Source organism: Euzebya sp., from assembly GCF_964222135.1.
Lineage (GTDB): Bacteria > Actinomycetota > Nitriliruptoria > Euzebyales > Euzebyaceae > Euzebya.
In genome coordinates this window covers 1-53,835 of record NZ_CAXQBR010000030.1, presented here as the reverse complement: position 1 = coordinate 53,835, position 53,835 = coordinate 1, and the positions used below count along the sequence as shown (strand labels likewise).

The window sequence follows — 53,835 nt, the reverse complement described above, 5'->3', positions numbered from 1 at the left end:
GCAGGCCGAGGCGGGAGATGTCGACCCCGTCGACCAGGTGCTCGGAGACGGCGTCACGCAGGCCGGCCCAGGTGGTGTGGACGGTGTCGTCGAAGGTGGTGACGAGCGGCGCGTCGAGGTAGGCGACCCGGTTGCGGCCGTCCTTGGCCGCCTGCTCGAGCAGGAGCTCGTGGGCGGCGGTGGAGGTCCACAGCGGCGCGATCAGCTGGCCGCGGCCCCACGACTCGTCGAGCAGCTCGAGGGCTGCCTCGACCTCGGTGAGGGTGAGGTTGTCCAGGTCGTCGTCACCGCCGGCCAGGTCCTGGTCGGCCACGACGGCGGGGATCGCGTCGGCCTCGCCGTCGAGGGTGCCGCGCACCCAGGTCGAGGATTCGAGCTGGTCGACGAGGTCGCCGGCGCCGTCGAAGTCGATGACCCGCTGCACCTCGACGTCGTCGGAGGTGACGACGAGGGTGCGCAGGTCCGCGGACGAGCCGGCGACCACGTCGACGGTCAGCCGGTTGCCGGCCGCGCCGGGCCAGGCGGCCGTGATCGTGACCGCCGCGGCGGGCTCGCCCTCACCGTCGTCGAGGGTGACCTCGGCGGTCGCGTGCGCGGGGCCGCCGGGGACGCGGATGGCGACGACCCTGCGGCCGCGGGTGCCGCGGGTGAGGGCCTCGACGACGTCGTAGGACATCTCGAACCCGACGGCGCGGTCACCGAACGTGTCGCGGTAGCCGACGATGTCGACCAGCGCGACGGGGGTGTCGACGGGGCCCCGTTCGGCGACGATCGGCAGGAACGTCGTGTCGATCGCGGTGGACTCTGCCGGCTGGGCGGGGGCGTTGCCCCACCGGACGTTGGCGCCGGGCGTCACGAGCGTCGTCATGGTCAGCTCTCCTCACTCGTCGTGTCGGCGGCCACGGCGTCGCCGCTGCCGGTCCGGGACTTCCCGCCGCGCGGCTTCGGCGCCGGCGGCGGTGGGGCGGCGGGCGGCCGGGCCTTCACGGCGACGAGCCGGCCGGCGTCGATGTGCGCCTGGTCGTGCGCGGCGATGGTCTTCTCGCCCTCCGGGGGGAGGGTGACGGTGCCGCCGCGGCGGACCAGCCGTCCCGACGCCAGGTCGACGGGCTCGCGGCCCGGGTTGCGGTACTCCATGACGGGGGTGCTCCTCAGTCGAACGTGTGGACGACGGCGACCTGCACGTCGGTCGCGATGGGCGGGTCTGCCGGGGTGGAGGTCGGCGGGACCGGGACGTCGGCGGGGCCGGCGATCGGGTCGACGATCCCGGGGACGTGCAGGCCGACGGTGACGACCCCTTCGCCCTGGTGGCGGTTGCGTCGCCGCACCGACCAGTCGACGCGCTGCAACGTGACGGCCGTGACGGGCAGGTCCGGGTAGTGGCGCTGCTGGACCAGCAGCGCGGCCGCGGCGGCGGTGTACCGGCCGATCAGCCGCACGGCGGGGTGGTACTCGATCGACTCGACCAGCAGCACCACGGCCACCTGGAACTGGCCGGCCAGCTTGCCGGTGCCGTCGTCGACGACACCACGGATCCCCTCGGGGACGACCAGACAGGCTGGCGGCTCGTGCTCCCCGCCGGGGGTGCGGGTCGGCAGGACATCCCACGACCGGATCGGCGGGAGGGTGTCGGCGTCCAGGCCGGCCTGTCGGGCCTTCTCCGCCAGGTAGGCGGTCATCCACTCCTGCAGCTGGCCGAGGACGGCGTCGGCGACGTCGTCGGCGCCGATGATCCGTCCGAACGCCGGCGCGGTGGTCACGACAGGGCCTCCATCAGCCGCTCGAGGATCAGCTCGGCGAGCTCGTCGACGTCGCCGCCGTCCAGGTCGGGGATGAGCGGCCGGACCGCGTTGACGAACCGGGCGTAGTCGATGGCGGTGCCGGCCTCGGCGGAGTCGTCGTCGACGTGCTCCACGCTGGCAGGGCTGTCGCCGGCGAGGGAGTCGAGCAGCGCACCGGTCCGCTGGCCGGGCCGGGTGGAGTGGCCCTCCCGGGCCTTGCGGATGATCGTCTCGGGGTCCAGCGGCGGCCAGGTGCCGGACCCGCCGGACTCGACGTGGTCGACGATCAGCTCACGCAGCCGGTCGACGACGTCGAGCAGCACCGGCCGCAGCTCGGTGACCTGATCGGCCATGTCGTCCAGCTGGCCGGCGAGCCGGTCGGCGCCGTCGATGCGGACGCCGTACATCAGTAGGCCCGCCGGGACTGGTCCCAGGCGTCGGGGCCCTCCCAGGTGGCGGGGCGACGCGCGCGACCGTCGAGGGTGCCGTCCCGCTCGTCGCGGGCAGCGACCTTCAGGCGGGCGAGGCCGTCCTCGTACCAGCCACGCAGCCGGGCCGACAGCTCGCCGTCGAGGTCGACGACAGCCTGGGCGGCCGCGCCGAGCGCGGTGACCGACGCAGCGAGCGGTTCGAGGACGACGGCGAGCTCGCCGACGGCGGCGGACACCTCACCGGAGATCTCGAGGACCGCCTGGTCGGCCTCGGCCTTCCGGATCGTCGTCGTCGCGGTGAAGTCGTCGGTCGTGCGGCCGTGCTCGTCCTTGGTGTACGAGCGCAAGTGGTGAGCCACCGCCGTGGTCGCGGGGGCCCACGGCGGCAGCTCAGCCATCTCGTCAGCTCCCGGTCTCGCCGAGGATGCCCTTGCGCTTCTGGCCGTGGGCCTCGAGGAACAGGATCGCCTCGCGGTCCTCCGGGTGGGCCTTCAGGTGCTCCTGCACCTTCTCGAGGTCCTGCGCGACGACCGGGGCGAGCCGGGCGGCGACGAGGAGCTTCTCGTTCGCCTCGGCCAGGTCCGCCTTCAGCGTCTCCGCGGCCTCCTCGGCCTCGACGGCGCGCGCCTCGATCTTCCCGACGTCGACGCTGTCGGCCGGTACGAGCTTCGCCGTGCCGGGGACCGACACCAGCCGGGGCCGCTCGTTGACCGGCAGCAGGTGCCGCGGTGTCGGGCCGAACACGCCCAGCTCGCCGAGCCGCTTCAGCTCGTCAGCGGTGACGCCGTCGGGCAGCGGCTCGCCGTGGTGGACGACGACCTCGCGGACGTTGGCGCCGGAGCCGACCCGCACGAACGCAGACCGGACGCCGGTGACCTTCTTCTCCTTGGCCATGACGGCCTCCTCACCTCGTGGTGGACGGTGCGCGGACCGGCTCAGGTGCCCGTGATCCGGACGGCGGCCTGCGGCTCCTGCACGATCGGCTCGCGCTCACGCTTGGTGGTGAGCCGCCATGCCTCGGACTTGCCGCCCGGGGAGACCTCGTTCTCGTCGAAGTACTTCGAGGAGATCTTCACGCCGTCGTCCTCGGCGGGGTCGGACTCCTTGCGGACGATGGAGCCGAGCTGGGTGGAGTCGAACACCAGCGGGTCGGTGATGCCGGTCCCGGTCGGCTGGGACAGGATCGTCAGGTTCGCGCCGGGCAGGAAGATGCTGTTCTCCGACACGGTGAAGTCGGCGTCGCCGCCGGCGTAGCGGGCGAGCAGCGCCATGATCTGCGGGTTGGCGACCCACTCGACGAACTTGTCGTGGTCGAGCAGCAGCGTGTCGGGGTCGTAGCCCTCCTGCAGGTCGCGGATGTCGGCGATGGCCTGGAGGACGTGCTTCACCGGCGCGGCGGTCGTCGCCGACCCCCAGTCGGACCCGGTGACGGTGGGGATGAGCGGGAACGCGGCGACGATCTTGGCGATGACCCGCAGGTCGAACGCCTGGATCTGCCGGTTCTTCAGCTTCCGGATGGCCCGGTCGACGGGGTCCCAGCGGAGCTCCTCGACGGACTCGAGGGTGATCTCGGTGGCGAGGCCGACCTTCTTCATCGACTCCCAGATCCGCGCGACGGCGGCGATCACGGTGGTCGGGTAGACGCCGCCTGGGGCGACGACCTCGGGGGCGGCGTCGGCGTAGATGCTCTCGGACTGGCCGTAGGACACCGTCCCGGACGCGGTGGAGGCGCGGCCGCGGAGGATCTTGTCTCCGACGAAGATCTTGTCGGCGATGTCGCGCATGCGGCGGGCGATCATCGCGGGGTCCTTCAGGAACTCCGAGATGTGCGCGACCCCGTCCTCGTCGATGGTGCCGGGACGCGGCGGGTAGGTGACGTCCAGGTTGAGCAGCGACACCAGGCCGCGGGCCAACGCGACCGGCATCAGGAAGGGGGCGAGCAGGCGCGTCAGGGCACGCACGGCCAGGTTCTTCATGGTGAGGGGTCCTCTCAGATCAGCGGGGGGTCGGTGCGTGGGATGGGGTCAGACGCGCAGCAGGCACTCGCCGGTCTCGTCCTGGGCGATGTCCTGCCAGGCGACGCCGATGACGACCTTCGCGTTCTCGATGTCGGTGGCGGTCTGCGCGGTGGCCGAACCGGTCGCGGCGGCGGCGGCGACGGGGGTGACCTCACCGTCGGCGGCAGCCATCAGCAGGTCGCCGGCGTCGACGGCCGCAGCGGCGGTCAGCACGTGGGTGACGCCGATGGTGGTGACGGTGACCAGCTCGTCGGTGGCGGCATCGCGGTCGGCCACGCCGACCACGACGTCGCCGGCGCCGGCCGGGCCGACGGTCAGGTCACCGGTGACAGTGACCAGCTGGCCGCCGGTGATGGCGGCCGAGGCGGTGCGGGTGACGGACCCCGCGGAGTACTTGGGCAGGTGGTCAGACATGACAGGGTCTCCTCAGCGCGCGAGAGGTCAGGGGTGCAGGGGTCGAAGGTGCGTCAGCCGGTCAGCTGTACGTGGGGGCGTCGGCGGTCAAGCTGGCGTACTTGGCGTCCTCGTCGGTCACCGTGTCGGCGTCGCCGCCGGCGTAGCCGAGCTCGCCGACGGGGACGCGGCGGCTAGCCGGCATCGAGTTGAGGAGCGCCTCGACGGCCTCGGGCGCCTCGTCGAGCTGGTCCCGCCAGCTCTTCTCTTCGGACTTGGCGATCTTCCCGTCGCGCAGCGCAGCCTTGATCAGCCCGTCCCGGTGGGACTTGGCCTCCGCGACGGACCGCTTCTCGTTGTCGGCGGCCAGCTCGGCGATCTGCTCCTGCATCTCCTGGAACCGGGCGGCGGAGACCGCGATCAGGCCGTCCGGCAGGGTCGGCTCGGCAGGCGCAGGGGGGCCGGAGGGCGGCGGGGGAACCTGTGCCACCGGATCGCCATCGTCGGTCGGCTTCGGGTCGCCGGTGGGCGGGGTGGCGAGCCGCTCGGCCGCGAGGGCGATGACCTCGTCGTCGGGGGTGTCGGCCGCCAGGCCCAGGGCCTCGCGGATCTCGTTCAGATCCATGCTGTCCTCCTGGCCCTGCGGGCCGGTCGTGCGGGTGTTCAGGGGGGTCCGGGTGGCGTTCGCCATCTGGCGGCGTGCCTGCGCGGCCGCGGCCGCGGTGGCGGCCGCGACGGCCTTGCTGGGCGGCTCGTAGACCGAGTCGGCCAACCCCAGGTCGACGGCCTCGGTGTCGGTCAGGTACGTGTCGGTGCGCATCAGGTCGCGGAACTCCGCGACGTCACGGCCCGACCGGGCCGCGTAGATGCCGGCGATGATGTCGGACTGCTTGTCGAGCAGCTCCGCGAAGTCACGCATGTCGCCGGCCGGACCCACACAGAGGCCCCAGGCCTCGTGGATCATCATCTGCGCCGACGACATCATCAGCCGCTCGTCGCCAGCCTGGACGATCACCGACGCCGCGGAGGCGGCCATCCCGTCGACGCGGGTGATGATGCGGGCCCGGTGGGCGCGCAGCTGGTTGTAGATCGCGATGCCGGCGTACACCTCACCGCCGGGCGAGGAGATCTGCACCTCGATCTCGTCGGCGTCGATCTGCTCGAGGTCGCGGGCGAAGTCCTCCTCGGTGACGCCCCAGTAGCCGATCTCGTCGAAGATCCGGATCGTCGCCCGGCCGTTGTCGCCGGCCGCGTTCTGGATCGTGTACCAGCGTCCGGTGCCGGCGATCTGGTCGAGTCGGCTGAGGATCGTGCGCCGATCGATCGCGGCGTACATCGCGTGGTGGCGGTTCACTCGTCGTCCTCTCCATCGAGGCGGGCGCCTGCCTCGGCAATCATCCGGCGGGCCTCCCCGCGGGTGACCACGTCCTCGCGGACGGCCAGGTAGACCTTCTGTGCCACCTCTGCGGCGGTCAGTGACCTGGGCGCCCCGTCGCGGTCTTCCTCCGGTGAGACGGGACCGTCGGCGGCGCCAGGCTCGTCGGCGGTCCCGTCGGCCTTGGTGGGTGCGCCGTAGTAGCGGCGCTGCCACGCCTCCAGCTCGGCGTCCGGGGTGATGACGCCGGCGTCGACGAGCATCTTCAGCGCGGCGGCGGTGGGCTGCTGGTCGGCGCCGATCTCGCCGCACACGACCGCGGGGGCAGGCTCGTCGGGTCCCCAGTTGAGGTCGACGAGGTCCTCGACGACGTGGCCGGTGCAGACCGTCGCGATGTCCTTCGCGTGGGCGTTCAGCCCGCGGACGAAGAAGTCGATCATCGACGTGCCGAGCGCCCGCGACCCGTTGGGTGCCGACGGCAGCGAGCTGAAGTTGTCGAGGACGTTCTGGGCGATCGCCTCGTCGTACATCCGGATGAACGCGATGATGTCGGGGGTCTCTCCGGTCACCCCGTGGATCTGCGCCTTGGCGCCGGCTGACAGGCGGCCGCCGGCGTTCGAGCCGGCCCGGACGCTCGAGGCCAGCTTCTGGTTGGCGTCCGCCTCAGCCTGCGGGTCCTCGGCGTCCGGGTCGTCGTTGACGATGACGACGCCTGCGCCGTTCCGCTCGACGTGGATCGCGCCGACGCGGTGGGCGTGGTCCTTCAGCAGGAACTCGCGGTAGATGGGCCGCAGGATCGAGTTGCCCCGCCAGTCGTACCCCTCCCGGTCGAAGGTGTAGACGACGGCACGGTCGATCGGGATGAACGGGCCGCGCGGCGCGGCTCCGGTGGGCTTCTGGCGGATGCCGATGAGGCCGCCGTCGTCGGCGACGACCAGGTCGTCGATCGTGTGGGGCATCCGGACGGCCAGCTTGCGGATCTGCGCGAAGCCGTCGTCGTCGACCCGGTAGACCTGCTCGAAGGCGGTGAACCCCCACACGCGGGACAGGAGGGCGTGGCGGAGGTGGAACGGCCAGTCGAACCGGTCGCGGGAGCGGGCCGGCTTGCGGTCCTCCTGGCCGAGGATCGGCAGGTTCAGGTTGTCCGCCACCCGCTCGACGACCTCCGGGCGGGCGCCACGAGGGTCGATGTGCCACTCCGCGGAGATGATCGGGAGCATCATCGACCGGATCGAGCTGGCGACCTTCGAGTCGGTGCGGCGGATCCGGTCGTAGGTCCGGGTCGAGTACGGCCAGCGAAGGAGCGCGACGTCCTCGCGGTGCAGGGACGACTGGTAGACGTAGCCGGTCCGGTTCGACTCGACCCCAGAGCTGCCGATCTCGCTGGTGGGGACGGTGGACACTGCCGGCATCGGTCACCACCTCAGGTGCATCGGGGACGTCGTCGTGTGGTCGACGAAGTCGTCCGGGTTGGTCGGCACGTGCGTGCGGGTCCGGGTGCCGGCGAGGAGGTGCTGCTGGAGGCCGTGTAGCGCCATCGTGACCGCCTTCAGCGGGGTGATGTCGGTCTCGACGTCGTCGCGGTCCCAGATCCACGCCTCGTCGTCCCGGTCCTGCTTGCGGCCTGCCACCACCGCGGCCGCGAGGATCGGGTCGTCCAGGTGCCGCAGCTCGTCGTCAGCCACCGCGGCGGCGAACCGCGCGCACGCCTGCTCCTCATCCCGCGTCGTCGCCGGCGTCACGTCGACACCGGCAGCCTTCAACGCCCGCACGGTCGGCGCCGCACCGGAGGCGGTGCGGACGACGATCGGGGCGCCACGGTGACGCCGCTGGAGGGTCTGGCAGGCCTCGACGATCCAGTCGGTGTGCGGCTCGGCCCTGATCAGCTCGACGTGCCACAGCCCATCGGGACGCCGTGACGCGGCTGCCAGGGAGGCGCGGGTGCCGGCGGAGTCGACCTCGACGGCGAAGGCGAACGGTGGGGAGGCGACGAACAGCGGGTCGTGCTCGGTGCGTGCCGTCCAGATCCCCATCGGGATGACCGCCTCACCCGAGCTCTCTCCCCACATGCCGAGCCGCTCCCTGCCGAAGCCCTCATCGGACAGCAGAAGCGTCCGCTCGTCCTCGATGGTCTCGACCCGCATGCGGATCCCGAGCGCCGGGTTGGCGATCGCCCAGTTCGCCCGGTCGTCCTTGTCCGCGTCGCTGGGGACGGACCATTCGAGGTACAGCAGTCGCGTGCCGCGCCACTTCTCCGTCGTGACGGTCCCCTGGGCGGCCAGCCACTCGGTGAGCCGCTTCGACTCGGCGATTCCGACCTCACGCAGGTTCCGCATCGTCCGCGCCGCGGCGGTGTCGTCCGCGGCCGAGCCGGTGAACCAGATCTGCGGGTTGGGCTTCGACGACATGACCGGCGCCAGCGCGTCCATGACGTCGTCGGAGAGGACCATGCACTCGTCGAGGACGACCAGGTCGCCGTCGAACCCGCGGCCCGACAACTTTGACCGGGCGATGAACTCGATGATCTTCCCGTCAGCGCAGGCACAGATCCCCGGGCCGACGGTGGGGCAGTCCTCGGCGTGCAGCTCGATGGACTCCTGGCCGTGGGAGTGGTTGTACCGCTTCACCAGCGCGTTCAGGTCCGGCGTCTGCTTGATCAGCTTCTCGAGCCGACGGCGGTGGCGGGTAGCGGTCTTCAGCTCGTGGGCGGTGTGGATCAGCTTCTGCTCGTCGAGCAGGAACAACCCCGCGAGCTCGCGGGCCTCGAGGATGCCGCCCTTGCCGTTCTGCCGGGAGACGACGAGCAGGATCTGCCCGGCGATCCAGCGGAGCTCGTCGTCCTCGGACAGCGACAGCTTGAGGACCCACGCCTGCCAGTCGTCCAGCTGCAGGCCGGCCTCGGCTGCCAGCGCGACGGCGGCCTCGCCGAGATCGGAGTTCTCGGTGCAGCCCGGCGGGATGTAGCTAAGCCGAGGCCTCTGATGCCCGCGCAGCACGGCGGGCGGCGAGCTCGTCGCGGATGCGGCCAAGGGCGCTGACCTCCTGGACCGCAGCCATCGCCGTAACCTCCTTCATGACGGCGCGAAGCTCACGGGACGTAGCGGAAGTCGGGTTCTCGTCCATCAGCCGAGCGAGCGCCCGGGCGAGGACCGGAGTCGGGTCCTGCCGCTTGTCCGCGGGGATCCGAGCGATCACCGCCGCCACCGACCGGGACACCGGCCCGCCGTCACCCTCCGTAACATTGGGCGGGGGTGTCGAGGGGTCGTCGGGCGGCGCGTAACCCGGACTGCGACCGGGGGGAGATGCAGCGGCGACTGACTCCGCATCACACCTGGCCGTCTCAGTAAAATCTGAGCCGGGAGCGGCCGGCGGCTGGTGGTCGGGGACGCCGGCGCGCCAGTCCCAGTCGTCCTTGGTCGCGTCGGCCTTGCGGCGTCGGCGGTCGGACTGGGCGTAGTGGCGGAGGCAGAGGCCGCGTGCCTTGTGCTCGTCCTGGCACCGGCCCCCGTCCGCGGTGGTGACGGTGCACCGGCGCATGCCTACCTCGATCGTTCATCGGACGTCGTCCCGCATCGCCCGCAGCAGCGCCCCCATCGCGGTCTTGAGCTCCGCCTGGATCAGCTCGAGGTCGCGCGCCTGCTCCTTCTCGAGCATCTCGATGTGTTCGAGAGCCATGCCTTCCTCGCCGACAGGCTTGGCCCTGTCGAAGTAGCGGATGGCTGTCGCGCCGAACTCACTCGCTGCGTCTGCGACTTTGTCGGAGGCGACGAGCCGCAGTCGAGCGAGAGCGTGAACTAGGGCCGGGTCTTGCTTCCCGTTCAGACTCACGCCCGAGAGCCGCGCGGCGGATCGGGCAGCCGCCCCCGCTGATTCGCCGATCATGGAGATGTAGGTGGCATATGCGTCCAGCCGCACGTCGCGGCGACGTTGCCGTTGGGCAGCACGGTTCTGTGCCCACGTCGTACCGAAGGCCCCGATCAGGGCGCCGGCGATGCTTGCGGCACCTATCCAGGCCGCTGCATCCATCCCATCCATGTGCTGATGGTGGCACAGCGCCGGTTAAACGAGCCACTTCCTCGAGGTCTTCGGCTGGGCGATGTTATCGCGGCGCTTCCGGTTGCAGTCCAGGTGCGCGGCGCGGGCGTTGGACCTGTCGAGCAGCGAGCCGCCCTGCTCGAGCGGGACGACGTGGTCGAGGCTGAAGCTCATGTCGCCGGGACCGCCGTGGTACTTCAGGCTCAGGTCGATGGGGAGCGGGCACAGCCAGCAGCGGGTGCCCTCCTCGCGGCGGACCTGCTCACGCAGGCGCCGATAGGCGGCGCCGGTGCGGCCCTTGTTGCCGGCCATGGGAGGGTCACGCTGCGGACGCGCGAACGCCTGCCAGAGGGGCGGGCGCAGCTTCGGTCACCGTACTGATCCGAAAGTTACCCGAGTTGCGTGCGGACTTCAAGCAGGTAGTCACAGGCGTGGAGTTCACGACGCGCGGGCCTTCTGCCGGCGGTTGTGGTGGTAGCAGGGCCCACACATGCCGTGGGCGAGGACCGGTGACGTGCGGCAGCCCTCGTACCCGTGGGGTTGCGTGCACGTCGGTCCGACGGGCGTGGGGCGAGCGGGAGGCTCCCACCAGCCGACGATGCGGTCGGCGAGCCGCTCGAGCTGCCGGGCGTGGTCGCGGAGGACGGGTCGGAGGTCGTCGGCGCGGCTGCCGGGCTGGTCGTCCCACCGCGCGGTGACGCGGTGGAGCATCGTCAGCATGCCTCCCAGGTCGGCGGGGCCCGGGTCGGCTTCGGCGCCACCACGGGGCCGCTGCAGCAGGGCGGGTGGGATGAGCTGGTCGTAGGCGGCGGTGATGACGCGGGTGGCGTGCCGGTACACGCCTGCGGCCTGGGCGTCGCCCGTGGGTGCGGACGAGTGGACGTTCATGGCCGGGCGGAGGTGGGGGTGTGCGCGGGCGTCGGTGAGCCGGTCGTCCTGGTCGATCGGTGCCGGTGACGGTGACCGCATCGAGCTGTAGGCGTCCTCGTGGAGCCGTGGGAGCGCCCGCGCGATCCGGTTCAGGGTGACGGTGAGGGCCTCAGACATCGCCCTCGGCCCCCGCTCGGTAAGGCCCGATGTAGGCAGGTCGGGCGGGGGTGGGCGGGTAAGGACCGTCGGGGCTCATGCCGTCACCTCGTCCATCAGGGTCGGCGTGTCGCGCTCCTGCTCGGCGACGCGCAGGTTGTCCGCGGCCGTGCGCCAGTACGACGGCTTCAGCTCGCAGCCGACGAACCGGCGGCCCGCGCGCAGGGCCTCGTGGCCCTCGGAGCCGATGCCGGCGAACGGGGACAGGACCAGCTCGTCAGGGTTGGACCACAGCCGGACGCACCGCTCGATCAGGTCGAGCTGCAACGGGCAGATGTGCCGCTCGTCCCGGTCGTCCTTGGCGACGGCGGTGTTCAGGGTGTTGGTCTCGCGGATGCCGTACCACACCGGCCGCGCCCAGGAGATCCAGTCCTCGTTGGTGACGCCGTGCTCGGTCGGCTTCACCGGAACGGCGTTCGTGCCGGGCTTGCGGAACACGAGGAGGTAGTCCGCCATCGCCGGTCGGTTGCCAGTGGCGTCCCGACGGAGGGTCTGGAACATCAGGGCATGGGCCTTGGTGCGGATGGCCTGCGCCTGGGGGTCCTTGTCGATGGTCACCTCGCCGTGGAAGATCCAGCCGGCGTCCTCGTGGGCGGCGATGACCTGGCCGCGGAAGTCGGTCAGTCCGATCACGCCGTGGGTGGCCTTCGTGGTCGAGAGCTGCTGGACGTGGACGACGGAGAGCCGGCCGGGCTTGGTGACCCGGAGAACGTGGTCGATCACGAACCGGTAGTGCGCCAGGAAGGCGTCACGGTCGGGGTTGTTGCCGAGGTCCCGCAGCGACGGGCTGTAGGTGTAGAGCGACGCGAACGGCGGGCTGTACACGGACAGGTCGACGGTGTCGTCGCCGATCTCGGCGAGCCGTTCGCAGGAGTCGCCGAGCATGAGGTGCCAGCCGTCGCCGCGGGCGTCGTCGGTGATGTACTCGTCGGCCGTCACGCGGCCACCTCCTCAGCGGTGCGCCGGACGGGCGCGTGTCGGATCAGCAGGTCGGTGAAGCTGGCGGCGTCGCGTTCCTTGCGGCGGACGTTGTCGACGATCTGGGCTTCGAGCTCGGACACGACGATGTGGACGTCGACCGGCTCGGTCTGGCCGAACCGCCAGCAGCGGCGGATGGCCTGGTAGTACGCCTCGTAGGAGTCGCCGAGCCCGACGAAGGTCATGCGGTGCGCGTTCTGGAAGTTCATGCCGAACCCGGCGATGGACGGCTTGGTGATGAGCACCCGGACCTCGCCGTCCTGGAAGGCCTCGAGCGCCTCGGCCTTGGCCTCCGGAGCCCATGAGCCCTGCACGTTGACCGCGTCGTCGCCGAGCGCGTCGGCGATCCGGTCGGCCTCGTCGTTCAGGCCGCACCACGCGATCGCCTGGGCATCGCCTTCGAGGTGGGTGACGGCGGCGTCGCAGCGGGCTGGGAGGGTCTCGCGGCGCACCTTGGCACGGCCACCGATGCCGCCGAGGTCGGTGGGGAACAGCTGGCCGTCAGCGGCCAGGTCCACGTCGACGATGTGCGGACGGATGGTGAGCGGCGGCAGGTCGTAGCCGTCATCGGGCCAGCCGAGGTCCGAGGGCTTGCGCATGGCGAGGGTCCACGACCCCATCCAGCGGGCCATCGGTTCGGCGGCGTGACCCTTGAGCCGCCACCCGGTGTCGTCGTGGACGAAGTAGCCGGCCAGCATCTCGGCACGCGCCATCCGGCCGAGCCAGTCCGCATGGTTGGTCAGCTCCGCGACGTCGTTCGGCGCGGGGGTGGCGGTGCAGGCCAGACGGTAGGGAACGTCGGCGATCGCGGTGGTGAGCCGCCGTCGGGTCTTCCCGTCGACGTTCTTGAGGATCGACGACTCATCGAGGACGACCGCAGCGAAGGCGGACAGGTCGAACCGGTCGACCATCTCGTAGTTCGTGACGTAGAGCCCGGTGCCGTTCGGCTGGGTCCGGGTGTAGTGGACCTCGACGCCGAGCTTCGCGGCCTCACGGACCGTCTGGCGGGCGACGGAGAGCGGCGCGACGATCAGACCGCGGCGCGAACCGGTCATCAGCCGGAGCCACTCGACCTGCTGGAACGTCTTGCCGAGGCCGCAGTCCTCGAACAGCGCGGCACGACCGGTGCGGCACGCCCAGCGGACCACCTCGCGCTGCCAGGGGTGAAGGCGGGCGTTCACGTCGAGTCGACCGACCTCGATGCCGTCCTGGGCGCGGAGTGCGGCCTTGGCGGCGAGGAAAGCGTCGTAGCCGTCGTCGGCGCTGACCGTGCTCGGTGCGAGATCCTGTGGGAAGGCGTCGTTGCTCGGGGGCTCAGAGGGCATCGGAGAGGACCTCGTCGTGGTCGGGACCTGGCACGACCATCCAGTGGCCGCCGCCGCTCATCTCGTGCTGGCCGGTGTGGCCCTCGAGGAGTACGCAGTCGACCTCGCCGCCGATTCCGGCTGCGCGGGCAGTGCAGCGCCCAGGCGGGATGGTGCCGAGCGCAGTCAGGGCGCGGCCTGTGGCGTCGTGCGCGCGTTGGAGGGCCTGGTGGACGTCGTCGTCGGTGAAGTCGGGCCGGTCGATGCGGTCGAGGGCGGCGCGGCTGCACATGGCCGCCTCGGCGATGTGGTTGCTGATCTCGGGGGTGATGCGGGTCATGCCGGGGTGCCTCCGTCGAGAGGGCTGATCTGGGCGTAGGTGTGGGTGTGCATGTCGAAGCGGAGGGAGGTGCGGCCGAGCCGGCCGTCGCCGGGTTGGCGGCGGATCTTCTGGACGACGACCTCAGCGATGTCGTCGGACCGGTTGACGCCGCCCTCGTCGCGCCAGATGACGACGAGCGCGTCGGCTTGCTTGCGCCAGACGGAGCCGCCGTGCAGGTCGGAGGCGCGTGGGATCGGGTAGGTGCCGTCGCGGTTGGCGTCGATGTTCTTGGGGTGGACGACGAGGAAGGCGTGGAGGTCGTGGCGGCGGGCGAACTGGCGGATGCGGGTGACCTCGCGGCGGATGTACTCGTCCTCGCGTTCGTTGCGTTGCCGGGTGACGTCGAGTTCGGTCCACGGGTCAATCACGAAGCTGTTGACAGGCCGGCGTGCGTGTTCGGCTCGGACGGCGGTGAGGATCTGGGAGACGGTGGTGTGGCTGTCGTGGTCGACCCAGGCGAAGTGCTCGTGCACCCAGCCGAGCGCCGCTTGGACCTCGAGGAGGGTGGCTTTGCGGCCGACGCGTCGGGTGACGAGCTCGTCGACGTGCTCGGCGATCGGGGCCGACTCGGGTGAGAACTGCATGGTTCGCCAGCCGTGTCGTTCGGCGAGGTTGACGAGGAGGCTGTCGAGCCACGTGGACTTCCCGTGGCCGGGGATGCCGGCGAGGATGGTCAGGTTGCCGGGGACGACCCGGTAGAGCCGGTCGACGTCGAACCAGCCGGTGGACACGCCGCGGGTGATGATCCCGTGCTCGCGACGGTCCAGGACCTCGGTGGCGACGTCGTCGACGCGGATGATCCCGTCGCCGGTGCGGCCGGCCTGGCCGAGCAGCTCGTCGACGGTGGTGCCGACGAGGTCGTCGATGTCGACGGTGCGGTCGTGGGCGGTGGAGGCGAGCCGCATGCCTGTGGTGTGCAGGTCGCGGCGGCGGGCCTGCTCCAGGACCAGTTGGGCGGCCCGGCTGACGCCGGCGGCGGATGGGATGGAGGCGGTGAGGTCGGCGAGCCAGCCGGGTTCGTGACCGTCGAGCAGCCCTCGCTTGTCGAGGACGTCGACGACGGAGGCGGTGTCGGCGGGCTGCCCGTCGTCGCGGGCGGCGGCGAGGGCCTCCCAGATCTTGCGGTGCTCGCCGCGGTGGAACGCCGCCGGCGGGACCTGGCCGAGGATCTCGTCGACGTGCCGGTCGTCGTACAGGATCAGCGTCGCGCCGATCAGGGACGCTTCGGCGCGGACCCAGGCGTCGACGAGCTGGGCGTGGTCGGCCGTCACACGATCACGTCCCGTCGGTCGTCACGTCCGCTGGCCGGCAGCGCGGGTTCCTGCCAGTCGTCGAACGGGAAGTCGCCTCGGCCGCCCTTGGCGCGCCGGAGGAACCGCTCGGCGTCCTTGGGTAGCTGATCGGACGAGGCGAGGTTCCGGGCGCCGGTGACCGCCCGGCGGCGTTCGGCGATGGTCAGCTTGCGCCACTCGATGAGCGCGTTGGCCTTGCCGACCTTCTTGCCGTTCCGGGCCGGGTAGACGGGCCAGAAGTGCTCCTCGAACTGGCGTGCCGCCTCGTCGACCTGAGGCTCGCCGGGTGGTCCGTCGCCGGCGTCCGGGTCGTGTTCGTGGCGATCGTCCGCGTCAGCGGACGTCGCGGAAGGGGTTGAGTTAGAGCTAGAGCTAGAGCTAGAGGACTCGACAGGGTCCCGAGAGGGTCCCGAGGGGGTATCTGCAGACCCTCCCGAGGGGGTATCAGGAGAGGGTTCCGATACCCTCTCGAAAGGGTCTGCCAGGGGTATCAACTCGGCGTGGATACCCCCTTCGAGACCCTCCGCTGACCGGCACAACTCGACCAGCAGAGGGCTGGCCGGCGCCTCCTGGATGCGGGTGACCGCCCCCTTGATCTGTGGCTTGCCGCGCGGTTCGTTCCACCGGATCGCCTTGACGACCAGCACCACCTCGGCGTCCGGGTCGTACCGTGCGAAGTCGTCCGCGTCGAGCTGAGCGAACGCCTTCTCGACCTTGTCGAGGTCCCAGCCGAGGTCGGCGGCGGCGTAGGCGATCGGCAGGTGGAAGTACCCCTCGGACGTCGCGTGCTGCGACGTGAGGAGGTACAGCGCGAGGGTGCGGGTCGTGTCGTCCCAGCCGCGGACGGTGCGGGACTTCCAGAACCGGTGGAACACCTTGCCGTAGCCCGCCATCAGCTGGTCATCCCGTAGAGCGTCTGGGCGGTCGGGTAGCCGGCGTGGATGGTGAGGATCCACTCGGCCGGCTTGCGCTTGGCGCCGATGCGGGGCATGAGGTCGGTCAGGTGGTCGGGGGTGTCGTCGGGGATGACGTGAGCGTCGACGAGCCCGTCGATCGCGGCCTTGTGCACGAGCGCGCAGTTGATCCGGTCCCTCCTCGTGCTCGTGGGCGGGTGGAAGGTGAGGACGGCGGTGATGTGGTCGTGCCGGCCGATCCGCAGCTGGAGTGCTTCGGCCTTCACCATCGTGCGGACGAGCGCGACGGCTGGGGCGCGGTCAGACCAGTGCTTGCGCGCGTTCAGGTTGAGGACCTGGTAGTCCACGACCACCTCGGGGAGGACGATCTGCCACATCAGGCGCCCGCCCCCTCGACGTCGGCGGGCCATGCGGCCTTCCCGGCGTCGTGTGCGGCCTGTCGTTCGGCGGGAGAGGGCGTGTGGCCCTTGTGGACGCCGGCGATGTGGACCGCCGGGCAGACGGTGCACCGGTAGATGGCCGCCTTCAGGCCGTGGTCGTGGAGCCACTGACGGGCGTCGTCCTTGGTGTCGAACGGACGCTTGGGCGTGCCCTCGGGCCCGAAGTGCTGCGGCAGCAGCCGGATCGGATCGCCTTCACGCACGGGCGATCACGTCCCTGAGGGCGCGGCCGTGGTTCTCGAGCAGCTGCTCGGTGTCGGGCAACGTGGCGTCGGCGAGGACGTCCAGGTCGACGCGGGGCCACGAGCAGATCCGGTTGGCGTCGAGCGGGTCAGGTCCCGGGTCGCCGTCGTGCTCCCAGCGGAGGTGCAGGCCCCGGCCCCGCCGGCCGGTCAGCGGGGTGCCACACTCGCAGGACACGGCCGGGTGGACCCGGGAGATCAGCTCGAGCGCGTCGTCCAGACGGCTGCGTTCACGGTCAGCGGCCGCCCGTGCCGTGGTGAGGGACCGTTCCAGGCGGGCGACGTCAGAGGCCAGCGCGACGACCTGCGCTCGCGGGTCGTCTGGGGCACGGAGCCGAGCCTCGAGGCGGGAGGCGCGTCGGAACGCCTCGATCCAGGCCGTCTCGGGCAGGTCGTGGCAGTCGGCCACCCGAACTGACGGGCGGGTGTGGTGAGCGGTGCCGTCGTCGTCGACGGTGATGACGCCCCACCGCTCCGGAAGCCCGAAGCCGTCCAGCGACATCGCCGCGGGGACGGCGAGGATGAACCGGTGGACGACGTCGGCCCACGGCATCCACTTACGCGACGCGAGCTCGCGTCGAAGGTCGCTGCGGGACACCTTGATCTCGACGGCGACGCGTTCGTGGCCGCGCTTGCCGCGCCAGGCGCGGACGAGCAGCAGGTCGATGCGACGGGTGGAGTGGCCCGGCTGCAGGTCCATCTCGGCCAGGGCGGCCCACTCCGGGCCGATGTCGTCGGTCTCGCAGCCGTACAGCCGGCGGACCGCGGCCGCGATGTCGTTCGCGTTCACGCCGTCCCCTTCCAGTCACTGCAGCCCGGCCACCAACGCCGCAGGTCGGTCGCCTCGGACCCGCCGCCGATCAGGTCGCACTTCCGCCACGTCTTGCCCCTGTGGCCCACCGGCGTCGTGATGTGGATGCAGGTGCCACAGCGCGGACCGCCTTCGCGCACGGCGGGGTCGGCGATCGCGTCGGGATGCAGTAGCCCGCCGGTGAGCGGGTGTTCGCCACGCCGGATCCGGTTGCGCGCCCGAGCGCCGTACCGCGTATGGCCGCGTGGGGACACCTCCGGCTCGTGTTCCGGTGGCGGCGAGTCGGCGAAGCCGACATCGAACAGGCGACGGTCATCCATGGGTGGACACCTCCCACAGACCGAGTCGGCCGTTCATCTCGACCGGGTCGTGGGCCTCGGTGACGTCGGTGAGTGACCAGTGCCAGTCGCGTCCGCGGACAGCCCAAGGTGAGCAGCCCCCGTCGCACTGGTGGCAGTCGGCGACGACTGCGGTGCCGATCACGGCGCCGTAGGGCAGGTCTCGGTTGGCCCACCAGGCATGGATCCACCGCATCGTGTTGTTGGGCTCGTCGTCACCGGGCAGGCCGCCCCAGCGGGCCGTGATCAGCGCGGACCGGAACTCGTTGCCGTTGTGCGTCTTGCCGGCGTGGATCGCGATGCGCTGACCGATGATTCCGGCGGGGGCGGACCAGCTGCGGTTCTCGACGTCCTTGACACCCAGCACGATCAGGCTGGCCCATGGCTGACGGACGGTGAGGGCCTTCACGTGGCACCGCCGAACAGGTCGGGTTGCTCGACCCGGACGGGCTCGCGGGTGCACTGCTGACAGGTGATGTCGAGCAGTGCGGCGACGTCGAACCCGCGGGCGGTCGCGTCGAGCCAGTCGACCGCCTGGGCTGCCGCCTTCTTCGCGGCGTTCGTCGCGGCCCGCTTCGCGATCACACAGGGGTCGCAGGTCTTCTTCACCCCGGCGCCGGTCCGCTTGAAGTCCTTCACGGGCCGCTGCTGGTGGCAGCGGACGCACTCGCGCGTGTCCACGCGCCCTCCTCACGGTCGCGGTCATCTCGGCGGCCAGGACGACGACCGCGCCGGCGATGTCGGAGATGGCAGCCCAGATCACGCCGCGTCCGCCTGGTCGTCACGGTCGCGGAGGATCCGGTGAACCTCCCGGTCGCTGATGTCGAGCTCGGCGGCGATCTCCCCGGCGGTCCAGCCGGCGGCGGCGAGCTGGCGGACCCGGCCGTTGCGGGCGAGCCGGGAGGCGCGGAGGCCGCCGGGCACGTCGACGGTGATGCCGAGCTGCCGGCGGATGGCACGCCGTTCGGGGGCGGTCATGCCACCCCAGACGCCGACGGGCTCGTGGAGGAGCGCGTAGGCGCCGCACTCGACGATGACGGGGCAGCCGGCGCAGATGTCGACGGCGCGGTCGGCGAGCTCCTGCTGGCCGGCCTCCGGGTAGAACATGTCCGGGTCACCGGTCGTGCACAGCCCGCGGTCCTGCCAGCCCGGCGCGGGTTCGACGATGACCGGCTGGCCGCAGCCGTGGCAGCGGTCGAACGGCTCACCGGCGAACCGGCGGGTCGCGCGCAGATGCTGGCCGGCCTCGATGCACTCGGCCACGAGACGGTCAGGGATCGACGTGGCGGTCATCCGGCTCGCCCCCCGACGTGACCGAGGACCCGGTCGACGGCGACGTCCTCGGCGACCTCCGCCTTCAGCCAGTAGAGCGCCTCACGGCCGGCCTCCGCGGTCAGATGTGTCTCCCACGGGCCCGCGGCGCGCTGGTTGAGGCGGTGCCGCAGCTTCGCCTCCCAGATCTTCGAGACGCGCTTGGCCGCCTCGAGCAGCTTCTGGATGGCGACCTGGTCGGCAGGGGCGATGACGTCGCGGGTGTCGACCTGCCCGGCCGCCGGCTCGGGCGGCGTGGTGGTGGGGGTGCCCGCCCCCGCACCGGCGGGAGTGGTGTCGGGGGCGGGCTGGCCCTGCGGGACGGGATCCGCGGGCCGGTCCGAGGTCGCACCCTCGGACTCGAGGGGCTGGCCGGTGGCGTGCTCGTCGGGCAGCTGGTCGTCGGGATCCCGGAACAGGTTCCAGGTGAACGGGTTCGAGCCGCCCTCCACCCGGTACGCGGCGTACGAGCGGCCACCGCCCTCCGGGGTCCGCTTGCCCAGGTAGGTGATGCGCAGCTGGTCGCCGACGCGGGGGGCGCGCTTGGCGAGCTCCTCCTTCAGCACGCGGTGGTGACCGTGGACGGTGATCTCGTCGCCGTCGTCGGTCTGGAGGACCACGAGGGGGTACGGCTCGCCGTCTTGCTTCGACGTGCCCACGTCGAGGGCGACGATGCGGCCGTCGAGGACCTCGCCGTCGGTCGGTGCCCAGCCGCTCATGCTGCGACCTCGTCGGCGACGCGGAGCAGCAGCCGCTGCTCGGGGCCGGCCAGCTCCGGGCAGGACCAGCCGTCCGGGGGGAGCTGGGTGAGGATGCAGGTGCAGTCGAGCCGCCACCGGGCGACGTCGGCCGCGGCGATGTGCCAGGGCTGCCGGTCGTCGTCGACGACGTCGAGGACGATGCCGCCGAGGCCGACGTGGATGGGGACGCCGGTGACGGACTGGCCGCGCTCGCCCTTGATCACGACCTCGATGCGGTGGCCGAGCACGGACTTGCCGAGGTTCGCCATGTCAGACCACCGCCTTGTGCTTGCAGACGGCGCGGACCTGGTCGGCCAGCTCGGGGTGGTGGTGGCGGACGATCGCCGCGGCCCGCCGCCAGCTCGTGACGGGCGGCGCCATCGGGCAGACGACGTGGGGGCCGTGGCCGCGCCACCGGCGGCTGTTGCCGTCCTGCACGATCTCGTTGGCCAGCGCGACCAGCCCGGCCCGGTCGACGACCTTGACCTTGCGGAGCAGCTTCACGCCGCCGCCTCGGTGCAGATGACGCACGGGGCGGCGGCGATCGCCGCGACGGCGGCCTCCTGCGCGCGCAGCGTCGAGTAGTCGCCAAGGGCCTCACGGACCATCTCGGCGGCCACCTTGCGGTGGGTGTCGGTCAGCTCCGGGTCGTCGTCGAGGTGGCGCAGCGACAGCTCGAGCATCCCGACGAGCCGGGCCAGCCAGCGGTCGTGGTCGACCTGCACCGGCGGGACCGCATGGCCGCAGCCCTGCGGCGGCGCCAGGCTGAGCAGGTCGGCGTGGCAGCGGGTGCACCACACGGTGATGTAGGCGGTGTGGAACGTGCCGAGTCCCCAGGTCGCCTCCGGCGTCGGGTCGTCACAGCAGCGGACCCGCCGGTAGACGCTGGGGAGCTGCAGCAGCCGGATCAGCCCGGCGACCGCGTCGAAGTCGCCGTGGGCGGACCAGCGGATGAACCGGTCGTCGTCGGCGTCGGGCAGGTAGCCGGCCGGCAGCGCGTCGCCGATGAGATCGACCAGCCGCTCGTGGCGAGCGTCGCCGGTGGCGTCGCGGACCTGCTCGAAGATCTGCTGGGCGAGCTCGTCGCGGGTCGGCCGCCGGGACGCGGCCGTGCCCAAGCTGTCGGGGGTGATGGTGGAGGTCATGTACCGTCTCCTGTGCGAATGCGGTGAGACGTCGGCCGTCGGGTTGCAGCCCTGGTCGGCGTCTCGTCGTCTGCGGGGTCCGCGGTTGCGTCCCGTTCACCCCACCGGCTCGGCGTCCTCCCAGACGCGGACCGGACCGGTGAGGTGAACGCGGCGCCCAGCCCACGGGGGGCGGAACGGGCTGGGGTCGCGGGCATGGAGGTCAGCGGGCGGCGGGGGCGGTGCCCGCGTAGATGTCCAGGCCGGTTCCGGTGTGGACCTCGTCGGCGACCTGCTCGAAGGCGTCCTGGAGGACGCGGCGGGGGCCGATCAGCTGGAAGCCGATGGCGAGCTGCTGGTTGCGGATCCGCCAGCGCAGCCGCGCCCGGACCGTCTTGGGCTCGGCCCCCTCGAACGGCCGGATGGTCAGCTCGAAGGTCTGGGGGACGTGCAGGTCACCGGACCGGCCGGCCCCCGCCTCGATGTCGCTCGTGTAGCGGAGCTCACCGGAGCCGTCGGACAGCCGGACGGCCTGTGAGAACTGGACGTTCTCCGTGGCGGTGAAGGTCTGGGCCAGCTCGAGCATGTCGGCGGCCGGCGGATCGGTGATGTCGTCGACGTGGTCCTCGATGAACGAGGCGAAGTCGACCTGGGACATCAGCTTCCGGTCGGCGGCGGTCCAGTCGTCCCACTCCTCGGTGGTGCGGAGGTTGAGGACGGCCCGGTGGTCACGCCAGCCGGCGGGGTGGTCGACCCCGTCGAGGGGCTCGTCGTCGTTGAACACCGCGGTCATGGACAGGTCGCGCCAGTCGCCCCACAGGGTGGTGGCGTCGTCGTCGAGGTGACGCCCGATGTAGGCGATGAACGAGGCCGGGTCGACGAAGGCGGCGGTGCCGCGGGCCCGGCGGGGGTGGTCGGCGAGGTGCTCGCCGTCGATGGTCTCGAGCCGGAACCCGTCCGGGACCAGCCGGGACAGGACAGCTTCCTCGACGATGAGCATCGGGTCGGTCGCCGCGGCGGCCAGCTCGGCGACGGCGTCGTTCTCGGTGCGCTCGGCGGCGGTCACGACTGGCCGTCCTTGGGGGCGATCCGGCCGGCGCGCGGCTGGTCGTCCTCGTCGAAGCCGTCGAGGCGGCCCTGGGCGGGGTTGTCACGGCGGAGGCCGTCGTCGCCCATGAAGAACGTCCGCGACTTGCGGGGTGCCTGCGGGGCCTTGGCCTTCAGTTCCGGGGTGACGATGAGGGTCTCGCCGTCGTCGTTCGGGGCGAACTTGACGACGAGGGTGACGGTGCCGACCTTCTCGAAGGTCTGGCAGGCCTCCGCGGTGTCGCGGATCATCTCCGACAGGTCGTCCAGCAGACGGCCGCCGTCGATCTCGTGGAGGACGGCCTCAGCGGGCCGCGCCTCGATGCGGTCGGGGGTGCGGGTGGTGCTCAACAGTCCTCCATGGGGTCTGGCAGGCGGTCGGTGGTCCGCGGGGTGTGCGTCCCGATGGGCCGCCCGACGCGGGGGGGAGTACGTCGAGCGACCCATCGCGACGCCCCGGCCCGGCGGGAGAGCCGGGGGGTCGCGGTCAGGTGGTCAGTCGGGCCAGGGCCGCGGTGGCCCGGACTCGTAGAAGCCGTCCCGACGCCCCGGCCCGCCGCCGAGGCAGCGCGGGTGGACCATGGGGAGCAGCTCGGCGGTGCCCTCGCCCGGGCCGACCTTGCGGGCCAACCGCCGACGAGGCGTGTCCGACCGGCGCGTCACGTCCGGCGTCACCGGCGCCGCAGCGGTGGCGGTGGGAGAGGGGGTCACCGGTCGCCCTCCAACCACACCGACAGGGCCCGCTTCGATGCGCGCCAGCGGGTGCCGACCTTCCGGGCCGGCAGCTCGCCGGACTCGGCGAGCTGGGTGACGGTGGTCGCCGACATCGACAGGTGCCGGGCGATCCGGTTCAGCCCAACGAGGACGTCGTCGTCACCGACCGGGTTCGCGGCCGCCTGGGCGCGGGCCTGCTCGAGCAGCGCCGCCGACAGCTGCGACACCGCCTCGTCGAGTGGGGTGGCCGGAGCGGTCACGCTGCCACCGCCTCTCGCATGAATGCCTCAGCCAGGAAGCGACGCAGGAGCCGCTCGTTGTGACGCGACGGAATCGCGGGCGAGTCCCGGCGCTCCCAGTCGCTGACGGTCGACTGGTGGACGCCGAGCTGCTCGGCGAGGTCGACCTGGCGGAGGTGCAGCACCTCGCGGATGGCGGGCAGCTGCTCACACAGCTCCTCGACGGTGAGGGCCAGGGTGCGCTCGCTGGCGCTTCCTGGCAGCTCGGTGGTGGTCGCCCATGGCATGCCGCCGATGGTAAACCGAGAAACCCATATGTGTCTACCCCAAATCCCATATACCAGGCGGGGCCTACGTCCCAACGGGTAGTTCCCCGCGTGGAACTACGCGTTACAGGGGACTACCGCGAAACCCATACCACCGCGTGGGTGTTTCGGAGCGTCATGCCGCAGTCTGGTGTCAGACATGTCGATCGGGAAGGCGATTCGCGAGGCTCGAGGCAGCCGCGATCAGCGGTGGCTGGCCGAGCAGCTCGGCGTCCACCAGTCGACCGTCAGCGACTGGGAGAACGACCGCAACGCGCCCCGCGGGAAGCGACTCGGCCAGATCGAACAGGTCCTTGGTCTCGAGCCGGGGACGCTGGCAGAGGCCGCCGGATACATCCAGCGGCCGGGCCGTGGATGGACGGGAGTCGATCTGGAGATCGATCTCGGCGACGGCAAGTACCTGCTTGTGGACATGCGGACGCCTCCGGACCGCAAGAACCGCCTGGTGAAGGAGAACGACGCAGCAGGGCAGATGATGCGCCTCGCCCACGACAAGGGGTTGCACCCGGTTGGGACGTGGCCGGACGTCATCGTTGCTGAACGGGACCGAGATCTCCAGGATCTTGCCAGCGCCTATGGGTTCGACCCGGAGCGCCTCCGGATTGCCGACCGCCCGCTGCCCGTCTGGATCGCGGTGTGGGAGTTCACGGAGGACGACGCCGCTGCGGGAGAGATGACCGCGTTCGGACGCTTGACACCGGCGAACCGCCGCCTGGCGCGAACGATGATCACCGAGATGCTGCGCCAGCAGGGTCTGGATCCCGACGATCCCGACGTGGGGGAGTAGGCGGACCGGCATTGTCACACCTCGATGGCACGGTGGGGAGCCGATCGAGGAGGGGGAAGGCCCGGTGGACGAGGAGCAGTGGAACCCGTGGCGCGAGCTGCGTGGACGGCGGAACGTCATCGTGCTGTTCGGTGCGCTGCCGGCGGGACTGCGCGCCGTGCATGAGCGCCGCGGCCGGGCGCACGTGATCGCCATCCACGAGGACGCCGACCAGGTGGAGCGGAACCATCTGCTCGCGCACGAGCTCGTTCACATCGAGCGGGGCGGTGGCTGTCCGGGCGCCGGCTGGCGTCCGTCACCGTGGGGGCCAGTGGTGATGCGTGAGGAGGAGCGGGTCGAGACGATCGTTGCGCGCAGGCTGGTGCCCGAGCGCGCGCTCGCACGACTGGCGTGGAACGCGTGTGAGACGGAGGGTCGGCTGGACGCCTGGGTGGTCGCAGAGGAGTTCCGGGTTCCCCAGCACGTCGCCGAACGGGCGCTGTGGCTGCTCGATCCCGACAGCGTTCCCGCACCCCGGTTGGCCGACGTGCAGCAGGCCGGCTAGCCGAGGACGTCGTCGATGAGGCCGGCGGTGCGACGGCGCACTTCGGGGAGGACGTGGGCGTACCGTTCGGTGGTGGACGTCTGGGAGTGGCGGAGCTGCTCGCGGATGTCGTCGAGGTTGGCGCCGGCGAGACGCAGCAGGGTGGCGTGGCCGTGGCGGGTGAACTGGTGGGTGGTCATCCGCTCCACGCCGGCGGCCTCACAGGCCCGGCCGATCTTCTTCACGATCAACGTCGACCAGACCGGCTGCCCGTCCGCGCGGGTGAACACCAGGCCGAGCTGGTCGGCCCACAGGTCGCCGGCGGCGAGCCGCTCGGCCGCCTGCGCGGCACGCTGCTCCCGGAGCGCGGCCGAAGCCACCTTCGGGAGGGCGAGGGTGACGTCGTTCTTGCCCTTGGTGCGGTCCTTGAGCTGCCAGACGCCGTCGCGCCGCTCCAGCTGCGCGTGGATGCGGATCGTGCCGGCGTCGAGGTCGATGTCGTCCCAGGTGAGACCGAGCGTCTCGGAGATCCGCAGGCCCAGGGCGAGGGTGACGATGATCAGGCGGAGGTCACGGTCGCCGGCGAGCTGGCCGAGCACCGCGGCGGCAGTCGTGGTGTCGACGAGCGGCGGTTCGGTGGTGCGGACCGGTGGGGGAGTGGCGTCCTCCGGCGCGGTGCGGCCCGGCGGGAGCAAGCCTGCGCGGCGGGCGGCCTTGAACGCCTGCCGGAGCGCGACGAGGGCGCCGCGCCGCTTGGACGCGGAGTAGCCGGTCCCACGGGTGGTGCGGGCCTTGCGGAGCTGCTCGAGTCGCCGGTCGATGTCGGCGGCGGTGAGCGTCTCGAGCCGGGTTCGGCGCAGCGGCGCCCACAGCTGCATCGAGTGGGTGTAGTCGCGGACGGTGGCGGCGGCCAGGTCGTCGTTGGCGAGCCGCATGGGCAGGTGTTCGTCGGTCCACCAGTCGATGAGCTGGCCGACCGTGCGGGCCCGCTGGCCCTCGGCCGCCTTCAGCGCGCGGAGTTTCGCGGCCGCCTCGGTCTGAGTGTGCGCGTACCGCTTGCGGCCCTTCCACGCCGCCACCCAGCGCTGCCGGGAGTCCGACCAGTACAGCCCACCCTCACCTGCGACACGTCCCATCGTGGTGCAGCGTAGGCCGCTGATGCGACGTCTGTGGTGCATCCTGTGGTGCAGCCGGTCTCTCGTCCGCGCGACGTAGGTGATGATAGGCTTGTGACCTGCGGTTTTGTGGTGGGCCGGGCGGGGCTCGAACCCGCAACCAATCGATTATGAGTCGACTGCTCTGACCGTTGAGCTACCGGCCCCGAAGCCGGAATCCTACGGCGTCGGGGCCGGCCGGACCGTCAGCGGGCCGCGCTCGCCAGCACGGGCTCGGCGGCGCGGTCGTCGGACTGCACGTCACCGGCCGTGGTGACGGCGGCCAGGGCGGCCTCGACCCCGGCGGCGTAGGCCTCGGCGTCGCCGTACAGGTACGCCCGGCGCAGCAGGTGCTCTCTGATGTCGTCCATGTGCTCCACCTCCACGGCGCACCGTACGCCGGTGCTGTTTCGCGGGGATTGCCCGATGGTGAAACCCGGTCGAGCAGGTGGTGGACGGCCGCTGATCGCAACCGGTCGGTCAGGCAGGTCGCTGGGCCAGGAAGCCGGCCCACCCCTCCCCGAACGCGGGACCGGATGCGCCGTACCGCTCGAGGGTCCGGATGCCGGTGAACCCGGCGCGCACCAGGGCGGTGCGGACGTCGTCGCCGATGTACAGGCGCAGCTCGTGGTCGGTGTCGCTGCGCCGGTACGCGCCGTCGGTCATCGCGGAGAACATCGTGATGTGCCGGTGGAGGCGGAACCCGGACTCCTCGGTGCGCATCGCCAGGAAGCCCTCCCGCTCGTCGTGGACGGCCCACCCCTCCTCGGCGTGGCGTCCGGGACCCGGCACGTCGAACAGCAGGACCCCTCCCGGCCGGAGGGCCCGCTGGAAGGACTCGAGGGTTGTGTCCAGGTCGATCGTCAGGTCGTAGCTGAGGACCTCGCCGACGCAGGCGATCCCGACCAGCCAGTCCGGCAGCACCGCGTCGGCCACCGTGGCCTGGATCCTGGCCGCACGCGGGGCGCGCTGGCGGACCATGGCGAGGAACGCGGGGGAGGGGTCGATGGCCAGCACCTCGTACCCGGACTCGATCAGGATCTCGGCGAGGATGCCGCTGCCGCACCCGAGATCCACCACGACCCCCTCGTGGTGGCCGGCGGCGGCCAGCTCGTCGACCAGGGTGGTGGCCGCCTCGGCTGCCAGGTGCCCGGCGTGGGCGTCGTGGAAGGCCGCCAGGTCGGCGTCGTACATGCCGGGGATCGTGCCACGGTCCGCATGCCGCCCCGTGGAGGGCGCACGTCCCCCGATGTGCAGGTGGACCACCTGCGTGGCCGAAGTGCACATCGGCGCCGACCCGGCTCGTCTGGCTGAGCGGCCCCCGCCCCGCATGTACCATTCCTCGTCCCACCGCGGCCCGGTGGCCAAGTGGTAAGGCATGCGACTGCAACTCGCTTATCGCCGGTTCGATTCCGGCCCGGGCCTCTCAGCGATCGGCGTCGTCCAGCACGCACTTGACGTCCAGGATCGGGGTGCCGTCCACGGCCTCCAGCGCGTCCACCGCGACCCGGAGCCCGTCGATCCCGGTCACCCGGACGCGGTGCAGCCCGATCGGGTTCGGTCTGGCGGGGGAGCGGTCGCGAACACGCCCGTGAGGGGCCGGGCGTCGTCCCCGCGGGGGTGGACGACCAGGACGTCGCGCTCCGCCTGGTGCAGCCAGGTCAGCACCACCAGGGCGTCACCGACCGCAAGCCCGCGGAGCGCGTCACCGACCGCCTCGTCGAACACCAGCACCGCTGGCGGCGCCCCCTCGTCCGCCTGCATCGGCCCGACGGCCACGTCGACCAGGTCCGACTCGACGTGGCCGACGGGGTGCAGGTCCACGGGCGGGCGCCCGCCAGCGCCTACTCGACCTCGCGGCGGCGGCGCAGCCCGAACAGGGCGGCTCCGCTGACGGCCATCAGGCCGAGCGCCGGGATGACCAGGGTGGCGGTCGACCCGGTGTTGGGCAGGCCGGTCTGGGAGGTGGGGCTCGGGGTCGGCGTCGCGGCCTGGACGAACGCGGCGGCCACGCCGGCCTCGGAGCGGCCGAGGCTCAGCTCGATCAGCCCGTCGGTCTCGGTCTGGCTGAACTGGGAGGTGTCGACGCCGCGGAGGGCGGAGATGTCCACGCCGGCCGCCAGCACGCCCACGCCGAGGCCGTCTGCGGTGTAGTTCTCCGAGGTGCCGCCGACGGTGATGCAGGTCTCGACCGGGGTGCCCTCGAGGATGCAGGTCTGCTCGCTGCCGGTCTCGAGGTCGATCACGAAGCCGCCGGAGTCCTCGTCGGCCTGCATGAACGTCGAGGTGGGCAGCAGGTCCTCGATCGGGTTGCCGGACCCGTCCTCGGAGGGGGACTCCGACGGGGTGGGCTCCTCCGAGCCCTCCTCGCCGCCGCCGCCGAGCACGCCGCCCAACACGTCGTCGATGGGCAGCAGGTCGGTGACCTCGGGCGGCAGCAGGTCGAGGATGTCGCCGAGCGGCGTCTCCTCGATCGTGCCGGGGTCCAGGCCGGGCAGGCCGTCGAGCACGCCGGGCAGGAGGGTGATGCGGGCGATGGAGCCCTGCGCCTCCGCCGTCGCGCGGTTGCGCCCGTCACCGGACGCCTCGGCCGTCGACGGGGTGACCTCGATGATCGCGAGGCCCTCGGGGACCAGCGGGGTGGACTCGGGGGTCGGCAGGATCGTCAGGATCGCGCCGGCCGCCTGGGCCCGCGCGGACACGCGGCCGGCCTCGAACTCGCTGTCGCTGGCGGACTCGCCGCCCTGGATGCGCAGCAGCGGGGAGCTCGACAGGTCGCCGACCAGGCCGCCGAGGACGTCGAGCAGCCCGCCGACGACGCCGGACGGGTCGTTCTCGACGACCGGCTCGAGCGCGCCGCCGATGGCGCCCAGCCCGGCCGACAGCCCATCGGTGACCGGGGCGGGCAGCTGGCTCACGAGCGTCTGGGTGAGGGTGACGTCGGCGGTGATGCCGTTCGCGGTCGCCGCGGCGGACGGCTGGGCCGTCGTCGCGGCCTCGGCGGTGCCGACGGACAGGGTGAGGATCTGCTCGATCTGCTCGGGGGCCTCGGAGCCCAGGTCGAAGGACTGGACCTGGTTCGGGCCGGGGTCGCCGGGCGAGGTGGCGGTCGCGTTCTCACCGGCCGGCTCGGCCAGGCCGGCGGCCAGCGCGCAGGCGACGCCGTCGCAGTCGGCGGTCTCGCCGTTCGCGACGAAGCTGTCGGTCACGCCGGTGTTGAGCCCCTGGCCGGCGATGGTCAGCGCGAACGCCCGGGTGGCGCCCTGGCCGGCGTAGGTCAACGTCGAGCCCGCCGGCGGGTTCACCGTGCCCGTCGTGGACGTGGCGGTGGGGGAGGGGGAGGCCGTCGGCGACGTGGTCTCGGACGGGTCCGCGGTCGGCGACTCGGTCTCGGACGGCGACTCGCTGCCGGTCGGGTCCTCCGACGGCGATTCGGTCTCGGTCGGTCCCCCGGGCAGGCCGGTCGGCAGCTCCGTGGGCAGCTCCGTCGGAAGCGCTCCACCAGGGAGCGCCGCGGTCAGCAGGACGCCGACCAGGGCGGTCATCAGAAGCTTCTTCATGGACGTCGTGACCCCGATGCGGTCGGTACTGCGGCTCCAGCCCCTTCGCGAGGGGCCTGTCGGCGGGCAACCCCTCTCAACGACGAGAGGACCTGAGCGTTACGGAGGATACCGCGATGACCTTCCGGAGCGAGGACCAGAGGTCACACGAGGTAGGGCGACGCGTCGATGAACGGCCGCTCGAGCGCGCCCAGCTCGGTCGCCGGGTCGGCGCCGAACCAGAACTCCTCGGAGATCGCCCGCCAGTCGTTCCGGGCCTCGAGCATGGCGAGGATCGAGTTGATGCCCCACTGGATGCGGTTCAGCACCAGGTAGTCCGGCGGCAGGTTCAGCTTCCGCATCATGTCCAGGTAGCCGGCGCGGGGGTCGGAGGTGGCGGCGATCACCTCGCGGGCGAACTCCGGGGTGTAGGTGAACTCGCCGTGGCGCAGCACCGGCTGGTTGAACAGCTCGAACCAGCTGAGCAGCCGCTCCGGGTCGGGCTTGTTCGCCCCCGGCAGGAACCCGGCCTCGTCGAAGACCGCCATCAGCCCCTCGGCGTCGCGGGCCCACAGCGGCTCGAGCTGGCGGCGGATCAGCGCGCGGGTCTCGCTCGAGAACGTCTTCACCGACCCGAAATCGAGGAACACGACCGTCCCGTCGCCGGGGAACAGGTAGTTGCCGGGGTGCGGGTCGCCGTTGAACAGCCGGAAGCGGTGGAGGGACCCGAACGCGAACCGGTAGATCGCCTCGGCGTAGCGCTGCCGCTCACCCTCGTCGGCGACCTCGAGCATCGCCTCGAACGACCTGCCCTCGACGAACTCGCTGACCAGCACCCGGGGACGGCACCAGTCGACGTGGATCGCCGGGATGCGGATGAACGGGTGGCCGTCGTACCGCAGAGCGAACGCCTGCTGGTACTGGGCCTCGCGCTGGTAGTCGAGCTCGTCGGACATCCGGTCCCGCAGCTCGGCCATCAGCGGCTTGATCTTCAGGTTCGGCGCGACCACCTTCGCCATCGGCACCAGCAGCTCGGCGTTGTCGAGGTCGGACTCGATGGCCTCGGCGATGCCCGGGTACTGGACCTTCACCGCGACCTCGCTGCCGTCGGGCAGGGCCGCGCGGTGGACCTGGCCGATCGAGGCGCTGGCGATCGGGGTGGGGTCCCAGCGGGCGAACACGTCATCCGCCGGTGCGCCGTACTGCTCGGCGATGACCTCCTCGATCACGCCCACGTCGACGGGTTCGGAGGCCGCGCGCAGGCTGGCGAGCTCCTCGCGGTAGGCGTCGCGGATCTCGGGCGGCAGGTCCACGTCGACGAACGAGGCGATCTGCCCCACCTTCATCGCGAGGCCCTTCATCGAGCCGAGCAGCTCGGCGGCCTGGGCGGCGGTCTCGGCGTGGAAGGCCGACTCGGCGCCGTCACGGCCGGCCAGCTCGCGGAGGCGGGCGCCGAGCAGCCCCGCGCCGGCACCGGCCGAGAAGCGAGCCAGGTCGCGTCCCCGCGACATCCGGTCCCCGAGCGGTGGTGACGACGCGCGCCGGCGATCGGAGCGGTCTCGTGCCATGAGCCGCCATCATGCCCGTCGCACGCCCGGGGAACCCCCTGCACCCGCCGAGTCGCCCGAACCACCCGACGACGGGCGCGTAGGCTCGTCGGCTGCCATGCACGCCATCCTCCGCGGGGTCGACCACACCGAGCTCGGACGGACCGGGGTCACCTCCCCGGCGCCGGGGCTCGGCCTCGCGCTGACGCGCGGTCGCCACCTCAAGCGCTACAGCTACACCGACCCGAACGAGGACGTCGTGGCGACCTGCCGCGCCGACGGCCGCACCGCACTGGTGGTCGCGGACGGTCACAGCGGCCACACGGCCAGCCACGCGGCGGTCGCGTCGCTCCTCGACGCGATGGCGGACGGGGTCCCGGTGTGGGACCGGCGCGCTGCCGTGCTGGCCTACCACGCCGTGAACACCGCGATCGAGCGGGCGCGCGCCGCCGAGGGTCCGCCGTGCCACCGCAGCCGCACCACCCTCACGACGGCGGTGGTCGCCGAGGCCGCGGGCGGGGGCGACGGCAGCGCGCGCACCCTCACCGTCGCGTCGGTGGGGGACTCCGCGGCGTTCGTCATCCGCGGCCGGGTGGTGCACCGGATCGGCCGGGACCGCCACCACTTCCTGGGTGAGCACCTCTCGGCCCCCCAGGTCGCCGGGGCGCTCGACTACGACCACGTGGCCCTCGAGTCGGGCGACGTCGTCGTGGTGGTCAGCGACGGGTTCACCAACTTCGCCGACCCCGCCGTGCTCGCAGACGCGGTGGACGCCGATCCGGTGCAGACCGCCGGCCGCATCGTCGAGGCCGCCGGCGACGGCGGGGCGGGGGACAACGTCGCCGTGGCCGTCCTGCAGCCCGCCGCACCCGCGCCCGCCCGACCCCCCCCACCCAGGAGCAGCTGATGGCCGACCCGACCGACCACGCGCTCGCCCGCCGCCTGGCCGAGGAGGCCGGGCGCATCCTCCTCGGGATCCGCGAGGCCCACCCGGACCCCGCCGCCCGTCGCCAGGCGCTGACGGACGCCGGCGACGCGGGCGCCCAGCGGTTCCTCGCAGCCCAACTCGCCGCGGCGGTGCCCGACGACGCGGTCCTCAGCGAAGAGGCCGTGGACGATCGCGACCGCCTGGACGCCGAGCGGGTGTGGATCATCGACCCGGTCGACGGGACCCGCGAGTTCGGGGAGCCGCCGCGGGACGACTGGGCCGTCCACGTGGCGCTGTGGGAGCGCGCCGCCGACGACGTGACCGCCGGCGCGGTCGCCCTGCCCGCGCTCGACCTGGTCCTCGCCACCGACGCGCCCCCGCGGCTGCAGGCGGCACACGACGGCCCACCCCGGGTCGTCGTCAGCCGATCCCGGCCGCCCGCCCAGGCCGAGCAGGTCGCCGAGGCCCTCGGCGGGCAGCTGGTCGCGCTCGGCAGCGCCGGCGCCAAGGCGATGGCGGTGGTCCGCGGGCTCGCGGAGGTGTACGTCCACGCCGGCGGGCAGTACGAGTGGGACTCCGCCGCACCCGTCGCCGTCGCCCGCGCCGCGGGGCTGCACTGCAGCCGGATCGACGGGTCGCCGTTGCGCTACAACCAGGCGGACACCTACCTGCCGGACCTGCTCATCTGCCGGCCCGAGCTGGCCGCGCCGGCGCTCGCCGCCATCGGCTGAGACAGCCCGTGCTCGAGATCAGCGCCACCGGCGTCGTCCCCGCCCCTCCCGCGGCGGTGTGGTCCGACATCGCCGACGCCGACGCGTTCGCCAGCTGGTACGCGTTCTGCGACGCCGTCGAGACCCCCGAGCCGGACGTCCGCGTGCTGATCGGGTCCTGGGGCGCGCAGCGGTCGGCGGTGACGACCCGGGTCACCGCATCCGACCCGCCGCGGCGGTTCGCGTGGACCCACGTCGCCGAGACCCTCGACGGGCGGGCGGCCCCGACCCTCGCGATGGACACGACCGTCGAGATCGACCTGGAGCCGGTCGGGGACGGCACGGAGGTGACCATCACCTCCCGCCAGCAGGCCGCCGGCTGGTGGCAGCGCGTCCTGATCCGGCTGCTCGGCCGCCGCAAGGTGGCGAACATGCTGGAGCAGTCCCTCACCGTGCTGGCTGCACGGCACCGCTAGGTCAGCGAGCGCCCAGGTCGTCCCAGCCGGGGTAGCCGCCCTCGTCGGCGACGAAGCCGTAGGGGTAGTCCGGCATCGGCGGGGTCGACAGCACGGTCAACGTGCCCATCTCGACGTCGCCGAGGGTCACGTCCAGCGAGCCGAGGTTGTCCTCCAGCTGCTCGACGGTGCGGGCGCCGAGGATCACCGACGTGACGCCGGGCCGCTGGCGGACCCAGGACAGCGACACCTGGCTGGCGGAGGCGCCGCGGCCGCCGGCGATCGCCTGGACGGCGTCGATGATGTCCCACGTCCGCTCGGTGTTGCGGCGGTCCCACGCCTCCACGCCGCGCTCGGGGTCCTCGCCCAACCGGGTGGCGCCCGACGGCCGGTCGTCCCGGCGGTACTTGCCGGTCAGCCACCCGCCGCCGAGGGGGGACCACGGCAGCACGCCGACGCCCTCCTCGAGGCACTGGGGCAGCACCTCGAGCTCGATGCCCCGCTCGAGCAGGTTGTACTGGGGCTGCAGCGACACCGGCCGCGCCCACCCCTCGGCCTCGCTCAGCCGCAGGATCCGCTGCAGCTGCCAGCCGGTCACGTTGGACCAGCCGACGTGGCGGACCTTGCCGTCGCGGACGAACCCGTCGAGGGTCTCGAGCGTCTCGGCGAGCGGGGTCCGCGGGTCCCAGCAGTGCACCTGGTACAGGTCGACGTGGTCGGTGCCGAGACGGCGCAGGGAGGCGTCCAGCGCCCGGGTGAGGTGGCGCCGCCCGGCGCCGGCGTCGAGCGGCGAGTCGCCCATGGCGAAGCGCCCCTTCGTGGCGATGACGACGTCGTCGTGGTGGCCGCGGTCGGCGATCCACCGGCCGATGATCGACTCCGACGTCCCGCGGGTGTACACGTCGGCGGTGTCGATGAACGTGCCGCCGGCGTCGACGAAGCGGTCCAGCTGGGCGTGGGATCCCGCCTCGTCGGTCTCCGCCCCGAACGTCATCGTGCCCAGGCCCAGGACGCTGAGGCGCAGGCCGCTCGCTCCACAAGCTCGGTGCTCCATGGGACGACCCTAGCCGTCGAAAAGGCCGCGGAAGCCGTCGAGGGACTCGGGGTTCGCCAGGGCGTCCGCGTTGTCGACGGCGCCGCCGGAGAGCACCGTCCGGACGGCCTTCTCCACCTTCTTGCCGCTGAGGGTGTAGGGGATGGCGGGCACGGCGTGGATGTGGCGGGGGACGTGGCGCGGGGTGGTGGCCTGGCGGATCCGGCTGGCCAGCCGCTGGCGCAGCTCGTCGGTCAGCGCGATCCCCTCCGCCAGCTGGACGCACAGGACGACCTCGGTGTCCCCGTCGTGCTCGCGGCCGACGACGATCGAGTCGACGACCTCCTCCACGCCGTCGATCGCCCGGTAGATCTCCGCGGTGCCGATCCGCACCCCGCCGGGGTTGAGGGTCGTGTCGGAGCGGCCGTGGATGACCACCCCGCCCTCGGGTCGCAGCTCGATGAAGTCCCCGTGGGTCCACACGCCCGGGTGCTGGGCGAAGTAGGCGTCGTGGTAGCGGCTGCCGTCCGGGTCGCCCCAGAACCCGATCGGCGTCGACGGGAACGGCTGGGTGCACACCAGCTCGCCCTTCACGCCGACCTCGACGGGGCGGCCCTGCTCGTCGACCGCCTCGACGGCCATGCCGAGGGTGCGGGCCTGCAGCTCACCGCGGCGGACGGGGAGGGTGGGGACCCCGCCGGCGAAGCAGCCGAGCAGGTCCGTGCCGCCGCTGACCGAGGCCAGCTGGACATCGGCGGCGACGTGGGCGTACACCCAGTCGAACTGCTCGGGGGTCAGGGGCGCCCCGGTGGACAGGACCGCCCGCAGGGAGGAGAGATCGGCCTCGGCGGCCGGCTCCAGCCCGGCTGCCTGGCAGGCCGCCAGGAACTTGGGGCTGGTCCCGAAGTGGGTGATGCCGAGCGCGGGCACCAGCCGCCACAGCACCCCGGCGTCCGGCGTGGTCGGCGACCCGTCGTACAGCACGACGGTCGCGCGGCTCGCGAGAGCGCTGACCAGCCAGTTCCACATCATCCACCCGCAGGTGGTGAACCACATGATCACGTCGCCGGGCCGCAGGTCGGTGTGGAGCTGGTGCTCGACGAGGTGCTTGACGAGGCTGCCGCCGTGGCCGTGCACGATCGACTTCGGCACCCCCGTCGTGCCGGAGGAGTACATGATGAACAGCGGGTGGTCCGCGGCCACCGGGGTGAACGTCGGCTCGGTCGGCCCGTCGGCCACCACGTCGACGTAGTCGTGGCGGGCCGGCCCGGACGTGCCGTCGGGGAGGTCCGGACCCGCCAGGTCCAGGCCGACGCCCGCGAAGTCGACGACCAGGACGTGGCCGAGGGTCGGCAGGGCGGCGACGACGTCGGCGACCTTCCCGGCGAGGGCGTGGATCCGCCCGCCGTAGGTGTAGCCGTCGGCGACGACCAGGACGGCCGGCTCCACCTGGGCGAAGCGGTCGACGACCCCCTGGACGCCGAAGTCCGGCGACGTCGAGGACCAGACGGCACCGAGGCCGGTGGCGGCCAGCATGATCACGAGGGTCTCGACGGCGTTCGGCATGACCGCACAGACCCGGTCGCCCGCGGACACACCCATGTCGGTGAGGGCCACCTGCACGCGGGCGACGTCGCGTCGCAGGTCCGCGACGGTGAACCGGCGCGGCTCCCGCCCCTCACCGGTGGCGATGACCGCCAGGTCGTCGGGGTCGCCGGCGAGGAGGTTCTCCGCGTAGTTCAGCTGGGCGCCGGGGAACCAGCGGGTGCCGGGCAGGCCCGACCCCTCGGTGATCGCGTCGGGCGGCCGGGCGGCGACGACGCCGAGCCGGTCCCAGGCCGCGGCCCAGAACGCGTCGGGTTCGGCGATCGACCACCGCCACAGCCGGTGGTAGTCCACCGTGCCGTCGTCGTCGGCCAGGCCGCAGGCGGTGGCGAAGGCGGCGAGGTTCGTCGCGGCCGCCGCCTGCGGGTCGGGGGTCCACAGGATCGGGTTGGCGCTCATCCGCCTCGGGAGGCTAACGGCTCGGCGCCCCCCGGGTCGGGTCAGCCGCCGTAGCTCAGCACGTCGCAGCGCACCTGCGCGACCCCGTCGGCCTTCATCCCCAGCACGTCGGCCGCTGCCGACGACACGTCGAGCACCCGGCTCGAGTGGTACGGGCCGCGGTCGTTGATCCGCACCTCGACCGACTGCCCGTTGGCCAGGTTGGTCACGCGGACGATCGAGTCGAACGGCAGGGTCATGTGGGCGGCGGTCAGCTGGCTGGGGTCGAACCGCTCGCCGTTGGCGGTCTGGTTGCCCTCGAGGCCCGGGCCGTACCAGGACGCCTCGCCGGTGAAGGTCTCCTGGACCGCCGGCTCGGCCGGGGGCGGGTCCTCGGCGGCCATCGGCTGCTCGGCGCGGTCGGCCTCGCCGTCCGCCGGGGGCGGCACGGCGGGTGCCGGCTCGTCCTCGATCGCGGCGGCGAGCTGGGCCACGACGTAGTCGTCGGCGGAGGCCGGGCCGCCGACCACGACGCCGGAGTCGAGGCGGTCGGCGTTCGCGCGGAGGAACTGCTCGCTCGCGGCCGGCAGGCGGTCGCGCGGCGGGACCAGCAGCAGCGGCGCGCGCAGGCTCGCGGCGAGCGACCCGGCCGCCAGCGCGTCGGGGTAGGCGCGCCCCGAGGCGAACACCGCAGGGCGGGCACCGGGGTCGAAGCGCTCGAGCGCGTCGGCGGCGAGGGCTGCCGAGGTGTCGTAGCGCGAGTCCTCGACCACCCGCCGCGTCGCGTAGCCCAGGTCGCGGAGGCGCGACTCGACGGCCGGGGCGACGACGGTCTCGCCCCCGAGGATGATGACCTCCTCGGCCCCGAGGGCGCCGAGCGACGCCTCGGTGGCGGCGGGCAGCGCCTCGGGGCGGGTCAGCAGCGTGGGCACCCGGTCGGGCGTCGCCGCCAGCGCCCCGCTGGCCACGGCGTCGGGCCAGGCGCGGTCCGGGTCGTCGTGCTCGCCGAGCGCGAGGACGACCTCGCCCGTCGCGGACGGCCCCGCGGCCTCGGCGATCCGGCCGGCCGTCTCGTAGCGGTCCTGGCCGGACAGCCGACGGGTCATGTAGCCGAGGTCGGCAAGCTGGCCCTCGACGGCGTCGGAGACCACCTGCGGCCCGCCGAGGATCCACACCGTGTTGACGCGGAGTCGCGCGAGCTCGTCGGCGACCGCCTGCGGCAGCGCGTCGGGACCGGTCAGCAGCAGCGGCGCGTCCAGCCGGTTCGTCAGCGCGCCGGCCGCGAGGGCGTCGGGGAAGGAGAAGGCCGTCGCCAGCACCGCGTCGGTGGCGTGCTGGCGGTAGTCCTCTGAGGCCTCGACCGCGGTCTGGATGCGGTCCTCGCCCGCGGTGCGGCTGATGGGGGAGTCGGCCGCCGCGGGGGCGGCGGCCAGCGGCAGCGCGAGCACGGCGACCAGGATCGCGCGCAGGGCTGCCCGGAGGGTGGAGGTCATGGGGGGTTGGGGGTCGGCGTCAGGTCAACCACGTTGGGGCGTGGCGGCGCGCCGCAGGGGCCGCGCCTAGCTGGGTTCGACACCCGAACAGGGGGGAAGGAGGGTGAAGCCGCAGTCGAGGTGTGGACTGTGCCGACTGGTACGAGGTCGTACAAGCCGCTCACGTCGTCCAGACGGTCACCTGTACCGTCGGACGGGAGGCGGTCCTTGTGCGGGCGTCGGCGGTGCGGTCGTCGGGTCCCCCCCGACCCCGATCAGCTCTTCGCCGGCTTGACCGCGAGGACCGGGCAGTCCGCGCCGAGCAGGATGTCCTGGGCGTTCGAGCCGAGCACCAGCTTGCCGACCGGGGAGCGGCGGCGGACGCCGATGACGATCAGGTCGACGGCCTCGTCGCGGGAGAACTCGAGCAGGTCGTTGCCCGGCGCGTTGCCCCGGACCAGCTCCCGGATCTCGTGGTCGACACCGTCGGCCTCCAGGCGCGCGGCCACCGCGTCGAGGGCCTTCTTGTACTCGGGCAGCTGGTCCTCGTCGCGGCCGCCGCCGACCAGTGAGTGGACGACGACCAGGCGCGCGTCACGGAGCTTGGCCTCCGCGATCGCGGCCTCGAGCGCCGCCTCCCCCTCCGGTGTCGTGATGAACCCGACCAGCACCTTCATGTCCTGCATCTCCTCTGTGGGGTGGTTGTCGACGTCGAAGGGTACGGCCTGGCGGACGCGGGGTGTGCGAGACTCGCGGCCGGGGGATCACCGAGGAGACCGCTGCGCAGAGGAGGGCACATCGGTGCACAAGGACTTCACGCTCATCCCCGACGACCAGCCCGGCGTGCTGGCGCGCCTCGGCGAGGCCTGCGGCCGGGCCGACATCTCGATCGAGGGCCTCAGCGCCTTCACCGGGCAGGGCAAGGGGGTCGTGCACGTCCTCGTCCCCGACGCCGAGCACGCCCTCGAGGTCCTGGCCGAGGCCGGCCTCGACGTCCGCGCGGCCCGTGACGTCGTGGTGGTCGAGATCGCCGACCAGCCCGGCGCGATGGGGGAGATCTGCCGGTCGGTCGCCGACGCGGGCATCAACATCGAGCAGGCCTACCTGGCCACCGGCGGGCGGATGGTGATGGTCGTCGACGACGTCGACCGCGCTCGCGAGCTGCTCGGCGTCCCGTAGCCGACGGCGGCCGCGCGATGCACACCTCACTCAGCCAGCTCTGCGAGGCGCTCGAGCACGCGCTGCCCGAGGAGCGGGCCGCCAACGCCTGCGCGCTCGCCCTCGCCACCTACCGCCGCCTGCCGGGCGGGGACCTGTCCCGGCTCGACACCGACCTGGCGGTGCGCCGGATCAGCCGTGCGCTCGACGCGTTCGAGGAGGGCACCGCCGACGACCCGACGATCCGGGTCGAGGCGGTCGACGGCACCACCCTGGTGCACATCCACCTCACCGACGGCCCGTTCGTGCTGTCGACGATCACCGAGGAGCTCCACCGGCTGGGGCTCGAGCCCCTCGACCTCGCCCACCCGGTCGTCGGGGTCGTGCGCGATGCCGACGGGGCGCTGCGCGAGATCACGTCGGCCCGCGACGCCGACCACCGCGAGACCTACCTCGCCCTCGACCTGCAGACCGAGCTGGGGGAGCGGTCGCGGACCCGCGTCGCCGAGCACCTGCACCGCGTGCTGGCCGACGCCCTCCACGTCGTCGGGGACTTCCACGACATCCGGTCGGCCGTCGAGCGGATCATCGACGAGGCGAGCGGCTGGGGCGACGCCGCCGCGCCCTTCGACGGGGACCCCGACGAGCTCGTCGCGTTCCTCCGCTGGCTGCTCGACGACCACTTCGTGTTCCTCGGCTACCGGCGCTACGACGTCCGCGACGACGCGGTCACGGTGGGGGAGGGGTCGGGCCTCGGCCTGCTCCGCGACGAGGGGGAGTCCCGCTTCGCCGACCCGGTCAAGGTGGCGGACCTGTCCGGGGTCATGCGCGCCCACGTCGCCGCCGGCGGCCCGCTGCTCCGCATGACCCGGACCGCGCGCAGCTCGACGGTCCACCGCCAGGTCCGGATGATGGACATCGGGGTCCCCCGGCTGGACGGCGACGGGGCGGTCGTCGGTCGGCACCGGCTGATCGGCCTGCTGGCGCAGAAGGCGTTCGTCGAGCCGGCGTCGAAGATCCCGGTGCTGCGCCGCAAGCTCGGCGCGATCCTCGACGCCGAGGACGTCGTCGACCACTCCCAGGACGAGCGGGCGCTCCGGACCCTCTTCGACGCGTTCCCGAAGCAGGAGCTGTTCGAGTCCGACACCGAGCACCTGCGCGACTCGCTCGTGTCGCTGATGGACCTCGGCCGGCACGGCGACGTCCGGGTGATGCTGCGGCCGGAGGAGTCCGGGCACTCGACGTCGGCGCTGGTCACCGTGCCCCGCGAGCGGTTCAGCTCAGAGCTCCGGGAGGACATCCAGCAGCTGATCGCCGAGCGGGTCGGCGCCCAGTCCGTCAGCTACCAGCTGTCGATGACGGAGCGGGACCAGCCGCTCATGCACTTCACCATGCGGCTGCGCGAGGGGGAGTCGGCCCGGCCGGTCGACGTCGACGCCCTGCAGCAGGAGATCGTGGTCCTGACCCGCTCCTTCGCCGACACCCTCGTCGACGCCCTTGCCGGCGACGGCGGGCCCGTGGGCGACCGGGCTGCCGCCCGTCGGTGGGCCGACGCCCTGCCGGCCACGTACACCCAGACCACGGCGGTGGAGACCGCCGTCGAGGACGTCCGCCAGCTCGTGTCCCTCGACGGTCCCGAGGCGGTCCGGATGCGGCTGGCCGCCCCCGCGGCGGACGACGACGCCGACCTGCTGCGCTTCCGGCTCTCGAAGGCCGGCGAGGGGGTGGAGCTCTCGGGCTTCGTGCCCGTGCTCGAATCCCTCGGCCTGGTGGTGGTCGAGGAGCACCCCTACGAGCTGCGTGACACCCCCGTCGCCGACGAGGTCCACCTGCACGACTACGGGGTGCGGTGCGAGACCGCGGTCGACGTCGATGCGGACGGGCCACGCATCGCCGCGGCGGCCCACGCGATGTGGGAGCAGCGCGCCCAGGTCGACAGCCTCAACCGGCTGGTGACGAGCGCCGGCATGGACGTCGGCGAGGTCGTCGTGCTGCGGGCCTACCGGCGCTACCTCCGCCAGATCGGGACCACCTACACCGAGGCGACGACCAACGAGGCGCTGCTCGAGCACCCCGACGTGGCGCGGGCGCTGATCGCCTACGTCGACGCCCGCTTCGACCCCGACGGGCCGGCCGACCCCGAGGCGCGCGAGGCGGCCGCGTCGGACGCCCGCCAGGCCGTGGTCGACGCGCTCGACCAGGTCACCCGCCTGGACCAGGACCGCATCCTCCGCTCCTTCCTCGGCGTCATCGACGCGACGCTGCGGACCAACCGCTGGCGTGACCGGCCGTGGCTCGCCCTCAAGGTCGACCCCTCCCGCGTGCCGGGCGTGCCGAAGCCCGTGCCGTTCCGCGAGGTGTTCGTCTACTCCCCGCGGATGGAGGGGGTGCACCTCCGCGGCGGACCGGTCGCCCGCGGCGGGCTGCGCTGGTCCGACCGCATGGACGACTTCCGGACCGAGGTCCTCGGCCTGATGAAGGCCCAGGTGGCGAAGAACGCGGTGATCGTCCCGACCGGGTCGAAGGGCGGGTTCGTGCTGAAGCAGCGCCCGACGGACTCCGCACAGCTCGCCGAGGAGGTCGAGGCGCAGTACCGGGTGTTCATCCGCGGTCTGCTCGACGTGACCGACGACATCGAGGGCGACCGCATCGTCGCGCCGGACCGCGTCGTCCGGGCCGACGGCGACGACCCGTACCTCGTCGTCGCACCCGACAAGGGGACCGCGGCGTTCAGCGACGTCGCCAACGCGATCAGCGAGGAGTACGGCTACTGGCTCGGCGACGCGTTCGCGAGCGGCGGGTCGAGCGGGTACGACCACAAGTCGATGGGCATCACCGCCCGGGGCGCCTGGGTGGCGGTGCAGCGGCACTTCCGCGAGCTCGGCGTCGACGTCCAGACCGAGCCGTTCACCGCCGTCGGCGTCGGCGACATGTCCGGCGACGTGTTCGGCAACGGGATGCTGCGCAGTCGCACCACCCGCCTCGTGGCCGCGTTCGACCACCGGGACATCTTCATCGACCCGGCCCCGGACCCCGGCCCGGCGTACGACGAGCGCCGCCGCCTCTACGAGACGCCCCGGTCGTCCTGGCAGGACTACGACCGCGACCTCATCTCCCCCGGCGGCGGCGTCTGGTCGCGGACCGCGAAGGTCGTGCCGCTCAGCCCCGAGGCCCGCGAGGCCCTGCGGGTCGACGCGGAGGAGCTGAGCCCCCCCGAGCTGATCCGGGCCATCCTGGCCGCCCCGGCCGACCTCCTGTGGTTCGGCGGGATCGGCACCTACGTCAAGGCCCGGGAGGAGAGCCACGCCGACGTCGGCGACCGCGCGAACGACGCCGTCCGGATCGACGCGGACGAGATCGGCGCCCGGGTGGTCGGTGAGGGCGGCAACCTGGCGATGACCCAGCGGGGCCGGATCGCCTACAGCCGGCGCGGCGGCCGCTGCAACACCGACGCGATCGACAACGTCGCCGGGGTCAACACCTCCGACCGCGAGGTGAACCTGAAGATCCTGCTCGGCCAGGCCATCGAGGACGGCCTGCTCGACGAGGCAGATCGCGACGACCTGCTCGCCAGCCAGACCGAGGAGCTGGCCGACCAGGTGCTGCGCGACAGCTACCTGCAGACGTGGGCGGTCAGCCAGGAGCTCCACGCCGCCCCCGGCGGGATGGGCGGCTACGAGATGCTGATGAGCCGCCTCGAGTCCCGCGGGCGGCTGGACCGCGACGTGGAGGTGCTGCCGGATCCGGCCGAGATCGACCGGCGGCAGGACCAAGGCGCCGGCATGACCCGTCCGGAGCTGTGCGTCCTGCTGGCGTACGCGAAGATCGATCTGTCCGAGGCGCTGCTCGCCTCCGACGTCATCGACCAGCCCGAGTTCGACGAGGTCCGGACCCGCTACTTCCCGACCCCGGTGGCCGAGCGGTTCGGGGACCTGCCCGAACGCCACCGCCTGGGTCGCGAGCTGGTGGCCACCGTCGTCGCGAACGACCTGTGCAACCGGCTCGGCATCACCTGGGCGACCCGCACCGCGGGTGATCTCGGCTGCGACGTCGCCGAGGTCGCCGGCGCCTACTGGCTGGCCCGTGAGGTGATCGACGCCGACGGCCTGTGGCGCGAGGTGGAGGGGCTCGACGCCCGCACCGACCCGGTCCTGCAGCTCGAGCTGAAGGCGCGGGTCGACTGGCTCGTCGACGCGTTCGCGCGGTCCTACGTCCGCATGGGACGGGTGGCCGACATCAGCGCCGCCGTCGCCGACGACCGTCCGCTCTTCCGCGACCTCGCCGAGCGGACCGCGAAGGCCGACCTCCGCGAGCAGCGCCGGTCGATCCGCGAGGCCGCCGAGCGGTGGATCGACCTCGGCATCGACGAGGAGGTCGCCACCCGCATGGCCGCCCTGCCGGCGCTCATGCTGGTGCCCGGGATCGCGGTGACCGCCCGCTCGGCGCACCGGTCGGTCGCGGACTGCGCGGCGGTGTACGAGGGTCTGGCCCGGCACCTGCCCCTCGAGCAGCTGAACGCCGGGTTGATGGCCTACGAGCCGCACGGCCGGTGGCAGCGCGGGCAGCACCGCGGCCTGATCGACGACCTGCGCGGCATCCACCACACCCTGGCCCGCCAGGCCATCGCCGAGGACGCGGGCACGGGTGACGACGCCGACCCGGCGGAGGTGGTGGAGCGCTACCTCGCCGCCCGCGAGGACGCGGTGGCACAGGCCGGCGACATCGCCCGCCAGGTCCGGTCCCAGACCGACTCGGACCTCGACGCCCTCGCGGTGGCGGTCCGCGCCCTGGGGCAGATCATCGCCTGACCGCGAGCGCCGGAGCGCCTACCGCTGCTCGATCGGGGTGTAGTCGCGCTCGGAGGAGCCCTTGTAGATCTGGCGGGGACGGCCGATCCGCTTCTCCGGGTCCGCCATCATCTCCTTCCACTGGGCGATCCAGCCCGGCAGGCGGCCGATGGCGAACATCACGGTGAACATCTCCACCGGCAGGCCCATCGCCCGGTAGATCAGGCCCGAGTAGAAGTCGACGTTCGGGTAGAGCTTCCGCTCGACGAAGTAGTCGTCGCTGAGCGCGACCTCCTCGAGCTCCTTCGCGATCTCGAACAGCGGGTCGTTCGGCGCGAGCTTCTGGAGGATCTTGTCCGCGGTCTCCTTGATGATCGTCGCCCGCGGGTCGAAGTTCTTGTAGACGCGGTGCCCGAAGCCCATCAGCCGGAACGGGTCGTCCTTGTCCTTCGCCCGGTTGATGAACGACGCGGTGTCGCCGTCGGCGTCGCGGATCTCGCTCAGCATCTCGAGGACCGCCTGGTTGGCGCCACCGTGCAGCGGACCCCACAGCGCGTTGATGCCGCTCGCGATCGCCGCGAACATGTTGACGTTCGTCGACCCGACCAGGCGGACCGCCGAGGCGGAGGCGTTCTGCTCGTGGTCGGCGTGGAGGATGTAGAGCAGGTCGAGGGCCTTCGCGATCTCCGGGTCGACCTCGTACGGCTCGGCCTTCACCCCGAACATCATGTGGAGGAAGTTGGCCGGGTAGCTCAGCTTGTTCCAGGGGTAGATGTACGCCTGCCCGATCGACTTCTTGTACGACCACGCGGCGATCGTCGGCAGCTTCGCCATCAGCCGGTAGATGCTGACCTCGACGTCGCGCTCGTCCAGCGGGTCGTAGTGGTCCTGGTAGAAGGTGCTCAACCCCGCGGTCGCAGCGGACAGGATCGCCATCGGGTGGGCGTTCTTCGGGAACGCGTCGAAGAACTGCCGCATGTCCTCGTGCAGCAGCGTGTGGATGGTGATCTGGTGGGTGAAGTCGTCCAGCTCCGCCTGGGTCGGCAGCTCCCCGAAGATCAGCAGGTAGGCGACCTCGAGGAACGTCGAGTGCTCGGCGAGCTGCTCGATCGGGTAGCCGCGGTAGCGGAGGATGCCGGCCTCGCCGTTGAGGTACGTGATCTCGCTCGCGCAGGACGCGGTCGACGCGAACCCCGGGTCGTAGGTCGTCAGGCCGGTCGCGCCGCGGAGCCCCGAGGAGTGGATGCCCCGCTCACCCTCCGTCCCCGTGATCACAGGGGCCTCGAAGGCATCCCCGTTCAGCTCGATCCTGGCGTGGTCTGTCATCGCGTGAACCTTCTCTGGGTGGTGGGTGACGCTCGGCCCGGCGTGGTCGGCGGGTCGCGCCGACCGCCTGCGCAGGCTAGCGGATGGGCGCGCGGATCAGTGAGCCGATACCTACCCGCAACACCGGGCTGGCACGCTTGGGGCGATGTCCGGGACCTCGTTGGCCGACGCGCTCCGCGCACACCTGGAACGGCTGTACGACCCCGCTGGCGCCCGGCGTGCGCTGGAGGGCCTGCTCAGCGTCTGCGCGACCCACGCCAGCCCGCCGCGGCCCGGCGACCTGGACGAGCGCGACGTGTGGCTGATCGCCTACGCCGACCACGTGCTTGAGGAGGGCCGCCGTCCGCTGCAGGCCATGGCGTCGCTGCTCGCCGACGAGCTGGCCGACGTCGTCGACGGCATCCACCTGCTGCCGTTCTTCCCCTGGACCTCCGACGACGGGTTCGCCGTCGTCGACCACCTCGCGGTCGACCCGGCGATCGGCACCTGGTCCGACGTCGAGGCGATCGCCGCCGACCGGCGGGTGATGCTCGACGCGGTCGTCAACCACGTCAGCGCATCCAGCCGCTGGGTGCGGGAGTGGTGCGCCGGCGAGCGGGACGGCTGGGTCCTCGAGGTGCCCGAGGCCTTCGACGTCGAGCGGGTCGTGCGGCCGCGCACCTCGCCGCTGCGGACGGCGTTCGAGGGGCCGGACGCGATGCCGCGGTTCGCCTGGACGACGTTCGGACCCGACCAGGTCGACCTCGACTACGCCAACCCCGACGTGCTCGTGGCGATGACCGAGGTCCTCCTCCGCTACGCCGCGCACGGCGCGTCGGTCATCCGCCTGGACGCCGTCGGGTTCCTCTGGAAGACCTCGGGCACGACGTGCATCCACCTGCCGGAGACCCACGAGGTCATCCGCCTGTGGCGCACCGTGCTGGACGCCTGCGCGCCGGGCACGCTGCTGATCACCGAGACGAACGTCCCGCACGACGAGAACATCCGCTACTTCGGCGCCGGAGACGACGAGGCGCACCTCGTCTACCAGTTCCCCCTCGCCCCGCTGGTGCTGGCGGCGTTCACCTGGGGCAACGCCCAGGACCTCACCCGCTGGGCGGCGTCGCTCGCCGACCCCCTGCCGGGCACGGCGTTCCTCAACTTCCTCGGCTCCCACGACGGCATCGGCATGCGCCCCGCCGAAGGCCTCCTCTCCGCCGCCCAGGTCGAGGGGCTCTGCGACCTGGCCCGCGCCGCCGGGGGAGGGGTCAGCCACCGCGCCGCAGCTGATGGCTCGCAGACGCCGTACGAGCTGAACACGACCTACGTCGACGCGCTGATCGCCGTGGCGGACGACGGGCAGGGCGTCGCCCGGATCGCGGCGGCCCACGCCATCCTGTTGGCCCTCCAAGGCGTGCCGGGCATCTGGTTCGGCGCGCTGTTCGCGATCCGGAACGACCCAGAGCTGGTCCGGTCCACCGGCCGGCTCCGGTCGGTCAACCGGGCCCGGGTGGACCTGGGGGAGCTGCGCGACACCCTCGACCGGCCCGGCACCCTCCGCCAGGTCGTGTTCGAGTCGCTGTGCCGCCTGATCGCGCTCCGCCGCAGCCACCCGGCGTTCAGCCCGGCCAGCCCGCAGGTCGTCCTGCCTGCGCCCGGCTGGCTGTTCGCCGTCGTGCGGGGGGACCCGGGGCGACGGGTGCTCGTCGTCGTCAGCGTGTCCGACCGCGACCGCACCGTCCGCCCCGCCGAGCTGGCCGGCGGCGGGGTGTGGGTGGAGCGCCTCGGCGGCTGCGACGAGCCGGTCACCGGAGGGGACCCCCTGGTCCTGCCCCCCTACGGCGTCGCGTGGCTCGAGGAGCGCTGAACCCCGGGAGACTCTCGGTGCACTGACTCGGGTCAGCGCCGGCGTCGGCGTGGCCTCCTCGGGCGCTCCAGCCTGATCCCGCCTGCACTCCCGGGGACTCTCGGTGCACCGGCGCACCCAGGTGAACGGCGCTAGCTGCACCGAAAGTCGTCGGGGGAGGGGCGGGGCCGCCGGGGGAGGGTCGGGGCCGTCGGGGGAGGGGCGGGCTACGCCCGCCGCTGGGAGGCCATCGGCGGGCGCTCGACGATGGCGACCTCGGCCTCGGGGCGGACGCGGACCTGGCCGTCGCCCCCGCGGGCGAACTGCCGGTAGGCGTTGGGGAGGTCGCCGAGCCTGGCGCGGTCGGCCTCTGGCAGGCGGCGGAGCGCGGCCTGCAGCACCCCGAAGGCCATCCGGCTGAGGGCGGTGATGTCCTGGTTGCGGTGCACGCGGCGCTTGAGGTCGACCTGAGCGATCGCGTCGGCGCCACGCAGCAGGACCGTGTCGATCAGCATGCCGATCTCGACCCCGTAGCCGGTGAGGAACGGGATGGCCTCGAGCAGGTCGCGCCGGCCGGCGTACTCGCCGCTGAGGGGCTGGACCAGGCCGGCCAGCTCCGGCCAGAACAGGTTGAGGAGGGGGCGGGCGAGCAGCTCGGTGACACGGCCGCCGCCGGACGGGTGCATCATCCCGTCGAGCTCGATCGGGCGGTCGTAGAAGGCCTTCACGAGCGCGACGTCGGGGTCGAGCAGCAGCGGGCCGAGCAGGCCGCTGACGAACCGGGGGTCGGGGTTGCGGATGTCGGTGTCGACGAACACGACGATGTCCCCGCTGGTCACCGCCAGGCTGCGCCACAGCGCGTCCCCCTTGCCGAGGGCCCGCCCGAGCTCGGGGAACGCGCCCAGGGCGGTGTGGACCCGGGCGCCGGAGCTGGCGGCCACCTCCCCGGTGCCGTCGGTCGACCCGCCGTCGAGCACGACGACCTCGTCGACCAGCTTCCCGGCCAGCTCCATGACGGCCTGGATGACCCCGCCGATCGTGGGCGCCTCGTCGTAGGCCGGCAGCACGACGCTGACGGAGGTGTCGCCGGCCGTCTTGGCCTCGGCCAGCTCGTCGACGTCGAAGGCGTCCGCGTCGAACGTCCGCCGGGCGAACCAGCCGTCGACGTCGAAGGCCGGGATGTGCGGTCCGGGCGCGTGGGAACCCATGGGGCCAGGGTAGACGGGCCGTGTTACGGGACTGTGAGCGGCGACGGGGGGGTGGGCCGTCGCCGCACGCCGCGTCACTCGAAGGTGATCTGGCCCTCCATGCCGGCGGCGCGGTGCCCGGCGATGCTGCAGTAGTACGTGTAGTCGCCCGCCTCGATCGTGATCGGCGCCACGTCGATGCCGTTGGCGGCCTCGACCAGCACCGCGTCGTTCTGGAAGCCCTCGATCACGACGTTGTGGACCTGCCCGGTTGGGTTGTCGATGGCGACGACGACCTCGCCGGCGGGGCCGGTGGCGGGGGCGTCGGTGTAGATGAGCGCCTGCTCGTAGGACTCCCACACGAGGGCGCCCTCGGGGATCTCGGTCAGGGTCTCCTCGCCGCCACCCTCCCCCTCCTCACCGTGGTGGATCTCGCGGACGCCGACGGAGGCCGCGACGGCGCCAGCACCGACCAGGCCCAGCATGGCGACGACCAGGCCGACGGCGAGGGCGGGGGCGGCGATGGTCCGGGACCGCTCGACGACGAAGGCGATGACCAGCACGTAGGCGGCGGCGCCGACGGCGACCAGAACGCTGACGGACTCGGGGACGGCCAGAAGGATCCGCGACAGGCTCCAGGCGAACAGCAGGATCCCGCCGAGGATCGTGATCGGCATCACCAGCGGCGTGAAGACGCGGCGTCGGAAGTTCTCGTTCATCGGGTGGTGCGCTCCGGGGGGATCGTGGCTAGAAGCCCTGCGTGATGCCGTTGGAGCCGAGGAACCAGTCGGCGGTCACGACGGCGAACACCACGGCGGCCAGGGCGAGGCCGGCGATGAACAGGCGGCGCAGGACGGGGTGGTCGAACCGCAGGTGCATGAACCACAGGCCGACCAGCAGGAACTTCCCGACGGTGAGGACGATCAGGGCCGGGGTCGTCACCGACCGGCCCAGGCTGTCGCGGAAGACGTACAGCAGCACCTCGAGGGTGGTCATCACCGCGAGGATCCCGGCGATCTCGATGTAGGTGGACCGGCTCGGGTGGTCGTGGTGCTGCTCTTCTTGGTCTACGGCCATGGTGGGAGGTGCTCCTCTGCCCGCTACCCGACGGGGATCAGGTAGATGACGGTGAAGATGACGATCCAGACGATGTCGACGAAGTGCCAGTACAGCCCGACGAGCTCGACGGCCTCGGTGTTCTTGTGGCTGATCGAGCCGCGCAGCGACAGCGCCCAGAGCACCACCAGCATGACCACGCCGAAGGTCACGTGGATGCCGTGGAAGCCGGTCAGCATGAAGAACGCGGCGCTGAAGGGGCTGGTCTCGAGCTTGAAGCCCTCCTCGACGAAGAAGGCGAACTCGTACATCTGCCCGGACAGGAAGACCATGCCGAGCAGCGCGGTCGTCAGGATCCAGGTCTGGAAGGCCCGCATGTTCCGGCGCTGCAGCGCGTCGAGCGCGAGCACCATCCCGAGGGAGCTCATCAGCAGGATGAACGTCGACGCCGACGTGAACGGGATGTCGAAGATCTCGAGGGCGGTGGGGCCCTCGTTCGTGCGGTTCAGGTACAGCAGGTAGGTCGCGATCATCGCGCCGAAGAAGAGGCACTCGGACCCGATGAAGGTCCACATGCCGAGCTTCTCGTTGCTGATCCCGAAGTTCGTGGTGTGGCCGTGGTCGGGGACCTCGACCTCGTCCGGGGTGGTTCCGCCGGAGGCGGACGGTGTCATCGCGGACATCAGTGGTGCTCCTCAGCGCTGGGCTCGATCGCCCAGCCCAACATCGCGCCGACGGTGATGATCCCGCCGATGGCGAACAGCGTGATCATCGCGGCGCCCTGGAAGAAGACGCCGTAGGCGGCGATGGGCAGGCCGGCGGCGACGAACAGCGGGTACCAGGAGGGGTCGGGCATGTGGATGCCGAGCTCCTTCGCGGTCTTGCCGCTGACCTTGTCGCCGTACGGGCCGCCGGGGTTCTCCTCGCCCGCGGCGCCGGCGGGCACGCGGGTCGCGCCCGTCCCGCCCTCGTGGCCGGCGTACTTGCGGTACCAGAGCTCGTCGCGGTCGCTGATGACCGGGATCTGGTCGAAGTTGTGGACCGGCGGCGGCGAGGAGGTCAGCCACTCGACGCTGCGGGCATCCCACGGGTCGGCGCCGGCCGCCGGGTTCTTCCGGCTGATCCACACGTTTGCCATGAACACCAGGAACGACACTGCGATCACGACCGCGCCGACGCCGACCACGGCGTTCCAGAAGTTCCAGCCCATCCCGTCGGCGTAGGTGTAGTACCGCCGCGGCATGCCGTTCAGGCCGAGGATGTGCATCGGTCCGAACGTCAGGTTGAAGCCGATGATCATCAGCCAGAAGTGGATCTTGCCGACCTTCTCGTTGAGCAGGTGGCCGAAGGCCTTGGGGAACCAGTAGTAGATGCCGCCGAAGAGGCCGAACAGCGCGCCGCCGAACAGCACGTAGTGGAAGTGCGCGACGATGTAGTAGGTGTCGTGCTGCTGGGTGTTGTGGGGGACCAGGGAGTGGGTGACGCCGCTCAGGCCGCCGATGGTGAACATGCTCACCAGGCCGATGGCGAACAGCATCGGGGTGGTGAAGCGGATCTGGCCGCCCCACATCGTGCCGAGCCAGTTGAAGATCTTGATGCCCGTCGGCACCGCGATGAACATCGTCGTCAGGCCGAAGGCGGTGTCCGCGACCGGGCCGAGGCCCGAGGTGAACATGTGGTGGGCCCACACGCCCCAGCCGAGGAACCCGATCGCGATGCCGCTGAAGACGATGGCGGAGTACCCGAACAGCGGCTTGCGGCTGAACGTCGGCAGGATCTCTGACACGATCCCGAAGGCGGGCAGGATCATGATGTAGACCTCGGGATGCCCGAAGAGCCAGAACATGTGCTGCCACAGGACCGGATCGCCGCCCTGGAGGGGGTTGAAGAACGGGGCGCCCCAGCGGACCTCGAACATCATCTGCCACAGGGCGATGCCGATGACGGGGATGGCGAAGAGCAGCAGGAAGGCGACGACGAAGGTCATCCAGGTGAACACCGGCATGCGCATCAGCGTCATGCCCGGCGCCCGCATGTTGAGGATCGTGACGATGAAGTTCACCGCCGAGGCGAGCGACGCGATGCCGGCGATCTGCAAACCGAGGGAGTAGAACAGCGTCCGCGACATCTGGATCGACGCGACATCGGCGCCAAGGCTGGTCCCGGTCGGGTCCGGGCCGACGGCGGCCTGGGGGAAGTAGGACACCCAGGAGTTCGACGGCATGCCGTCAAAGAACACCGAGCTGTAGATGAACAGGCCCGCGGCGATCCACACCCACAGGCTGAGTGCGTTGATCCGGGGGAAGGCGACGTCGCGTGCACCGATCTGCAGGGGCAGCAGGAAGTTCATGAACGCTGAACCCAGGGGCATGACCACGAAGAAGATCATGGTCAGGCCGTGCATCGTGAAGACCTGGTTGTAGACGTCGGCCGACAGGATCTCGCCGTTCGGGCCGGCCAGCTGCGCGCGGATGGCCAGCGCTTCCAGGCCGCCGACGGCGAAGAACACCAGCGACGCGAACGCGTACATGATGCCGATGCGCTTGTGGTCGACGGTGGTCAGCCACGATCTCCACCCGGACGTCTCGACGGGGCGCCTGAAGAGGCCGCCGCGCCGCGGGGTGGTCGCGCCGGAGGGGTTCTCTGCGATCACGGTCATGGGTTACTCCAGGGTGCTGAGGTAGGCGATGAGCGCATCGACGTCCTCATCGGAGATGTTGGGGAACTGGGGCATCTGCGAGCCGGGCTTGAGGTCGGCTGAGTTGCGGATCCACTCCCGCAGGAGCTCGCGGGCCTCTTCCGGGTCCTCGACGGAGTTCCCGAAGGGCGAGTCGAAGATGTAGCCGGCGAACGCCTCGCGGCTGGCGAAGTGGGTCAGGTCCGGACCGACCCGGGACTCGCCGTTCTGGGGGTGGCCGGTGATGTTGTGGCAGGCCACGCAGGTCTGGGTGACGAAGGCCTCCTGGCCGGCGAGGGCCAGCTCGTCGGTCGGTTCGGCGGCGGGCTCGCGCTGGTTGGCGACCCACTCCTCGTACTCCGCCTCCTCGTGGGCGATGACGGTGAAGCGCATGTTGGCGTGGCTCAGGCCGCAGAACTCCGCGCAGTTGCCGGGGTAGATGCCGGGCTCGGCCGCCTCGATCCGCATCTCGCGGATCGCGCCGGGGACCCAGTCGCGCTTCCCGGCGAGGGAGGCGACCCAGAAGCTGTGCATGACGGGCGGGGTGCCGTACTGCGGGCCGGCGGGCTCGCTGCCGTCCAGGGTGAGGTAGACCTCGCGGCCGGCGGGGATGTGCAGCTCGTTCGCGGTGTAGAAGCCGGCGTCGGCGTCGGTGTACTCGAACTGCCACCAGTACTGCTTGGCCACCACGGTGACCATCACGGCGTCCTCAGCCGGTTCGTCGGCCAGCTCGAAGATGGTCTGGACCGTCGGGACGGCGATCGCGACCAGGATCAGCGCGGGCACCAACGTCCAGGCGATCTCGAGCTTGGTGTTGCCGTGGACCTGCTTGGGCAGCTGCTCCTGGCCACGGTCGCGGAAGCGCACGATGATGAACGCGAGCCCGGCGAACACGAGCACGAACACCGCGATCGAGATCGGGTACGCGATGTTCCACAGGTCGTCCTGGCGCTCGGCGACCGGTCCGAGGGGGGCCAGCGCGTTCGCCGGCAGGTCCCGCTGCGGGTCGGGGCCGGGGATGTTGGAGGTGCCGGTGCCGTCGAGGTTCGCCGAGCACCCGGACACCGCCAGGGCGACGGCGCTGAGCGCGAGGACGGCACGGGCCCGGCCGGCCCTCAGTGCTCGCCCAAGGGGGCGGCCGCCCCCTTTCGAACCCCCATCCGCGGTCCTGCGCTCCAGCGGTGTGCTCGGACCGCTGAAGCGCCGGCGCAGGGTGGTGGACCTCATCGTGGGGAACGTCTCCTTGGCGGTCGTCGTGGGCACCGGGGCTCGCGGCCCGTCGGGGGGTGGTGGTGCCACTGGTCGCGGTCGGTCAGGGGTCTGCTCGTGACGAGGACGGACATGGCGTCGTCTTCGACGTCGCGTCCCCGGCGGCCCCGAGCGGGTGCGGTGCACATCGCCAGATTCTTGCACATGACCTCCGGAGGTGCCCAACAGCACCCCCGTTGCCGTGTCCGGCGGGGGCCGGTCACCCGGTGGATCGACTTGGTGGATCCCTCCCGCGCACGCATGCTCGGGCGACGTGGAGTCCTCCGTCGATGCCGCCCTGGGTCGCGTCGCCCTGGTCCTGCGCCAGATCGGCGCGGTCTGGATGGCGGCGCTCACGACCGTGTACGGCCTGTCCGGGCAGGTCGACGTCCCGCTCGTCGCGGTCGCGACCACCGCGGTGGGCGTGGGCTGGGCGGTCCTCGCGTGGCTGTCGGGGTGGATGCGCCGGGCGGCGGGGCACGACTGGGGGCTGCTCGCCGTCGACCTGGGTGTGACCGTCGCGGTGATCATCGTCCCCGCCCTCGCCGGAGAGGCGTCCTCCTACACCGGCGGCTACCCGTTCGCCGCCCTGGTCGTGGCCCTCGCGGCCGCCGGGCGGCGCGGCGTGGTGGTCGCCACGGCGGTGCTGTCCGCGGCGACCCTGGTCGCCCTGGGCCTGGTCGGCCGCGAGCTCAGCCCGGTCGTCCTCAGCAACCTCCTCCTGTACGTGCTGGGCGCGGTGGCGCTGTGGCTCGGCGTCGAGGTCATCCGCGCCAACGAGCGCCGCGCCCGGCGGGCCGAGGCCGCGCTGGCGGTGGCCGAGGAGCGCGCTGCCACCGCGACCCACCTGCACGACTCGGTCCTGCAGACCCTCGCGCTGGTGCAGCGCCGCGCCGACGACGCCGGCGCGGTGCGGTCCCTGGCCCGGCGCCAGGAGCGCGAGCTGCGCGAGTGGCTGTTCCCCCCCGACCCGGACGAGGGCGCCGAGCACGGGCAGCCGCGGCTGCGCGGCCCGGCCCGCGAGGCCCACGCCGCGGAGGTGGCGGAGCGCTTCGGCGTCGCCGTCCGCGGCGTCGCGGT

Annotated in this window: 60 protein-coding genes, 2 tRNA genes and 2 pseudogenes (1 of these 64 only partly in view); 10 read left to right on the top strand and 54 right to left on the bottom strand. The window is 72.2% G+C overall.

Annotated elements, in window-relative coordinates:
• The 36 genes from ACEQ2X_RS08110 to ACEQ2X_RS07935 form a co-directional block, all read right to left on the bottom strand.
• Positions 1-868 carry the 5' portion of a hypothetical protein gene (locus ACEQ2X_RS08110; RefSeq protein WP_370325296.1) on the bottom strand. 635 nt of this gene lie to the left of the window's left edge, so 868 of the gene's 1,503 nt are visible here — the first part of the coding sequence; the start codon lies at positions 866-868; its stop codon lies beyond the left edge, outside the window.
• 2 nt (positions 869-870) lie between these two features.
• On the bottom strand, positions 871-1,137 hold the full coding sequence (locus ACEQ2X_RS08105; protein WP_370325295.1) for a hypothetical protein: 267 nt from the start codon (positions 1,135-1,137) through the stop codon (positions 871-873).
• A gap of 14 nt (positions 1,138-1,151) precedes the next feature.
• Positions 1,152-1,760, bottom strand: coding sequence for a hypothetical protein (locus ACEQ2X_RS08100; protein WP_370325294.1), 609 nt, complete (start codon positions 1,758-1,760; stop codon positions 1,152-1,154).
• Entirely contained in the window at positions 1,757-2,188 is a 432-nt protein-coding gene (locus ACEQ2X_RS08095) for a hypothetical protein (protein WP_370325293.1), read from the bottom strand. The genes ACEQ2X_RS08100 and ACEQ2X_RS08095 overlap by 4 nt, the downstream gene beginning before the upstream one ends.
• Positions 2,188-2,559 (bottom strand): hypothetical protein, encoded by a 372-nt coding sequence (locus tag ACEQ2X_RS08090; RefSeq protein ID WP_370325292.1) that lies wholly within the window; start codon positions 2,557-2,559, stop codon positions 2,188-2,190. Before ACEQ2X_RS08090 ends, ACEQ2X_RS08095 begins: the two co-directional genes overlap by 1 nt.
• A 55-nt stretch (positions 2,560-2,614) precedes the next feature.
• Positions 2,615-3,106, bottom strand: a complete 492-nt coding sequence (locus ACEQ2X_RS08085) for a hypothetical protein (RefSeq protein WP_370325291.1) — start codon at positions 3,104-3,106, stop codon at positions 2,615-2,617.
• Between the two features lie 41 nt (positions 3,107-3,147).
• On the bottom strand, positions 3,148-4,188 hold the full coding sequence (locus ACEQ2X_RS08080; protein WP_370325290.1) for a hypothetical protein: 1,041 nt from the start codon (positions 4,186-4,188) through the stop codon (positions 3,148-3,150).
• Between the two features lie 48 nt (positions 4,189-4,236).
• Positions 4,237-4,644: a capsid cement protein gene (locus ACEQ2X_RS08075; protein WP_370325289.1), complete on the bottom strand. Its 408-nt coding sequence runs from the start codon at positions 4,642-4,644 to the stop codon at positions 4,237-4,239.
• Between the two features lie 61 nt (positions 4,645-4,705).
• The gene (locus ACEQ2X_RS08070; RefSeq protein ID WP_370325288.1) at positions 4,706-5,977 is read right to left on the bottom strand and encodes a head maturation protease, ClpP-related; all 1,272 of its coding nucleotides are present in this window, start codon (positions 5,975-5,977) and stop codon (positions 4,706-4,708) included.
• Positions 5,974-7,410, bottom strand: coding sequence for a hypothetical protein (locus tag ACEQ2X_RS08065; protein WP_370325287.1), 1,437 nt, complete (start codon positions 7,408-7,410; stop codon positions 5,974-5,976). Before ACEQ2X_RS08065 ends, ACEQ2X_RS08070 begins: the two co-directional genes overlap by 4 nt.
• A 3-nt stretch (positions 7,411-7,413) precedes the next feature.
• Positions 7,414-9,027 (bottom strand): hypothetical protein, encoded by a 1,614-nt coding sequence (locus ACEQ2X_RS08060; RefSeq protein WP_370325286.1) that lies wholly within the window; start codon positions 9,025-9,027, stop codon positions 7,414-7,416.
• The gene (locus tag ACEQ2X_RS08055) at positions 8,963-9,535 is read right to left on the bottom strand and encodes a hypothetical protein (protein WP_370325284.1); all 573 of its coding nucleotides are present in this window, start codon (positions 9,533-9,535) and stop codon (positions 8,963-8,965) included. The genes ACEQ2X_RS08060 and ACEQ2X_RS08055 overlap by 65 nt, the downstream gene beginning before the upstream one ends.
• 15 nt (positions 9,536-9,550) lie before the next feature.
• The gene (locus ACEQ2X_RS08050; RefSeq protein ID WP_370325283.1) at positions 9,551-10,033 is read right to left on the bottom strand and encodes a hypothetical protein; all 483 of its coding nucleotides are present in this window, start codon (positions 10,031-10,033) and stop codon (positions 9,551-9,553) included.
• A gap of 24 nt (positions 10,034-10,057) precedes the next feature.
• Complete coding sequence (locus tag ACEQ2X_RS08045) at positions 10,058-10,345, bottom strand: HNH endonuclease (protein ID WP_370325282.1); 288 nt, start codon at positions 10,343-10,345, stop codon at positions 10,058-10,060.
• 126 nt (positions 10,346-10,471) lie between these two features.
• Positions 10,472-11,080, bottom strand: a complete 609-nt coding sequence (locus tag ACEQ2X_RS08040) for a hypothetical protein (RefSeq protein ID WP_370325281.1) — start codon at positions 11,078-11,080, stop codon at positions 10,472-10,474.
• A gap of 75 nt (positions 11,081-11,155) precedes the next feature.
• Positions 11,156-12,058, bottom strand: coding sequence for a site-specific DNA-methyltransferase (locus ACEQ2X_RS08035; protein ID WP_370325280.1), 903 nt, complete (start codon positions 12,056-12,058; stop codon positions 11,156-11,158).
• Positions 12,055-13,422 carry a helicase-related protein gene (locus ACEQ2X_RS08030; protein WP_370325279.1) on the bottom strand — a complete coding sequence of 456 codons (1,368 nt, stop codon included), beginning with the start codon at positions 13,420-13,422 and terminating at the stop codon, positions 12,055-12,057. Before ACEQ2X_RS08030 ends, ACEQ2X_RS08035 begins: the two co-directional genes overlap by 4 nt.
• Entirely contained in the window at positions 13,412-13,741 is a 330-nt protein-coding gene (locus ACEQ2X_RS08025) for a hypothetical protein (RefSeq protein ID WP_370325278.1), read from the bottom strand. Before ACEQ2X_RS08025 ends, ACEQ2X_RS08030 begins: the two co-directional genes overlap by 11 nt.
• On the bottom strand, positions 13,738-15,054 hold the full coding sequence (locus ACEQ2X_RS08020; protein WP_370325277.1) for a DnaB-like helicase N-terminal domain-containing protein: 1,317 nt from the start codon (positions 15,052-15,054) through the stop codon (positions 13,738-13,740). The genes ACEQ2X_RS08025 and ACEQ2X_RS08020 overlap by 4 nt, the downstream gene beginning before the upstream one ends.
• Complete coding sequence (locus tag ACEQ2X_RS08015; protein WP_370325276.1) at positions 15,051-15,968, bottom strand: hypothetical protein; 918 nt, start codon at positions 15,966-15,968, stop codon at positions 15,051-15,053. The genes ACEQ2X_RS08020 and ACEQ2X_RS08015 overlap by 4 nt, the downstream gene beginning before the upstream one ends.
• Positions 15,968-16,366 carry a hypothetical protein gene (locus tag ACEQ2X_RS08010; RefSeq protein ID WP_370325275.1) on the bottom strand — a complete coding sequence of 133 codons (399 nt, stop codon included), beginning with the start codon at positions 16,364-16,366 and terminating at the stop codon, positions 15,968-15,970. Before ACEQ2X_RS08010 ends, ACEQ2X_RS08015 begins: the two co-directional genes overlap by 1 nt.
• Positions 16,366-16,632, bottom strand: a complete 267-nt coding sequence (locus ACEQ2X_RS08005; RefSeq protein ID WP_370325274.1) for a hypothetical protein — start codon at positions 16,630-16,632, stop codon at positions 16,366-16,368. The genes ACEQ2X_RS08010 and ACEQ2X_RS08005 overlap by 1 nt, the downstream gene beginning before the upstream one ends.
• On the bottom strand, positions 16,625-17,461 hold the full coding sequence (locus ACEQ2X_RS08000) for a hypothetical protein (protein WP_370325273.1): 837 nt from the start codon (positions 17,459-17,461) through the stop codon (positions 16,625-16,627). Before ACEQ2X_RS08000 ends, ACEQ2X_RS08005 begins: the two co-directional genes overlap by 8 nt.
• Positions 17,458-17,802 (bottom strand): hypothetical protein, encoded by a 345-nt coding sequence (locus tag ACEQ2X_RS07995; RefSeq protein ID WP_370325272.1) that lies wholly within the window; start codon positions 17,800-17,802, stop codon positions 17,458-17,460. Before ACEQ2X_RS07995 ends, ACEQ2X_RS08000 begins: the two co-directional genes overlap by 4 nt.
• Positions 17,795-18,229, bottom strand: a complete 435-nt coding sequence (locus ACEQ2X_RS07990) for an ASCH domain-containing protein (protein ID WP_370325271.1) — start codon at positions 18,227-18,229, stop codon at positions 17,795-17,797. The genes ACEQ2X_RS07995 and ACEQ2X_RS07990 overlap by 8 nt, the downstream gene beginning before the upstream one ends.
• Positions 18,226-18,501, bottom strand: coding sequence for a hypothetical protein (locus ACEQ2X_RS07985; RefSeq protein WP_370325270.1), 276 nt, complete (start codon positions 18,499-18,501; stop codon positions 18,226-18,228). The genes ACEQ2X_RS07990 and ACEQ2X_RS07985 overlap by 4 nt, the downstream gene beginning before the upstream one ends.
• A gap of 78 nt (positions 18,502-18,579) precedes the next feature.
• Positions 18,580-19,113: a WhiB family transcriptional regulator gene (locus ACEQ2X_RS07980; RefSeq protein WP_370325269.1), complete on the bottom strand. Its 534-nt coding sequence runs from the start codon at positions 19,111-19,113 to the stop codon at positions 18,580-18,582.
• Positions 19,110-19,850: a hypothetical protein gene (locus ACEQ2X_RS07975; protein WP_370325268.1), complete on the bottom strand. Its 741-nt coding sequence runs from the start codon at positions 19,848-19,850 to the stop codon at positions 19,110-19,112. Before ACEQ2X_RS07975 ends, ACEQ2X_RS07980 begins: the two co-directional genes overlap by 4 nt.
• Complete coding sequence (locus ACEQ2X_RS07970; protein WP_370325267.1) at positions 19,847-20,140, bottom strand: hypothetical protein; 294 nt, start codon at positions 20,138-20,140, stop codon at positions 19,847-19,849. Before ACEQ2X_RS07970 ends, ACEQ2X_RS07975 begins: the two co-directional genes overlap by 4 nt.
• Position 20,141: 1 nt before the next feature.
• Positions 20,142-20,375, bottom strand: coding sequence for a hypothetical protein (locus ACEQ2X_RS07965; RefSeq protein ID WP_370325266.1), 234 nt, complete (start codon positions 20,373-20,375; stop codon positions 20,142-20,144).
• On the bottom strand, positions 20,372-21,016 hold the full coding sequence (locus ACEQ2X_RS07960) for a hypothetical protein (protein ID WP_370325265.1): 645 nt from the start codon (positions 21,014-21,016) through the stop codon (positions 20,372-20,374). The genes ACEQ2X_RS07965 and ACEQ2X_RS07960 overlap by 4 nt, the downstream gene beginning before the upstream one ends.
• Positions 21,017-21,218: 202 nt before the next feature.
• A complete protein-coding gene (locus ACEQ2X_RS07955; protein ID WP_370325264.1) occupies positions 21,219-22,061 on the bottom strand; it encodes a DUF2303 family protein in 843 nt (280 codons plus the stop codon).
• Entirely contained in the window at positions 22,058-22,432 is a 375-nt protein-coding gene (locus ACEQ2X_RS07950) for a hypothetical protein (protein WP_370325263.1), read from the bottom strand. Before ACEQ2X_RS07950 ends, ACEQ2X_RS07955 begins: the two co-directional genes overlap by 4 nt.
• A 144-nt stretch (positions 22,433-22,576) precedes the next feature.
• On the bottom strand, positions 22,577-22,792 hold the full coding sequence (locus ACEQ2X_RS07945) for a hypothetical protein (RefSeq protein WP_370325262.1): 216 nt from the start codon (positions 22,790-22,792) through the stop codon (positions 22,577-22,579).
• Positions 22,789-23,055: a helix-turn-helix domain-containing protein gene (locus ACEQ2X_RS07940; RefSeq protein ID WP_370325261.1), complete on the bottom strand. Its 267-nt coding sequence runs from the start codon at positions 23,053-23,055 to the stop codon at positions 22,789-22,791. The genes ACEQ2X_RS07945 and ACEQ2X_RS07940 overlap by 4 nt, the downstream gene beginning before the upstream one ends.
• Positions 23,052-23,321, bottom strand: a complete 270-nt coding sequence (locus ACEQ2X_RS07935; protein WP_370325260.1) for a helix-turn-helix domain-containing protein — start codon at positions 23,319-23,321, stop codon at positions 23,052-23,054. The genes ACEQ2X_RS07940 and ACEQ2X_RS07935 overlap by 4 nt, the downstream gene beginning before the upstream one ends.
• Before the next feature lie 178 nt (positions 23,322-23,499).
• Between ACEQ2X_RS07935 and ACEQ2X_RS07930 the strand changes: the two genes are divergently transcribed.
• Positions 23,500-24,147: a helix-turn-helix domain-containing protein gene (locus ACEQ2X_RS07930; protein WP_370325259.1), complete on the top strand. Its 648-nt coding sequence runs from the start codon at positions 23,500-23,502 to the stop codon at positions 24,145-24,147.
• 64 nt (positions 24,148-24,211) lie between these two features.
• Positions 24,212-24,691, top strand: a complete 480-nt coding sequence (locus tag ACEQ2X_RS07925) for a hypothetical protein (protein WP_370325258.1) — start codon at positions 24,212-24,214, stop codon at positions 24,689-24,691.
• On the opposite strand, the gene ACEQ2X_RS07920 is transcribed toward ACEQ2X_RS07925, so the two are convergent.
• From ACEQ2X_RS07920 to ACEQ2X_RS07905, 4 genes are all read right to left on the bottom strand, one after another.
• Positions 24,688-25,806, bottom strand: a complete 1,119-nt coding sequence (locus ACEQ2X_RS07920) for a tyrosine-type recombinase/integrase (protein ID WP_370325257.1) — start codon at positions 25,804-25,806, stop codon at positions 24,688-24,690. The two genes, ACEQ2X_RS07925 and ACEQ2X_RS07920, sit on opposite strands and share 4 nt — an antisense overlap.
• Positions 25,807-25,915: 109 nt before the next feature.
• Positions 25,916-25,991: transfer RNA gene (locus tag ACEQ2X_RS07915), tRNA-Ile, on the bottom strand.
• Between the two features lie 39 nt (positions 25,992-26,030).
• The gene (locus ACEQ2X_RS07910; RefSeq protein ID WP_370325256.1) at positions 26,031-26,195 is read right to left on the bottom strand and encodes a hypothetical protein; all 165 of its coding nucleotides are present in this window, start codon (positions 26,193-26,195) and stop codon (positions 26,031-26,033) included.
• A 109-nt stretch (positions 26,196-26,304) separates the two neighbouring features.
• A complete protein-coding gene (locus tag ACEQ2X_RS07905; protein ID WP_370325255.1) occupies positions 26,305-27,018 on the bottom strand; it encodes a class I SAM-dependent methyltransferase in 714 nt (237 codons plus the stop codon).
• A 160-nt stretch (positions 27,019-27,178) separates the two neighbouring features.
• Here ACEQ2X_RS07905 and ACEQ2X_RS07900 point away from each other — a divergent pair.
• Positions 27,179-27,249: transfer RNA gene (locus ACEQ2X_RS07900), tRNA-Cys, on the top strand.
• A gap of 1 nt (position 27,250) precedes the next feature.
• Here the strand turns inward: ACEQ2X_RS07900 and tsaA are convergent.
• The 3 genes and pseudogenes from tsaA to ACEQ2X_RS07885 form a co-directional block, all read right to left on the bottom strand.
• Positions 27,251-27,588 (bottom strand): annotated as a pseudogene (tsaA, locus tag ACEQ2X_RS07895) (tRNA (N6-threonylcarbamoyladenosine(37)-N6)-methyltransferase TrmO).
• A gap of 80 nt (positions 27,589-27,668) precedes the next feature.
• Entirely contained in the window at positions 27,669-29,384 is a 1,716-nt protein-coding gene (locus tag ACEQ2X_RS07890; protein ID WP_370325254.1) for an LPXTG cell wall anchor domain-containing protein, read from the bottom strand.
• Between the two features lie 143 nt (positions 29,385-29,527).
• A complete protein-coding gene (locus ACEQ2X_RS07885) occupies positions 29,528-30,931 on the bottom strand; it encodes an ABC1 kinase family protein (protein WP_370325253.1) in 1,404 nt (467 codons plus the stop codon).
• A gap of 97 nt (positions 30,932-31,028) precedes the next feature.
• On the opposite strand from ACEQ2X_RS07885, the gene ACEQ2X_RS07880 reads away from it, so the two are divergent.
• The 3 genes from ACEQ2X_RS07880 to ACEQ2X_RS07870 are packed head-to-tail and all read left to right on the top strand — an operon-like array spanning position 31,029 to position 33,024.
• Entirely contained in the window at positions 31,029-31,817 is a 789-nt protein-coding gene (locus ACEQ2X_RS07880; protein ID WP_370325252.1) for a PP2C family serine/threonine-protein phosphatase, read from the top strand.
• Positions 31,817-32,569 (top strand): 3'(2'),5'-bisphosphate nucleotidase CysQ, encoded by a 753-nt coding sequence (locus ACEQ2X_RS07875; protein ID WP_370325251.1) that lies wholly within the window; start codon positions 31,817-31,819, stop codon positions 32,567-32,569. Before ACEQ2X_RS07880 ends, ACEQ2X_RS07875 begins: the two co-directional genes overlap by 1 nt.
• Positions 32,570-32,577: 8 nt before the next feature.
• A complete protein-coding gene (locus tag ACEQ2X_RS07870; protein WP_370325250.1) occupies positions 32,578-33,024 on the top strand; it encodes an SRPBCC domain-containing protein in 447 nt (148 codons plus the stop codon).
• A 1-nt stretch (position 33,025) separates the two neighbouring features.
• Here ACEQ2X_RS07870 and ACEQ2X_RS07865 read toward each other — a convergent pair whose 3' ends face one another.
• The 4 genes from ACEQ2X_RS07865 to ACEQ2X_RS07850 all read right to left on the bottom strand — a co-directional run bounded on the left by ACEQ2X_RS07865 (position 33,026) and on the right by ACEQ2X_RS07850 (position 38,177).
• Entirely contained in the window at positions 33,026-34,057 is a 1,032-nt protein-coding gene (locus ACEQ2X_RS07865; protein WP_370325249.1) for an aldo/keto reductase, read from the bottom strand.
• A gap of 9 nt (positions 34,058-34,066) precedes the next feature.
• On the bottom strand, positions 34,067-36,040 hold the full coding sequence (locus ACEQ2X_RS07860) for an acetoacetate--CoA ligase (RefSeq protein ID WP_370325248.1): 1,974 nt from the start codon (positions 36,038-36,040) through the stop codon (positions 34,067-34,069).
• A 41-nt stretch (positions 36,041-36,081) separates the two neighbouring features.
• A complete protein-coding gene (locus ACEQ2X_RS07855) occupies positions 36,082-37,512 on the bottom strand; it encodes a septal ring lytic transglycosylase RlpA family protein (RefSeq protein ID WP_370325247.1) in 1,431 nt (476 codons plus the stop codon).
• A gap of 254 nt (positions 37,513-37,766) precedes the next feature.
• Positions 37,767-38,177 (bottom strand): universal stress protein, encoded by a 411-nt coding sequence (locus ACEQ2X_RS07850; protein ID WP_370325246.1) that lies wholly within the window; start codon positions 38,175-38,177, stop codon positions 37,767-37,769.
• Positions 38,178-38,292: 115 nt separating this feature from the next.
• Between ACEQ2X_RS07850 and ACEQ2X_RS07845 the strand changes: the two genes are divergently transcribed.
• Both ACEQ2X_RS07845 and ACEQ2X_RS07840 read left to right on the top strand, forming a co-directional pair.
• Positions 38,293-38,670: an ACT domain-containing protein gene (locus ACEQ2X_RS07845; RefSeq protein ID WP_370325245.1), complete on the top strand. Its 378-nt coding sequence runs from the start codon at positions 38,293-38,295 to the stop codon at positions 38,668-38,670.
• Positions 38,671-38,687: 17 nt separating this feature from the next.
• Positions 38,688-43,457: an NAD-glutamate dehydrogenase gene (locus ACEQ2X_RS07840; protein ID WP_370325244.1), complete on the top strand. Its 4,770-nt coding sequence runs from the start codon at positions 38,688-38,690 to the stop codon at positions 43,455-43,457.
• An 18-nt stretch (positions 43,458-43,475) separates the two neighbouring features.
• Here the strand turns inward: ACEQ2X_RS07840 and ACEQ2X_RS07835 are convergent, their stop codons facing one another.
• Positions 43,476-44,762 carry a citrate synthase gene (locus ACEQ2X_RS07835; protein WP_370325243.1) on the bottom strand — a complete coding sequence of 429 codons (1,287 nt, stop codon included), beginning with the start codon at positions 44,760-44,762 and terminating at the stop codon, positions 43,476-43,478.
• A gap of 145 nt (positions 44,763-44,907) precedes the next feature.
• On the opposite strand from ACEQ2X_RS07835, the gene ACEQ2X_RS07830 reads away from it, so the two are divergent.
• Positions 44,908-46,608, top strand: a complete 1,701-nt coding sequence (locus ACEQ2X_RS07830) for an alpha-amylase family glycosyl hydrolase (RefSeq protein WP_370325242.1) — start codon at positions 44,908-44,910, stop codon at positions 46,606-46,608.
• Positions 46,609-46,814: 206 nt separating this feature from the next.
• Here ACEQ2X_RS07830 and ACEQ2X_RS07825 read toward each other — a convergent pair whose 3' ends face one another.
• From ACEQ2X_RS07825 to coxB, 6 genes are all read right to left on the bottom strand, one after another.
• Positions 46,815-47,795, bottom strand: a complete 981-nt coding sequence (locus ACEQ2X_RS07825; protein ID WP_370325241.1) for a glucosyl-3-phosphoglycerate synthase — start codon at positions 47,793-47,795, stop codon at positions 46,815-46,817.
• A gap of 74 nt (positions 47,796-47,869) precedes the next feature.
• On the bottom strand, positions 47,870-48,493 hold the full coding sequence (locus tag ACEQ2X_RS07820) for a plastocyanin/azurin family copper-binding protein (protein WP_370325240.1): 624 nt from the start codon (positions 48,491-48,493) through the stop codon (positions 47,870-47,872).
• A 28-nt stretch (positions 48,494-48,521) separates the two neighbouring features.
• Positions 48,522-48,851 carry a cytochrome C oxidase subunit IV family protein gene (locus tag ACEQ2X_RS07815; RefSeq protein WP_370325239.1) on the bottom strand — a complete coding sequence of 110 codons (330 nt, stop codon included), beginning with the start codon at positions 48,849-48,851 and terminating at the stop codon, positions 48,522-48,524.
• A gap of 23 nt (positions 48,852-48,874) precedes the next feature.
• Positions 48,875-49,513 (bottom strand): heme-copper oxidase subunit III, encoded by a 639-nt coding sequence (locus ACEQ2X_RS07810; protein ID WP_370325238.1) that lies wholly within the window; start codon positions 49,511-49,513, stop codon positions 48,875-48,877.
• A complete protein-coding gene (gene ctaD / locus ACEQ2X_RS07805) occupies positions 49,513-51,489 on the bottom strand; it encodes a cytochrome c oxidase subunit I (protein ID WP_370325237.1) in 1,977 nt (658 codons plus the stop codon). The genes ACEQ2X_RS07810 and ctaD overlap by 1 nt, the downstream gene beginning before the upstream one ends.
• A gap of 3 nt (positions 51,490-51,492) precedes the next feature.
• Positions 51,493-52,572, bottom strand: a complete 1,080-nt coding sequence (gene coxB, locus ACEQ2X_RS07800; RefSeq protein WP_370325236.1) for a cytochrome c oxidase subunit II — start codon at positions 52,570-52,572, stop codon at positions 51,493-51,495.
• 457 nt (positions 52,573-53,029) lie between these two features.
• Between coxB and ACEQ2X_RS07795 the strand changes: the two are divergent.
• A pseudogene (locus ACEQ2X_RS07795) lies at positions 53,030-53,835 on the top strand (hypothetical protein); the annotation flags it as partial.

Excerpts from the sequence above, each read along its gene's own strand:
- ACEQ2X_RS08010 (WP_370325275.1), bottom strand. The coding sequence starts at position 16,366 with ATGTGGCAGATCGTCCTCCCCGAGGTGGTCGTGGACTACCAGGTCCTC.
- ACEQ2X_RS08050 (WP_370325283.1), bottom strand. The coding sequence starts at position 10,033 with ATGGATGGGATGGATGCAGCGGCCTGGATAGGTGCCGCAAGCATCGCC.
- ACEQ2X_RS07885 (WP_370325253.1), bottom strand. The coding sequence starts at position 30,931 with ATGGCACGAGACCGCTCCGATCGCCGGCGCGCGTCGTCACCACCGCTC.
- ACEQ2X_RS08025 (WP_370325278.1), bottom strand. The coding sequence starts at position 13,741 with ATGACCCGCATCACCCCCGAGATCAGCAACCACATCGCCGAGGCGGCC.
- ACEQ2X_RS08055 (WP_370325284.1), bottom strand. The coding sequence starts at position 9,535 with ATGCGCCGGTGCACCGTCACCACCGCGGACGGGGGCCGGTGCCAGGAC.
- ACEQ2X_RS07840 (WP_370325244.1), top strand. The coding sequence starts at position 38,688 with ATGCACACCTCACTCAGCCAGCTCTGCGAGGCGCTCGAGCACGCGCTG.
- ACEQ2X_RS08045 (WP_370325282.1), bottom strand. The coding sequence starts at position 10,345 with ATGGCCGGCAACAAGGGCCGCACCGGCGCCGCCTATCGGCGCCTGCGT.
- ACEQ2X_RS08105 (WP_370325295.1), bottom strand. The coding sequence starts at position 1,137 with ATGGAGTACCGCAACCCGGGCCGCGAGCCCGTCGACCTGGCGTCGGGA.
- ACEQ2X_RS07875 (WP_370325251.1), top strand. The coding sequence starts at position 31,817 with ATGGCCGACCCGACCGACCACGCGCTCGCCCGCCGCCTGGCCGAGGAG.
- ACEQ2X_RS07995 (WP_370325272.1), bottom strand. The coding sequence starts at position 17,802 with ATGGATGACCGTCGCCTGTTCGATGTCGGCTTCGCCGACTCGCCGCCA.
- ACEQ2X_RS07860 (WP_370325248.1), bottom strand. The coding sequence starts at position 36,040 with ATGAGCGCCAACCCGATCCTGTGGACCCCCGACCCGCAGGCGGCGGCC.
- ACEQ2X_RS07810 (WP_370325238.1), bottom strand. The coding sequence starts at position 49,513 with ATGTCCGCGATGACACCGTCCGCCTCCGGCGGAACCACCCCGGACGAG.
- ACEQ2X_RS07835 (WP_370325243.1), bottom strand. The coding sequence starts at position 44,762 with ATGACAGACCACGCCAGGATCGAGCTGAACGGGGATGCCTTCGAGGCC.
- ACEQ2X_RS08095 (WP_370325293.1), bottom strand. The coding sequence starts at position 2,188 with ATGTACGGCGTCCGCATCGACGGCGCCGACCGGCTCGCCGGCCAGCTG.
- ACEQ2X_RS07910 (WP_370325256.1), bottom strand. The coding sequence starts at position 26,195 with ATGGACGACATCAGAGAGCACCTGCTGCGCCGGGCGTACCTGTACGGC.
- ACEQ2X_RS07865 (WP_370325249.1), bottom strand. The coding sequence starts at position 34,057 with ATGGAGCACCGAGCTTGTGGAGCGAGCGGCCTGCGCCTCAGCGTCCTG.
- ACEQ2X_RS08015 (WP_370325276.1), bottom strand. The coding sequence starts at position 15,968 with ATGGCGGGCTACGGCAAGGTGTTCCACCGGTTCTGGAAGTCCCGCACC.
- ACEQ2X_RS07815 (WP_370325239.1), bottom strand. The coding sequence starts at position 48,851 with ATGGCCGTAGACCAAGAAGAGCAGCACCACGACCACCCGAGCCGGTCC.
- ACEQ2X_RS07880 (WP_370325252.1), top strand. The coding sequence starts at position 31,029 with ATGCACGCCATCCTCCGCGGGGTCGACCACACCGAGCTCGGACGGACC.
- ACEQ2X_RS07830 (WP_370325242.1), top strand. The coding sequence starts at position 44,908 with ATGTCCGGGACCTCGTTGGCCGACGCGCTCCGCGCACACCTGGAACGG.
- ACEQ2X_RS08065 (WP_370325287.1), bottom strand. The coding sequence starts at position 7,410 with ATGCCGGCAGTGTCCACCGTCCCCACCAGCGAGATCGGCAGCTCTGGG.
- ACEQ2X_RS08040 (WP_370325281.1), bottom strand. The coding sequence starts at position 11,080 with ATGTCTGAGGCCCTCACCGTCACCCTGAACCGGATCGCGCGGGCGCTC.
- ACEQ2X_RS08030 (WP_370325279.1), bottom strand. The coding sequence starts at position 13,422 with ATGCCCTCTGAGCCCCCGAGCAACGACGCCTTCCCACAGGATCTCGCA.
- ACEQ2X_RS08080 (WP_370325290.1), bottom strand. The coding sequence starts at position 4,188 with ATGAAGAACCTGGCCGTGCGTGCCCTGACGCGCCTGCTCGCCCCCTTC.
- ACEQ2X_RS07850 (WP_370325246.1), bottom strand. The coding sequence starts at position 38,177 with ATGCAGGACATGAAGGTGCTGGTCGGGTTCATCACGACACCGGAGGGG.
- ACEQ2X_RS07980 (WP_370325269.1), bottom strand. The coding sequence starts at position 19,113 with ATGACCGCCACGTCGATCCCTGACCGTCTCGTGGCCGAGTGCATCGAG.
- ACEQ2X_RS07820 (WP_370325240.1), bottom strand. The coding sequence starts at position 48,493 with ATGAACGAGAACTTCCGACGCCGCGTCTTCACGCCGCTGGTGATGCCG.
- ACEQ2X_RS08085 (WP_370325291.1), bottom strand. The coding sequence starts at position 3,106 with ATGGCCAAGGAGAAGAAGGTCACCGGCGTCCGGTCTGCGTTCGTGCGG.
- ACEQ2X_RS07825 (WP_370325241.1), bottom strand. The coding sequence starts at position 47,795 with ATGGGTTCCCACGCGCCCGGACCGCACATCCCGGCCTTCGACGTCGAC.
- ACEQ2X_RS07920 (WP_370325257.1), bottom strand. The coding sequence starts at position 25,806 with ATGGGACGTGTCGCAGGTGAGGGTGGGCTGTACTGGTCGGACTCCCGG.
- ACEQ2X_RS07970 (WP_370325267.1), bottom strand. The coding sequence starts at position 20,140 with ATGGCGAACCTCGGCAAGTCCGTGCTCGGCCACCGCATCGAGGTCGTG.
- ACEQ2X_RS07960 (WP_370325265.1), bottom strand. The coding sequence starts at position 21,016 with ATGACCTCCACCATCACCCCCGACAGCTTGGGCACGGCCGCGTCCCGG.
- ACEQ2X_RS07975 (WP_370325268.1), bottom strand. The coding sequence starts at position 19,850 with ATGAGCGGCTGGGCACCGACCGACGGCGAGGTCCTCGACGGCCGCATC.
- ctaD (WP_370325237.1), bottom strand. The coding sequence starts at position 51,489 with ATGACCGTGATCGCAGAGAACCCCTCCGGCGCGACCACCCCGCGGCGC.
- ACEQ2X_RS07935 (WP_370325260.1), bottom strand. The coding sequence starts at position 23,321 with ATGCCATGGGCGACCACCACCGAGCTGCCAGGAAGCGCCAGCGAGCGC.
- ACEQ2X_RS08075 (WP_370325289.1), bottom strand. The coding sequence starts at position 4,644 with ATGTCTGACCACCTGCCCAAGTACTCCGCGGGGTCCGTCACCCGCACC.
- ACEQ2X_RS07905 (WP_370325255.1), bottom strand. The coding sequence starts at position 27,018 with ATGTACGACGCCGACCTGGCGGCCTTCCACGACGCCCACGCCGGGCAC.
- ACEQ2X_RS07930 (WP_370325259.1), top strand. The coding sequence starts at position 23,500 with ATGTCGATCGGGAAGGCGATTCGCGAGGCTCGAGGCAGCCGCGATCAG.
- ACEQ2X_RS07890 (WP_370325254.1), bottom strand. The coding sequence starts at position 29,384 with ATGAAGAAGCTTCTGATGACCGCCCTGGTCGGCGTCCTGCTGACCGCG.
- ACEQ2X_RS07855 (WP_370325247.1), bottom strand. The coding sequence starts at position 37,512 with ATGACCTCCACCCTCCGGGCAGCCCTGCGCGCGATCCTGGTCGCCGTG.